Annotated in this window: 43 protein-coding genes, 3 tRNA genes and 1 pseudogene (2 of these 47 running past the window's edge); 28 read left to right on the top strand and 19 right to left on the bottom strand. The window is 35.3% G+C overall.

Features of this window, described 5'->3' with window-relative positions; genetic code table 11:
- Together AACL20_RS04210 and AACL20_RS04205 are read left to right on the top strand one after the other, a co-directional pair.
- Positions 1-191: the 3' end of a fused MFS/spermidine synthase gene (locus AACL20_RS04210; RefSeq protein WP_339051780.1), read on the top strand. 589 nt of this gene lie to the left of the window's left edge; the window shows 191 of its 780 coding nt (coding positions 590-780); its start codon lies beyond the left edge, outside the window; the stop codon is at positions 189-191.
- Positions 192-362: 171 nt separating this feature from the next.
- On the top strand, positions 363-968 hold the full coding sequence (locus tag AACL20_RS04205) for a GNAT family protein (RefSeq protein ID WP_339040204.1): 606 nt from the start codon (positions 363-365) through the stop codon (positions 966-968).
- Here AACL20_RS04205 and lpxK read toward each other — a convergent pair.
- Positions 943-1,965, bottom strand: coding sequence for a tetraacyldisaccharide 4'-kinase (gene lpxK, locus AACL20_RS04200; RefSeq protein WP_339052675.1), 1,023 nt, complete (start codon positions 1,963-1,965; stop codon positions 943-945). The two genes, AACL20_RS04205 and lpxK, sit on opposite strands and share 26 nt — an antisense overlap.
- 386 nt (positions 1,966-2,351) lie before the next feature.
- Here lpxK and dapB point away from each other — a divergent pair, with 386 nt between their 5' ends.
- The 10 genes from dapB to AACL20_RS04150 all read left to right on the top strand — a co-directional run bounded on the left by dapB (position 2,352) and on the right by AACL20_RS04150 (position 12,497).
- Positions 2,352-3,104 carry a 4-hydroxy-tetrahydrodipicolinate reductase gene (gene dapB / locus AACL20_RS04195; RefSeq protein WP_339051779.1) on the top strand — a complete coding sequence of 251 codons (753 nt, stop codon included), beginning with the start codon at positions 2,352-2,354 and terminating at the stop codon, positions 3,102-3,104.
- 1 nt (position 3,105) lies between these two features.
- Positions 3,106-4,857 carry an aminopeptidase P family protein gene (locus AACL20_RS04190; protein ID WP_339051778.1) on the top strand — a complete coding sequence of 584 codons (1,752 nt, stop codon included), beginning with the start codon at positions 3,106-3,108 and terminating at the stop codon, positions 4,855-4,857.
- Between the two features lie 394 nt (positions 4,858-5,251).
- Positions 5,252-7,831, top strand: a complete 2,580-nt coding sequence (gene leuS, locus AACL20_RS04185) for a leucine--tRNA ligase (RefSeq protein ID WP_339052674.1) — start codon at positions 5,252-5,254, stop codon at positions 7,829-7,831.
- A gap of 214 nt (positions 7,832-8,045) precedes the next feature.
- Positions 8,046-8,930: a tol-pal system protein YbgF gene (ybgF, locus tag AACL20_RS04180; RefSeq protein ID WP_339051777.1), complete on the top strand. Its 885-nt coding sequence runs from the start codon at positions 8,046-8,048 to the stop codon at positions 8,928-8,930.
- Between the two features lie 526 nt (positions 8,931-9,456).
- Positions 9,457-9,840: a hypothetical protein gene (locus tag AACL20_RS04175; protein ID WP_339051776.1), complete on the top strand. Its 384-nt coding sequence runs from the start codon at positions 9,457-9,459 to the stop codon at positions 9,838-9,840.
- 136 nt (positions 9,841-9,976) lie between these two features.
- Positions 9,977-10,360 carry a hypothetical protein gene (locus AACL20_RS04170; RefSeq protein WP_339051775.1) on the top strand — a complete coding sequence of 128 codons (384 nt, stop codon included), beginning with the start codon at positions 9,977-9,979 and terminating at the stop codon, positions 10,358-10,360.
- 136 nt (positions 10,361-10,496) lie between these two features.
- Positions 10,497-10,880, top strand: coding sequence for a hypothetical protein (locus tag AACL20_RS04165; RefSeq protein ID WP_339051774.1), 384 nt, complete (start codon positions 10,497-10,499; stop codon positions 10,878-10,880).
- 136 nt (positions 10,881-11,016) lie between these two features.
- Positions 11,017-11,400, top strand: coding sequence for a hypothetical protein (locus tag AACL20_RS04160; RefSeq protein ID WP_339051773.1), 384 nt, complete (start codon positions 11,017-11,019; stop codon positions 11,398-11,400).
- A 48-nt stretch (positions 11,401-11,448) separates the two neighbouring features.
- On the top strand, positions 11,449-11,616 hold the full coding sequence (locus AACL20_RS04155) for a hypothetical protein (RefSeq protein WP_339051772.1): 168 nt from the start codon (positions 11,449-11,451) through the stop codon (positions 11,614-11,616).
- A gap of 56 nt (positions 11,617-11,672) precedes the next feature.
- Positions 11,673-12,497, top strand: a complete 825-nt coding sequence (locus tag AACL20_RS04150) for a hypothetical protein (RefSeq protein ID WP_339051771.1) — start codon at positions 11,673-11,675, stop codon at positions 12,495-12,497.
- Between the two features lie 240 nt (positions 12,498-12,737).
- On the opposite strand, the gene AACL20_RS04145 is transcribed toward AACL20_RS04150, so the two are convergent.
- Positions 12,738-13,523 carry an ABC transporter substrate-binding protein gene (locus AACL20_RS04145; RefSeq protein ID WP_339051770.1) on the bottom strand — a complete coding sequence of 262 codons (786 nt, stop codon included), beginning with the start codon at positions 13,521-13,523 and terminating at the stop codon, positions 12,738-12,740.
- A gap of 969 nt (positions 13,524-14,492) precedes the next feature.
- Between AACL20_RS04145 and AACL20_RS04140 the strand changes: the two genes are divergently transcribed.
- Positions 14,493-15,338, top strand: a complete 846-nt coding sequence (locus tag AACL20_RS04140; RefSeq protein ID WP_339051769.1) for a hypothetical protein — start codon at positions 14,493-14,495, stop codon at positions 15,336-15,338.
- Positions 15,339-15,722: 384 nt separating this feature from the next.
- Here the strand turns inward: AACL20_RS04140 and secA are convergent, their stop codons facing one another.
- The gene (gene secA / locus AACL20_RS04135; RefSeq protein WP_339051768.1) at positions 15,723-18,389 is read right to left on the bottom strand and encodes a preprotein translocase subunit SecA; all 2,667 of its coding nucleotides are present in this window, start codon (positions 18,387-18,389) and stop codon (positions 15,723-15,725) included.
- 423 nt (positions 18,390-18,812) lie between these two features.
- On the opposite strand from secA, the gene tsaE reads away from it, so the two are divergent.
- The 7 genes from tsaE (at position 18,813) to AACL20_RS04100 (ending at position 21,875) form a co-directional block, all read left to right on the top strand.
- The gene (tsaE, locus tag AACL20_RS04130) at positions 18,813-19,256 is read left to right on the top strand and encodes a tRNA (adenosine(37)-N6)-threonylcarbamoyltransferase complex ATPase subunit type 1 TsaE (protein WP_339051767.1); all 444 of its coding nucleotides are present in this window, start codon (positions 18,813-18,815) and stop codon (positions 19,254-19,256) included.
- Positions 19,257-19,263: 7 nt separating this feature from the next.
- Positions 19,264-19,842 (top strand): GTP cyclohydrolase I FolE, encoded by a 579-nt coding sequence (gene folE, locus AACL20_RS04125; RefSeq protein WP_339040630.1) that lies wholly within the window; start codon positions 19,264-19,266, stop codon positions 19,840-19,842.
- 54 nt (positions 19,843-19,896) lie between these two features.
- Positions 19,897-19,982: transfer RNA gene (locus tag AACL20_RS04120), tRNA-Tyr, on the top strand.
- A 48-nt stretch (positions 19,983-20,030) separates the two neighbouring features.
- A tRNA-Gly gene (locus tag AACL20_RS04115) sits at positions 20,031-20,104 on the top strand.
- Between the two features lie 452 nt (positions 20,105-20,556).
- Positions 20,557-21,270 carry a tRNA (guanosine(37)-N1)-methyltransferase TrmD gene (gene trmD / locus AACL20_RS04110; RefSeq protein ID WP_410519899.1) on the top strand — a complete coding sequence of 238 codons (714 nt, stop codon included), beginning with the start codon at positions 20,557-20,559 and terminating at the stop codon, positions 21,268-21,270.
- Positions 21,267-21,653, top strand: coding sequence for a 50S ribosomal protein L19 (gene rplS / locus AACL20_RS04105; protein ID WP_339042629.1), 387 nt, complete (start codon positions 21,267-21,269; stop codon positions 21,651-21,653). The genes trmD and rplS overlap by 4 nt, the downstream gene beginning before the upstream one ends.
- A gap of 135 nt (positions 21,654-21,788) precedes the next feature.
- Positions 21,789-21,875 (top strand) — tRNA-Leu (locus AACL20_RS04100).
- A 914-nt stretch (positions 21,876-22,789) separates the two neighbouring features.
- On the opposite strand, the pseudogene AACL20_RS06960 reads toward AACL20_RS04100, so the two are convergent.
- The 7 genes and pseudogenes from AACL20_RS06960 to AACL20_RS04070 all read right to left on the bottom strand — a co-directional run.
- Positions 22,790-22,984 (bottom strand): annotated as a pseudogene (locus AACL20_RS06960) (ABC transporter substrate binding protein); the annotation flags it as partial.
- 34 nt (positions 22,985-23,018) lie between these two features.
- Positions 23,019-23,839 (bottom strand): IS5 family transposase gene (locus AACL20_RS04095; protein WP_339051669.1). Its coding sequence is split into 2 segments (ribosomal slippage): positions 23,019-23,452 and positions 23,452-23,839, totalling 822 coding nucleotides; the frame shifts between segments, so codons are not numbered across the junction.
- A 55-nt stretch (positions 23,840-23,894) separates the two neighbouring features.
- On the bottom strand, positions 23,895-24,539 hold the full coding sequence (locus AACL20_RS04090) for an ABC transporter substrate-binding protein (protein ID WP_339051765.1): 645 nt from the start codon (positions 24,537-24,539) through the stop codon (positions 23,895-23,897).
- Positions 24,490-24,816, bottom strand: a complete 327-nt coding sequence (locus AACL20_RS04085; protein WP_339051764.1) for a hypothetical protein — start codon at positions 24,814-24,816, stop codon at positions 24,490-24,492. Before AACL20_RS04085 ends, AACL20_RS04090 begins: the two co-directional genes overlap by 50 nt.
- Before the next feature lie 871 nt (positions 24,817-25,687).
- A complete protein-coding gene (locus AACL20_RS04080; protein WP_339051763.1) occupies positions 25,688-26,215 on the bottom strand; it encodes a head-tail connector protein in 528 nt (175 codons plus the stop codon).
- 631 nt (positions 26,216-26,846) lie between these two features.
- A complete protein-coding gene (locus tag AACL20_RS04075) occupies positions 26,847-27,659 on the bottom strand; it encodes an Mrp/NBP35 family ATP-binding protein (protein WP_339051762.1) in 813 nt (270 codons plus the stop codon).
- Positions 27,660-27,684: 25 nt separating this feature from the next.
- The gene (locus AACL20_RS04070) at positions 27,685-29,439 is read right to left on the bottom strand and encodes an ABC transporter transmembrane domain-containing protein (protein ID WP_339051761.1); all 1,755 of its coding nucleotides are present in this window, start codon (positions 29,437-29,439) and stop codon (positions 27,685-27,687) included.
- A gap of 573 nt (positions 29,440-30,012) precedes the next feature.
- Between AACL20_RS04070 and AACL20_RS04065 the strand changes: the two genes are divergently transcribed.
- Positions 30,013-31,410: a Do family serine endopeptidase gene (locus tag AACL20_RS04065; RefSeq protein ID WP_339051760.1), complete on the top strand. Its 1,398-nt coding sequence runs from the start codon at positions 30,013-30,015 to the stop codon at positions 31,408-31,410.
- A 1,420-nt stretch (positions 31,411-32,830) separates the two neighbouring features.
- Here AACL20_RS04065 and AACL20_RS04060 read toward each other — a convergent pair.
- Positions 32,831-33,964: an adenosine kinase gene (locus AACL20_RS04060; RefSeq protein WP_339051759.1), complete on the bottom strand. Its 1,134-nt coding sequence runs from the start codon at positions 33,962-33,964 to the stop codon at positions 32,831-32,833.
- Positions 33,965-34,391: 427 nt separating this feature from the next.
- Here AACL20_RS04060 and AACL20_RS04055 point away from each other — a divergent pair.
- A protein-coding gene (locus tag AACL20_RS04055; protein ID WP_339051669.1) for an IS5 family transposase occupies positions 34,392-35,212 on the top strand; the annotation gives its coding sequence in 2 pieces (ribosomal slippage) (positions 34,392-34,779 and positions 34,779-35,212; 822 coding nt in all).
- A gap of 5 nt (positions 35,213-35,217) precedes the next feature.
- On the opposite strand, the gene AACL20_RS04050 is transcribed toward AACL20_RS04055, so the two are convergent.
- Positions 35,218-35,829, bottom strand: coding sequence for a DUF2608 domain-containing protein (locus tag AACL20_RS04050; RefSeq protein ID WP_339051758.1), 612 nt, complete (start codon positions 35,827-35,829; stop codon positions 35,218-35,220).
- 293 nt (positions 35,830-36,122) lie between these two features.
- Between AACL20_RS04050 and acnA the strand changes: the two genes are divergently transcribed.
- From acnA to AACL20_RS04020, 6 genes are all read left to right on the top strand, one after another.
- A complete protein-coding gene (gene acnA, locus AACL20_RS04045; RefSeq protein ID WP_339051757.1) occupies positions 36,123-38,786 on the top strand; it encodes an aconitate hydratase AcnA in 2,664 nt (887 codons plus the stop codon).
- Positions 38,787-39,589: 803 nt separating this feature from the next.
- Positions 39,590-39,799: a hypothetical protein gene (locus tag AACL20_RS04040; protein WP_339051756.1), complete on the top strand. Its 210-nt coding sequence runs from the start codon at positions 39,590-39,592 to the stop codon at positions 39,797-39,799.
- A gap of 42 nt (positions 39,800-39,841) precedes the next feature.
- Positions 39,842-40,662, top strand: a protein-coding gene (locus AACL20_RS04035) for an IS5 family transposase (RefSeq protein WP_339051669.1) whose coding sequence is annotated in 2 segments (ribosomal slippage) — positions 39,842-40,229 and positions 40,229-40,662 — 822 coding nt in all. Because the reading frame shifts where the segments join, the coding sequence is not laid out codon by codon here.
- A gap of 89 nt (positions 40,663-40,751) precedes the next feature.
- Entirely contained in the window at positions 40,752-42,803 is a 2,052-nt protein-coding gene (locus AACL20_RS04030) for a glycoside hydrolase TIM-barrel-like domain-containing protein (RefSeq protein WP_339051755.1), read from the top strand.
- A 43-nt stretch (positions 42,804-42,846) separates the two neighbouring features.
- On the top strand, positions 42,847-44,061 hold the full coding sequence (locus AACL20_RS04025) for an IS256 family transposase (RefSeq protein WP_339051754.1): 1,215 nt from the start codon (positions 42,847-42,849) through the stop codon (positions 44,059-44,061).
- Between the two features lie 53 nt (positions 44,062-44,114).
- Complete coding sequence (locus AACL20_RS04020) at positions 44,115-45,479, top strand: phage tail protein (RefSeq protein WP_339052673.1); 1,365 nt, start codon at positions 44,115-44,117, stop codon at positions 45,477-45,479.
- A gap of 174 nt (positions 45,480-45,653) precedes the next feature.
- On the opposite strand, the gene AACL20_RS04015 is transcribed toward AACL20_RS04020, so the two are convergent.
- The 7 genes from AACL20_RS04015 to AACL20_RS03985 form a co-directional block, all read right to left on the bottom strand.
- Complete coding sequence (locus tag AACL20_RS04015; protein ID WP_339051753.1) at positions 45,654-48,344, bottom strand: ankyrin repeat domain-containing protein; 2,691 nt, start codon at positions 48,342-48,344, stop codon at positions 45,654-45,656.
- 461 nt (positions 48,345-48,805) lie between these two features.
- Complete coding sequence (locus AACL20_RS04010; RefSeq protein WP_339051752.1) at positions 48,806-51,766, bottom strand: ankyrin repeat domain-containing protein; 2,961 nt, start codon at positions 51,764-51,766, stop codon at positions 48,806-48,808.
- Positions 51,767-52,447: 681 nt separating this feature from the next.
- Positions 52,448-54,238, bottom strand: coding sequence for a type IV secretory system conjugative DNA transfer family protein (locus AACL20_RS04005; RefSeq protein ID WP_339051751.1), 1,791 nt, complete (start codon positions 54,236-54,238; stop codon positions 52,448-52,450).
- Between the two features lie 7 nt (positions 54,239-54,245).
- A complete protein-coding gene (gene virB11 / locus AACL20_RS04000) occupies positions 54,246-55,241 on the bottom strand; it encodes a P-type DNA transfer ATPase VirB11 (protein ID WP_339042117.1) in 996 nt (331 codons plus the stop codon).
- Positions 55,238-56,695 (bottom strand): TrbI/VirB10 family protein, encoded by a 1,458-nt coding sequence (locus tag AACL20_RS03995; RefSeq protein WP_339051750.1) that lies wholly within the window; start codon positions 56,693-56,695, stop codon positions 55,238-55,240. Before AACL20_RS03995 ends, virB11 begins: the two co-directional genes overlap by 4 nt.
- Before the next feature lie 5 nt (positions 56,696-56,700).
- Complete coding sequence (locus AACL20_RS03990; RefSeq protein WP_339051749.1) at positions 56,701-57,384, bottom strand: TrbG/VirB9 family P-type conjugative transfer protein; 684 nt, start codon at positions 57,382-57,384, stop codon at positions 56,701-56,703.
- 43 nt (positions 57,385-57,427) lie between these two features.
- Positions 57,428-57,671, bottom strand: the 3' portion of a protein-coding gene (locus AACL20_RS03985) for a type IV secretion system protein (protein WP_339051748.1). It continues 473 nt past the right edge of the window; the window shows 244 of its 717 coding nt (coding positions 474-717); the start codon falls outside the window, past its right edge — the gene reads right to left on this strand; its stop codon occupies positions 57,428-57,430.

The raw sequence follows: 57,671 nt of genomic DNA, 5'->3' as shown, positions 1-57,671 counted from the left end.
AAACAGAGCTATATCATGCGATTTTCGGTAAATTCTGGAGCTTAAGTACTCAAAATCGTGTGATACTTGCAACAAAAGAGCCATTACTTAATATGGACATTATTTCGATGAATGCCAAACTTTGGAGAGAAAAGTTTAGTAGTTTAGATATTGACTCAGACTTGTTATTGAAAAAATTCACTATAGAATAGCTATTTCAGCTAAAGTATTTGCAATTATATCTATTTTAGATGGAAATTATGGATCAATTTTCTTATAAGAAAGATTATAAAATGAAATGGCAAAGCTATATATAAATTTATTTCTTCTTAGTGTTGGTATAAGTTAAAGTGCTGTATAAGTCAGACATTGGAGCTTGAAATATGAGAGATATCAAAGAAATGACATCACAACCTCAATTAAACAAAGAAAAGTTTTTTAGAAAATTTCCAATTATCAGATTTGGAGATTTTATTTTGCGTGAGCTTATGCTTGCTGATAACATTAGGTATTATCAGCTTCTTTCGGATCCAAATGTGAGTCAATATTTATCTGATGAAGATATCCCTCGCTCTCCTGAAGCTGCAATAGAAGAAATAAAATTTTGGAGTTCGTTATTTTACATGAAACATTCTATTTATTGGTGTATAGCAGAAGCAAAGACAAACAACTTAATAGGTACTATAGGTTTTAACAGCTGGAGCTTCTACAACAATAGAGCTGAAATAAGCTATGAGCTTATGAGTCAATATTGGAGAAGAGGAATTATGAGTGCTACTATGTCACAAGTGCTTGATTTTGCCTTCACAAATATGCAAATCCACAGAATGGAAGCAAAAACCATGACGCATAACATTGCATCGCAAAAATTTCTAGAAAAGCATGGCTTTACTCGCGAAGCACTCATGAAAGCATACAGGAAAGTCAGAGGAGAGTTTGTCGATATAGAAACTTATGTATTGTTTAAGAACGATTGGTTAAGGCAATGATTGTTTTTGACAACTCCTTTGTTGCATGAAAGTTGCTGTAAAGACGAACAACCTCAATGAATGCATGATACTTTTGAGGAATTCTTGCTATGTCTTTTGCTGTTGTGATGATCTTAACGTCACACTTTGTCGCTACTAAACAAACACTTTCAAGCTCTTGTTCGGTATACTGATGATGATCTGAGAATATGAAATGTTCTACCACAGTAATATTAAGAGAATGCAGAGTTCTTAAAAAATTCGCTGGATTTGCTATTCCACATATCGCAACAAAAGAGCGACCTTTGATTTGTTCAGCATTTAATATTTCTGTATTTAAATACATTATTGGTTTATTGCTTGTAAACAATGCCTGCAGTTCTTTTCTTGACTGATCTAAAACACCATCACAATAGGTAAATATAAAGTAATCTGATCTTGCGATGCTACCAATAATTGGTTCGCGCAGTGGGCCAACGGGAAGCAATAGCTGATTCCCAAAAAGATAATCACTGTTAATTACGCTAAATACTAAGTCCTTTTTTAACTTATTATTCTGCATACCATCGTCAAATATCAATATATCTGCCTCTTTAGCTGCAGCTCTGGCAGCTAAAACTCTGTTTTTAGATATATAAGTAGGTGCAAGCTGCGCAAGTAAAATAGCTTCATCACCAACATCTGCGCTGGTATGTAACTTGCTATTCACCACTATAAATTCCTTATCTCCTCGAATCGCGCTATTATATCCATGTGCTATAAATACAGGTCTCAATCTAAGTTTTAGACAGAGACGTCCAAGAGCAAGCGCCACTTCTGTTTTGCCTGCTCCACCAACAGTAATGTTGCCAACGCAGATTACTGGTTTTTCTATTTTTTTTGGAAATGAAAGAACATGATAGCGAATTAGATAAGCTAGGTAGTAAAGCCATGAAAGAGGCATGAGTACTGTATGCCAAACACTTCTAATACGCCAGAACTTCCCATATATTGAAGCTTTAAATAAGTGAAAATACATGTATAACAATTAAAAGTCTATTACATCTAATCTTTGTTAATAAGTTGATTTGACACTTAAAGCCAGAACTGGTAATAAAATGGCAAACCGAGAGTCTTTTTGCTAAAAATTGATACGCGCAGCGCAAAAATCCAGCCTTTTATCTGCGAATTTGATGAGATTGCTCTATTTATGAGCGGTCTGAATTCATATCAACTCAACAACTGCATCGAGAGCAAATACTACACGCCACTTCCATAAGATGCATTTACTCTAAACTGGCTTGTAGTATATTATTTTTCAGTATATTCTTGCAATACAATAATGTTGTAATCGTTACTAGAAATGCAATAAATCGCTCTAAATATTACAGAAATAATACTGAGCAAATCATAGAATATAGAGTTATGAAGAAAAAAGTAGGAATAATAGGCGTGTCAGGCAGATTTGGTGCGGCAATTTTTGAAATATTAGAAAAACATCAAGATTATCTACTTGGGTTGTGTTTCAGCCGCAGCGAATCAGATTCTTTAACACTAGAAAATTTACTAACACAAAACGATTATATCATAGACTGTTCGCATTATTCTTTAACAGCGCAAGTCATTGCAGAAGCATTACGAACTCCGAAACCTTTGATAATTTGTACCACTGGTCTTGAAATGATAAAAATTAAGTCTCAGCTTGATATTTTATCTAAAAAGACGCAGATTGTAATTGTGCCAAACACCAGTTTTGGGGCATATATGCAGCGCTTTCTCGCAACACAACTTGCAAAAGCATTAGATTCTACATACGACATAGATATACTTGAGAAACATCACAGAAATAAACTTGACTGCCCTTCTGGCACTGCAAACTCTATAATATCTGATGTAATTTCTACTAAAAAGAGAGAACATAATTTACAATATGGGATATACAGAGCAGATGATGGCAAAAGAGGAGAGAATCTAATAGGAGTTGCGGCACAAAGAAGTGGTAACATCTTTGGAGAACATGAGATCACATTCACAAGCGCTGATGAATCCATCTCTATAAAGCATACAGCATTTAGTAAAGCACTGTTTGCAAAAGGGGCAATAAAAATATTAGACTGGCTGTCAAAGAGCGAGCCTTTACCAGGAATTTATGGAATAGAAGATATAATCATAGCTTAAAATGCAAAAACATATAGAACATCTAAGATCGCTTTACTCAAAATATGCAATTGATGCATATGTCATCCCTTCCTCTGATGAGTTTCAAAATGAATATCCGCCGCAAAAACTCAATAGACTACTTTGGATTACTGGATTCTCATATTCAAATGGGGTTCTCATAATTTCCAAAGATACCAACATCTTTTTTACGGATGGAAGGTATTTATTGCAGGCAAAGGAAGAAATAGGCCAGTACTGTGAAATACTTGATATGTATAAACCAGGTGCTTGCAAGATTATAGGAGATGTATTAAATGGTGGCTCTCTTGGGTATGACCCTATGCTTCACACAGTCGATAATCTCAAATATTATGAAACACTTGCGAGTCGCTATAATTTCTCAATGAAAAGGATTGATACTAATCTAGTAGATATTATAAGATGTGCAGGAAGTAACGAAAATATTCAAGAAAATAGCGATATCACTGTATTTGGCATAGAATATGCAGGAGAAAGCCATTTAGATAAACTAAATAAGCTAACGGCAAAGGTTGAAACGAGTTTAGACTATATATTCGTCACAAGGCTTGATTCAATTTGTTGGCTTCTAAATATAAGGGGGAATGCAGTGCCGTATACTCCATTTCCACTTGCTTACCTACTTCTTGGGACCAAAGAGAATACACTTACACTCTTCGTGGATGACATTACGAAGGCTAAATTAGCGCTTCTGCCAATTTTTGTGGATAATCTGACAATATTACATATAAGTCAGATTAAGTCTGAGTTTAGCAAGCTACTTGAATCTGGAGCAAAGATTCAGCTGGATCCTAGCGATGCAGCATCGTGGTTTTTACAAAATACAAACAAATGCATCATTAAAGAAGATCCTATACAGTTGATGAAAGCTGTAAAAAATGAAGTAGAAATAGATGGCTTTAAAAAAGCTCATTTGTATGAAGGAATCGCAGTTACAGAATTTCTTGCTTGGATTAGCTCCAATCCTGGCATTAGCGAATTTGAAGCTTCGCAAAAATTATTGGAATTCAGAGCCCAGAATAAGGAGTTTTTATATCCAAGCTTTGAAACAATATCTGCATATGGGAAAAATGCTGCTATCGTACACTATAAACCAAGTCTTGAGAATTCCAGCATCATAGAGGAAAGTGGATTGTATTTAGTGGATTCTGGTGGACAATACTATTTTGGAACAACAGATGTTACGCGTACAATATGCATAGGAAAGCCGCAGGATGAACATAAAGTAATGTTTACACTTGTGCTAAAAGGACATATCAGGCTTGCAAGAGCAGTATTTCCAGAAAATACCAGGGGTAGTCAGCTGGATAGTCTAGCGCGCTTTGATCTTTGGCAGCACGGGTGCAATTATAGACATGGCACTGGGCATGGAGTAGGGCACTTTCTATCTGTACATGAGGGGCCGCAATCCATAAGTTCTGGAAAAAAGATTGATGTAGCACTTCAAGCTGGTATGGTTTTATCTAACGAACCAGGGTTTTATAAGGATGGAGAATATGGTATAAGGATAGAGAACATGTTGCTTGTTATTCCATCAAAACACACTGGATATCTTGAATTCCAAAATTTAACAGCAGTACCTATTGCATACGATTTGGTTGATTTTAGTATGCTTGAGCAATATGAGAAGGAATGGCTGCAGAACTATAACAAGACTGTTTACAATTTGATTGGACCATTCATTAGCGACCAAGCAAAAAAATATTTTAGTGGATTGCTTATAGATCTATGAGATAGAGATACAAAAATCATGCAAATAAACAGACTTTTGCTCTGCTTTTTGCAATATAATAACGCTAGTTGCCGATTAACAGTATGCCTATAGGCTAAGCGCTGCCAGCATCATAAAATTGTATTTTAACAATTAGAGACGGGCCGCTTCCAAAGCTAATTTTTGTATATTTTGCCTTGAGTTATAAATTATAAATAATTTTTAACTCACATTATAATGCCATAAGAATAATTAATATGAGATGTTTATGTCTGTTTTTGATACCAGCGATAAAAATGATAAATTTTCAAAACATACACAGAAAACAGTAGAAATAACTAAAAGTGTAGCGCAAGACCAGAAGTCATGCGAAAGCTTCTTGCAATCCGATTCTCCAAAAAGTGGCGGGCTTAGAATGCTGCCACAAAACATTGCATTTAGCAAAGATCAATCATACGAACCCAGCGTCATTGAAGAAAAGTGGCGATCCTACTGGCAGAAGAATGAGATATTTTATGCATCAATAGATAAAACAAAGCAGAAGTATTATGTGCTGGAAATGTTACCATACCCATCCGGGCGTATACATATGGGACACCTGCGCAATTATACGATAGGGGATGCCATTGCTAGATTCAAAAGAGCTGAAGGCTTTAATGTGCTTTATACTATGGGGTGGGATGCGTTTGGTCTTCCAGCTGAGAATGCTGCTATACAAAATAACATTCCTCCAAAAAAGTGGACCCTTGAAAATATAGCATTCATGAAAAGCCAACTGAAGAAGTTGGGTTTCTCGTATGATTGGAGCAGAGAGATCGCAACCTGCCAGCCAGAGTATTACCTGCATGAGCAGGAACTATTCTTAGATTTTTATAAAAGCGGACTAGTATACCAGAAAGAATCTGTAGTAAACTGGGATCCTGTTGATCAAACAGTCCTTGCAAATGAGCAAGTGATAGACGGAAAAGGCTGGAGATCCGGCGCAGCAGTCGAACAAAGGTCCTTAAAACAATGGTTTTTAAAAATCACTGAATTTGCTGATGATTTACTTGATGGGCTAAAAAATTTAGAAGGATGGCCAGAAAAAGTACGTACAATGCAAGAACGCTGGATAGAGAAATCAGAGGGTGCGAAAATTCACTTCAGCATTCTTGGAAAAAACGACTCTACAATAGAGGTGTTTACTACAAGACCAGATACTATCTTTGGCGCGTCATTTTTAGCAGTTGCATATAACCATCCAATCATTGAATCTTTAAATCAATCCTCTGCTCTGGAAGATTTTATCGAGGAATGCAAAAAGTCTGCTGTAAATGAAGCAACAATTGAAACAGCTGAAAAGATAGGTTTTGACACTGGACTTCGGGTTTTGCATCCACTTGATAGTACAATAGAGCTGCCAGTTTATGCTGCAAATTTTGTTGTAATGCACTATGGAGCTGGCGCAGTTTTCGGCTGTCCAGCGCATGACATGAGAGATTTTCTTTTTGCCAAAAAGTATAATCTTCCTGTTAGGCCAGTTATATTGCCAGATATAGATAGCCCAGCAGGACAGAGTTGGAATTTTGAAAAAGAACCTTATACAGGCCCTGGAACTCTTACAAATTCAACTTTTTTAAACGGTCTTAAATCACATGATGCGAAGATACTTGTTACCTCTAGATTAGAAGAGGAAAAAACTGGTAAAAAATGCACAAACTATAGGCTAAGAGATTGGGGAATTTCTAGGCAAAGATATTGGGGCTGTCCGATTCCGGTAATTTATTGTAAGTCATGCGGAGTGCTGCCTTTGCCTAAAGAAGCACTTCCTGTTTTGCTGCCTGATGATGCAGTGCTTGGCATGCAAGGCAATCCGCTTGCAAGTCACAAAACATGGAGATTTACAAAGTGTCATATGTGTTCTGGGCCTGCAGAGCGCGAAACAGATACCTTTGACACTTTTGTAGATTCATCATGGTATTTTATGCGCTATTGCTCACCTCATTTCAAAGAACCGATAGATAAAGAAGCTGTGGATTATTGGATGCCTGTTGATCAATATATCGGTGGAATAGAGCATGCTGTGATGCATTTGCTTTACGCAAGGTTCTTTACAAGAGCTCTAAGCAAAATGGGTTATTTTAAGTTTACAGAGCCATTCTCTAGTCTTCTGACTCAAGGGATGATCAACCACGAGACATATAAAGACTCAAATGGTAATTGGCTATACCCTTCAGACATTACTAAAAATGGGAAAGAAGTGTTTTCTAAATCAACGGGAGAGCGTGTGAATGTTGGAAGAATCGAGAAAATGAGCAAATCCAAATGTAATGTGGTAGAGCCAGACTATATAGTTGAAAAATATGGGGCAGATACAGCTAGACTTTTCCTACTTTCCGATTCGCCGCCAGATAGAGACATAGAGTGGAGTGACACTGGCATTGAAGGTGCAAGCAGATTCTTAAATAAGCTTTATAAACAAGTTGTCAGTACTTTGGAGAATGTAGAGAGTGATTCTTCAGATGGAAAACCAGATGATGATAAGCTAATGAGAATAATACATAGAACAATCCATGATGTGACACGTGAATTTTCCAGCCATGGCTTTCATAAAGTAATAGCACTTTGCAGAGAATTATTTAATGCCGCCTTAGAGCATAAGGTCTCAGCTCATTTAAAAACAGAAGCGCTGTTGATTATAATCAGACTTTTAAATCCAATAATTCCTCATATCACAGAAGAGCTTTGGAGCATTAGTGGATTCGTATGCGCGCTTGCTAAATCTGATTGGCCGAAGGCAGATGAAAAGTATCTGGAAGATGATTTTGTCAATATAGCCATACAATTGAATGGAAAAACAAAAGCCATCTTAGAAATTTTTAGGGGTACCCCCCAATCAGAGGTTGAAAAAAAAGTATTTGCTATTGATAATGTAAAGCATACCCTGATTGGCAAGTCTGTACAAAAAGTGATATACGTAGAAAATAAGATATTGAATGTAGTTTATAAAAATTAGTCTATCTTATAAAACGCGTTTTTCTTCCATAGCTATTTTGCTTTTTATATCGGGCTTTTTCTAACCATTGATTTACTAGAAGTACACTAAGATGGAATCTCACAGCACTGTGTTTTTAAGATCATTCTGCGTAAACTTAGCCTCTAAACCTCTCCGTTGGTTGGATTATTTTGTATCTAGATGCTTGATGTTTTCTGCATTGTTTCCTTTATCCGTGTTTATTTATATAGCGTTAAACAGTGATAAGTCTTTAGCGGCACAGAATATACAGGACCCGACTCATATAGGCGCTACTGTTTCTACTGGTAATAATGCGCATATTGCTGCAAGGATTGAGACACTTGAAAAGTCTCTTAACATGTTGCAAAAGTATACTTACAACCTAAGTACAGAGGCAAATACCGTAAAAGGTGGTGAAAGTACGCATTCAGCTGAAGTAGCGAATGTTGATGAAATTAATGAACATCTGAAGAGTATTCACAATGATATGGAGAAGTTGCAGCAAGATATAGCAAGAATAAATGAAAGGATTACGCAAATTTCCTCTGATTTTGAGCAGCGTATTAGCAATATAGAGCAGCCAATCAAAGAGCAAAAAGAAGCTCAGAATATGGTTCGCGATATGGAATCAGAACTCGAAGAAGTATATTCTCCGAAAAATCAAGAAAATCCTACTGTACGATTAGATGATCCAAGTGAGATTCCTGCAAACAGCGTTGAAGATGAATTTAGAATTGCATATGGATATTTAAAGAGTAAAAATTACACAAAAGCCCAAGAAGCTTTTGAAGCATTTATCAAAAAATATCCAAGAAGTACAATTGTTGGTGCTGCCAGGTATTGGCTTGGCGAAATCTATGCTGTTCACAGGTCATATGATCAAGCAGCTGTTGAATACCTGAAAGGATATCAATCTAACCCAACTGGGAATAGAGCTGCTGATAATCTACTGAGACTTGGAGAAATGTTAATCAAATTAGATAAGCGCCAAGAAGCTTGTTCTACATTAACAAAGATGTCAAAAGAATTTCCTAAGCTTCAACCTTCTTTAAAAAGACAAGTAGATAAGGTAATGAACGAAATAAGTTGTGTGAAATAATAACATAGTTGTTTATAGATGAAAGTGAAAACGTGGAAACTTGTGGCGCAAGAGATGTAAGGAAGAGCAGGCTTTCTTGTATTGTCTAGTACGCGTCGAAAGTGCGCATAAAATGGTGCTTGAAGCGTCAAAATAGCGCTTTCAATCCGTAAGAAGATGTTATAAGTCAGTGCAAAAAACTTACGGATTTTGTGAAAGTAGTGTTTTTAGGCGCAGGAGCAATGAATATATCCAAAAATTAGCAGAGGACAGATCTAAGAGCTAATTTTTGCACGTTTAACTTCTCCGCAAAAATTTATTTATGTCGTAAATCAATTTTTAACGCAGACTAGATATTAGCATAATTGAGAATGCAACTGGACTCTCTAGAGAGGATTTGGTTGCACAGCAAAAAAAGCATCAGAACATCAACTTATCAAAGCAATCTCGCATATTGTCGCATCAAACAGAATGTAATAAAGTTTCTTAAGCGCATGGCCACTTATTACCACGGCGCTCTATTCAACTATTTATTCAAGATTGAATAATGAAAAAGTTTTTAATATTCATAGCTGTTTTTTTCTTGTATTTATATGCTAAAGAGCTTTTAGATACTCGACCTATTCAATTCGAGCGCTATAAAGATAGTGATCAATTTGATGCAGATCTACAGAAGAAATTTCCTCTTGGTTCAGATATGAGGGAAATGATGAAATTATTTGAGCAATCTGGCGCAAAGTGTGAAGATAGATCGGGTGAAGAGCAGTTGCAAAAGGAGGTAGAAAAATATGGCCTAGTATATTGGTGCAAATATAACAGTGATTTACTTAGTTTTGATCCTCTTGGAGTATATCAAATATGGTTTATGGGTGATCAAAATTATAAGTTATTGTATATTGGTGGAGTGAAAACTACAGCACTTGTGACATAATATTATGATACTTTTAACAACTTATTAAAGCAATTTTATCTCTTGCTGCATAAAAACAGAATATAATAAAGCTTCTTAAGCGCATGGCCACTTATTACCACGGCGCTCTACTCAACTATTTATTAAAGATTGAATAATGAAGAAATTTTTAATATTCATAGCTGTTTTTTTCTTGTATTTATATGCTAAAGAGCTTCTAGATACTCGGCCTATTCAATTCGAACGCTATAAAGATAGTGATCAATTTGATGCAGATCTACAAAAGAAATTTCCGCTTGGTTCTGATATGAGGGAAATGATGAAATTATTTGAGCAATCTGGCGCAAAGTGTGAAGATAGATCGGGTGAAGAGCAGTTGAAAGAAGAGGTAGAAAAATATGGGTTAGTTTATTGGTGCAAATATAGCAGTGATTGGCTTAGTTTTGATCCTCTTGGAGGATATATAATATGGATTATGGGGGATAAAAATTATAAATTATTGTATATTGGTGGAGCAAAAACTCCAAAACTAGTTACATAATATTATAATATTTTTAACAACTTATTAAAGCAATTTTATCTCTTGCTGCACAAAAACAGAATATAACAAAGTTTCTTAAGCATCCGGCCACTTATTACCACGGCGTTCTTCTCAACTATTTATTAAAGATTGAATAATGAAAAAGTTTTTAATAGCTATAGCTGTTTTTTTCTTGTATTTATATGCTAAAGAGCTTCTAGATACTCGGCCTATTCAATTCGAGCGCTATAAAGATGGTAAAGAATTTGATGCAGATCTACAGAAGAAATTTCCGCTTGGTTCTGATATGAGGGAAATGATGAAATTATTTGAGCAATCTGGCGCAAAGTGTAAGGATAGATCAGGTGAAGAAGATATGCCAAATTCTATGAAGAAATATGATATAATCTACCGCTGCAAATATAGCAGTGATTGGATTAGTTTTGATCCCCTTGGAGGATATGCAATATGGTTTATGGGGGATAAAAATTATAAGTTATTGTATGTTGGCGGAGCGAAGACCCCAAAACTAGTTACATAATATTATGATATTTTTAACAACTTATTAAAGCAATTTTATCTCTTGCTGCACAAAAACAGAATATAACAAAGTTTCTTAAGCATCCGGCCACTTATTACCACGGCGTTCTTCTCAACTATTTATTAAAGATTGAATAATGAAAAAGTTTTTAATAGCCATAGCTGTTTTTTTCCTGTATTTATATGCTAAAGAGCTTCTAGATACTCGGCCTATTCAATTCGAGCGCTATAAAGATAGTGATCAATTTGATGCAGATCTACAGAAGAAATTTCCGCTTGGTTCTGATATGAGGGAAATGATGAAGCTATTTGAGCAATCTGGCGCAAAGTGTGACGATATATCAGGTGAAGAAGGTCTGCCAAGTGATATGAAGGAATATGATATAATCTATTGGTGCAAATATAACAGTGATTGGATTAGTTTTGATCCACTTGGAGTATATATAATATCAGTTATGGGGGATAAAAATTATAAGTTATTACATGTTGGCGGAGCAAAGGCCCAAAAACTAGCTACATAATATTATACATTATAATATTTTTTCACAATATGTTAATTAGAATGAATTATGAAATCATCAACTATTGAATTTTTTGCAAGGCCAGTAGAAAATACCTTTGATTTGGCGCAGCATCTCTATATTTTAAGTACTGATAGTCAAGGTCATGAAAAAATATTAAGAGCAGGACCGGAGACAGGTACCGGAATGCTTACAGGCGATCTCAAAGTCATATAAGAAACAGGGTAAAAGTCTACACAATCACCGGAACAGATGAAGAAATCCAGAGCAAGATGGAGAAGATGTGGGAGATTGGCCGGCAGATTAATTCAGGTAATTATGACTATAAACTTCCGATACCGGGATGTCCTAATTCGATTTGCCATGTTCAAAATAGCAATACGGCTGCAAATTTATTGGCCAAAGCTGCCAATATTGATTTAAAGCCTGAGCTGGAGAAAAAGGATCTATGGGCGCCTGGTATAGATGGGAGTCTAGATCATACAAATGTAGATAAATTTGTTCTTAGTGCTATAGACACCCTTAAAGAAATGCAAAATAAGATTTCTAATAATTCAAGTGGCTTAGGTAATTTTATTAAGCAAAGTAAAGAGAGGCTGGAGCAGTTTAGTTTTAATAAAAGCAAGCACTATTTAGCAGGAGAAAATGTAAAGTTTGATCAATTAATGAAGGATTTAAATCTAGGTCTTGTCTTAAATACAGGTAAATCTTACAAGTATATGATGTATGGGTCTTCTCCTATTGGCGCTAAATATTATTGTAATACTGCCATTGAATGTTTTAATAAGCAATATGATCATTGTAAAGAATTTAATATGAAAACCTTTTGTAAGACTTGTAACTGGGAGATACAAAAGTTAGATACTTATTCAATTGAATATCTGTGGAAGGGTACCAATGCAATGGGGCAACCTGTGCAGGGAATTTCACGTTTCGATATACGAGATAACAATTTTTATGATCCTGATTACTTAACGACCATTGCAAAGCAATGTGATACATTATCTTCATTTAGAGACGACAAATTATCACCTTTTCATGAGCAAATAGATTCGATTTGTAGTTTTGAAGGGTTAAATGAGATCGGCAGAAATTAATACTATATCTAACGTGCAGTATTACTATTAAGTCCCACTGTCATAACTCTAAGGAATACAGAATTTATCTTGGCCTGCAAGCAACTACTTATGCACCGGAAATCCAGTAGCAAGAGTGGCAAAATTGCAAAAACCTTATGGATTTTCTCGGCAGTACCCAAAGTAGCATTTGCTAGGTATAGGACAAGTTATATATTCAAAAATCTTCAAAAATTAGCTAAAAAGATATAGAAAATAGTATTAATCCATGTAACCTTCAAGCCATTTTTCCTCTAGAGCTTTAAGCTTTCCAGATGCTGCAAGCTGTTCAAGAATTGCATTTACTTCAGGAAGTAGGTCAGATTTTTTCTTAAGAGCTATAGCAAAGCCCCTTATATTATCAGGTAATTGTACTATAGGCATACTATCAATTTTTATGTATTCAAGTTCCTTGTTATAGTCTTTGAAAACTTTAGCTTGCATAGTTTCTAGCAATACAGCATCTATTTTGCCATTTTTAAGATGTTCTATCAGTTGATTATTGTCTCTGAGCGGCAAAATCTCAAATTGCATATTTTCTTCGTTTTCATTCAACAACTTTTCACCCAAGCTGCTGGATTGTACTCCTATTATCAGTCCTTCCAAGTTGGAAGAGCTATGTATTGCTTTTTTGTTAGGCTTGAAAAGCAAGCTCATATCACTGCTTCTGTGATATAAATTTGAAAAATCGACACTGTCTGCTCTAGCTTTTGTTGGGGTCATTGCAGATATTATAACTTCTATATTTCCGCCTCTTAGTGCTGCGATTAGATCTTCAAAGGCTATTTCTTTTACTTCAAGCTTCTTATCTAAGCTTTTCGCAATTTCCGAAGCGAGATCTATATCGAATCCTACAATCTCACCATTTTTTATAAATTCAAATGGAGGATAATCTGGTGCAACACCAACAACTAGTTTTTTACTAAACTCCTCGTTGTCACTACATGCAACTAAAATAACAACTATAGGGAATACAATGATATACTTCAATAAATTTTGCAAAGCCATAAATAAATTCCTAAAATATATGAATAGCAATTCTTATACCATATCATAAAAAGATTTTTAAAATATGCAATGATAGCTGCACTTTTATTGCAAAAATATTATGCACTATTGTGTACTACATTTATTTCATTATGTAAGATCTAAATTTTAAGTTATAGCAATCTTTACTTTCACAATAACATAGTAATTAATTATTTAAAGAGTATTATATAAATATTAAGAAATCACGAATATGACAGGAACTTATGTTAAGATACAAAAATATAAGTGAAATATTGTGCACATATATAAACTTTAATACGTTATGTGTGCTAAATAAAAATAGTGATTATTATTTTTTGTGTTATATCACTCAGATTTTAATTCAGTGAATAGGTTCTGTGACTCATTCAAAAAAGTTGATCGCTGAAATATGGTGAAAATAGTTTTGCTATTGCTTGTGGATACCAAATTTTTATGTTTAGCAATTTTATGTGATTATAAAATTTGTTGCTATAGCACTGCCAGCAAGGTGATTATGCAGACTCCTTTTGCCTGATTTTCCATATTATAACCAACTTACTCAAATAACAGAACACTTTAGCTTCGTCTTCTGTTAAAAATTAAGCACGCTCTTTGGTGCTTTAGCTATAGTATAGTGCACTCAAATCTCACCTTAAATTTTCTAAAAAATACGCAGCTACTATATGCTGTTATTTGAGGAGTTATACTTATGAAAGCAGTGCTATATATTTTTGCAATATTTCATATATCAAGGTTCTCTACTTATTAATATTAAATTTGCACACCTCATCAGTTATTTACAAGTAATATTTGTTGATAAACAGCTAAAAAGCGCTATCCACTTTTTAAGTTGTGCTTAATAATACATTTCGCTACCATGTATTGCATGCCCTCAACTGAGGGTTGCTACATGTAGATATCACATGTAGCATATGTTTTATCTTAATTAGTGAAATGAGGTGAAAAATGTCTGATTCTACTACCATTGTCAATCAAGGTGATGATAACAGCTTAGGTGCACTAGTCAAAGAAGGTGTAGATGGACTGCAAGTTGTGCTCTCAACGGTTGGTGGTCCAGAGGGGAAGATAGCAGCTGTTGCTATAGAAGGCGTTGAGATGTTATTTGAGGGTGAGCTTGAAAAACTTTTTGATGAAGGGCTAGATGAAATTCCAGAGCTGGTTGAAAGAGCGTCTGGTGGAAAAATTAGCGCAAAGTCTGTTGGAGAGATGATGAGTAAAGTTTTAAGAAATGAAACTGTTGACAAGCTGATAGAATCAATTACTAAAGGTATATCAGAACTAATAGTAACATATATAATACAACCGATAAAACAAGGTCTAGATTTTACTACTGACAAAGCGATTGAGTTTTTAGGAAAGCTTGGGGCTTTTGCGGCGCCGTTAAAGGCACTTGCAGAACAATGCGATAAAAATATAGATAATATGCTGGATAAAGTTGAAGAAAATGTTAGAAATACATATAAAGATCTAGATGCTTCTATTGACGATTTTAATAGAAAGTATTCTAGAGAAGAGGTAAAAAGCCAACTTGTACAACATGTGAATAAAGTGATAGAACCAATGCAGGAAGCAACACAGCAAGCACAATCTGCTTTTGGTGTATTGCAACCGCAAGCTTTAGAACGTGGTGTTTCTGGTGAGATAAGTGAAGCTGTTGCAAAAGAAGCTGTACAGATTATGACTGCGCATGGTATTCAAGCCAATGGAAGTAATATAGATGTGCCAAATGCACAAGAATCTTCATTAGGAAAAGAACAAAGTGCGCAAAGAGACGTAGGACATTCCAGGTAATAATTCATCTAAGAGATTGGAAAGGCACCAAACATTATTTGTTTGGTGTATTTCATTTGAAGGTTTATTATACTAGTGCTCTAATTTAAATTGGAGGGAGTTCTTTATATAGAGATAAGATAACAATTGGCTGCCTTGCGTCATAACTCATACGCGCACCAAAACTCGAAAGTGCGCATGAAATGCTGCCACGAGTGTCAAAATAGCGCTTTAAATCCGTAAGAAAATGTTATAATAAACGCGAAAACCTTACGGATTTTATGAGAGCAGATGAGTAATAATATATACAAAAATTAGCACAGGACTGAGCCCTGGGCTAATTTTTGTACATTTAACTTCTCCACAAAAATTTATTTGTGTAGCAATTTTTGGCGGATAAACCGACTATTGTATTGACCCGTGACAATGTTTAAACTTCTTTCCAGAATTGCATGGACATTGCTCATTACGCCCTATTTTACCATCTATAACTATATCATCTATTCTATTATAGCGAAGGTTATCTGTTCTTTTTGTGATAGTGCCAGATGTTCCATGTGCTTCACTTTGACCACTATCCAAATCATGTGTGATCACTAGCCTAGAAATGCGTTGAGTAACCAATTCATCTAGATCATGTAACATTTGTTTAAATAATTTAAACGCCTCTATTTTATACTCATTTAGCGGGTCTTTATTTGCATATGCAAGAAGATTAGTGCCAGCTCTCATATGATCAAGGGTATGTAAATGTTCTTTCCAGAGATGGTCTAATGATATGAGGTATATTCGCTTTAAAGCTTCTTGAATTAAATCTTCACCATATATCCGTAATTTTTCAGAGATGTGTTGCAATGCACGTAGATTGATTGCTTTGAGTATTGCAGCTTCACTTGGATTTTCAATGGCAACCATATCACTCAATTGAAAATGCAAGTCATAAATTCTTGTTAATTCCATTTCTAAAGAGTTGATATCCCATTCATCACGTATATTTTTGCCCGTTATATACTTTCTAAATATATGCTTATTTAGCTCACTGCTAATAACCTCAATCTCATCAAAAAGCCTGGTAGAGGTTAGTATATGCATCCTCTGGCCATATATAACTTTTCTTTGTTCATTCATGACGTCATCGAACTTAAGTAAGTTCTTTCTGATATCGTAATTGCGAGTTTCCACTTTTTGTTGAGCTTTTTGAAGCGCTTTGCTAATCCATGGATGAAATATAGCTTCATCCTCTTTTAGTCCGAGTTTTGTGAGCATACTGCCCATTTTATCCGAACCAAAAAGCCTCATTAAATCGTCTTCGAGTGACAAATAAAATTTGGTTCGTCCATTGTCTCCTTGTCTTCCAGATCTTCCGCGTAGCTGATTATCTATTCGTCTTGATTCATGCCTTTCCGTTCCTATCACATATAGTCCACCAGCACTCAGCACTTTCTCTCTATTTTCAGATACTTCAGAGGCAATTTTTTGTTTTAAAGCTTCAGATTCCTCTTGGCTGAGTTCACCTTTTCTATTTTCAATCTCTTGAGAAAATAACATTGAAGGATTGCCACCAAGCATTATGTCAGTTCCTCTGCCAGCCATATTTGTTGCTATAGTGACAGATTTCAAACGTCCAGCTTGTGCTATTATCTCAGCTTCCTTTTGATGATATCTAGCGTTTAAGACAGAGTGAGGAATTTTCGCCTTCTTTAGCATAGAAGACAAATACTCTGACTTTTCTATACTAACCGTTCCAACTAGTACAGGCTGTCCGATTTCATAAGAAGATTTTATCTCTTTTAAAATCGCTTCGTATTTCATTTTAGCAGTTTGATATATTTCATCATCTTCATCTTTTCTAGCAATTGGCATATGAGTCGGAATTTCCACTACATCAAGCTTATAGATATCGGCAAATTCATTGGCTTCTGTTACAGCTGTTCCAGTCATACCAGCAAGCTTTGGATAAAGGCGAAAATAGTTCTGGAAAGTTATTGATGCAAGAGTCTGATTTTCATTTTGTATTTGTACGTTTTCTTTTGCTTCTATTGCTTGATGCAGGCCCTCTGAATATCTCCTACCTTCCATAATACGACCTACAAACTCATCTATTATCATCACCTTGCCTTCCTTTACTATGTAATCTACATCTTTGCGGAATGTGTGATGAGCTTTAAGAGCCTGATTTATGTAATGTACAACAGACATATTATCATAATCATAAAGGCTAGAGCCGCTTTGTATTATACCTTTTTGTTGTAATATGCCCTCTATATGTTCATGCCCATTATCTGTTAAAAATACTGATTTCCCTTTTTCATCTACTTCATAACATTCTTTTGGAAGGAGCTTAACTACATCATTGATTTTATAATACAAACTGGCATTATTCTCGGCAGGACCAGATATTATCAAAGGAGTCCTTGCTTCATCTATCAGTATGCTATCTACTTCATCTATGATTGCATAGTTAAACTTACGTTGTACAATTTGTTCAAGATCATGTTTTAGATTATCGCGCAAGTAATCAAATCCAAATTCATTGTTAGTGCCATATGTTATATCTGCTTTATAAGCATTTTTCTTTTCAAATTCATCCATGTCATTTGTTAGACAACCAACGGTAATACCTAAAAAACTGAACAATTGTCCCATTAGTGTTGCGTCACGTTTTGCAAGATAATCGTTCACTGTGACTATATGAACACCATCTCCTGTAAGTGCATTCAAATATGCAGGTAATGTTGCAACCAATGTTTTTCCTTCACCAGTTCTCATCTCGGCTATTTTGCCATAATGCATCACAATGCCGCCTATTATTTGCACATCGAAATGTCTCATGCTTAGCACTCTTCTTGATGCTTCTCTGATTTGTGCAAATGCTTGTGGTAATATGGAGTCAAGAGAGCAACCTTCTTTTAGCTTTTGCTTTAGGACATTGGTATAGCTCTTAAGTTCAGAATCACTCATAGTAGTGAATGTTTCTTCCAGTACATTAATACTCTTTACTATTTTATTTGTAGATTTAATAATCCTATCATTCGCAGACCCAAAAACTTTCCTTAACAAGTATGAAAACATTAAATCACCTAATTCTTTAAATTAAACCTCTGATAAATAGCGCGCTGACATAAAATAAAAACTTATCTCATATATTTGAGTGGTTGAAAAAAGCAATACTCAAAAACTATCATCTTTGATATATCATCCTAAATGCAGGATATGTGACAAATATGGATTGGTACTTAGTCTGTCTAATCAGTTGATGATCAATTTGAAAAGATTAATACCAGGTAAGTTAATTGCATTATCTTAGAACTTTCAGCATAGCATTCAATACATGTTAAACTATGCATTGAAACTGCAATAAACAGTACTTATATTGCAAAGACTTGAACATTTGCATGCACAATTATACTACTGATTTATTGAAAGTTAAGTTAAAATTCGCGTGAGTGTACCACTTTTATTTTTATAGCTAATAAAAAGCAAGAGTTCCAAACGATGAAAAATGTTAAATGTGATCTAGAAAAAATGAATTTATTAGCAAAAGATATTGCATCACGTTTGAGTATTGGTAATATACTATGTCTTAAAGGTGATCTTGGGGCTGGAAAAACAACATTCGCAAAAATGGTTATAAATGCTCTTGAAAAGGGTGAGATTGAGGTCACGAGCCCAACTTTTAATATAGTTAATGTATATAATTTGAGTAATTCTGTTGCACTTTGGCATTTTGACCTTTATAGGTTAAAGGAAATAGGAGAGGTTGACCAACTTGGAATAGAAGATGCTTTTAGTTCTGGTATTTCCATAATAGAGTGGCCGGAAATTATAGAAAATTCTCTTCCAAAGCATACAATGTTTGTAAGCATTGACTTTGCAGCGGAAGATGGTGATGTGAGGCTAATATCTGTCCGATTTGGTAGTGAAAGTATCAAAAAATAAGGATATTATGAATTCAAAAAGAAATGGAATTTTAAGAGGTGAGGCGGAAGAGGCCATAAGGACTTTGTTGCGTTGGATCGGTGATAATCCAGAGAGGGAAGGGCTTTTTGATACTCCTGCGCGAGTTGTCAGAAGTTTCGATGAATATTTTGTAGGGTATAAGATAGATCCTAAAAAGTTACTTGAAACTACTTTTTCAGAAGTCGATGGTTACTCTGACTTGGTCTTGTTAAAAGATATCACTATAGAATCACATTGTGAGCACCATATGGCTCCTATTGTTGGTGTTGCACATGTTGCTTATATACCAAATGGAAGAGTAGTTGGGATAAGTAAACTGGCAAGAGTTGTTTGTACGTTTTCGAAGAGATTGCAGCTTCAGGAGCGCTTAACATGGCAGATAGCAAATTGTATTAATGAAGCGCTAATGCCAAAGGGTGTTGCAGTTGTAATAGAGGCAAAACACAATTGTATAACTTCAAGAGGTGTTTACCATCCGGCAACTATTATGCATACTCAAGCAATGATTGGTGCTTTTGAAGCAGTAGAAATGCAGAAGCAATTTTTATCGCGTATTAGCATCTAAATAATATTGTCTTTTTGTGCAAAGTGTGATTGAATGCGTATCGTTGTTTGAAATGGAGAGATAGCCAAGTGGTCAAAGGCAGCAGACTGTAAATCTGCCCGCGCGAGCGTTCGCAGGTTCGAATCCTGCTCTCTCCACCATCACAGGTTTGCTTTATGCATACTATTCTGGTGTGATTTTTGTTTTTTGCGGGTGTAGCTCAATGGTAGAGTCCCAGCCTTCCAAGCTGGCTGTGTGGGTTCGATTCCCATCACCCGCTCCAGATTATGATCTTGTATCTGTGTTTTATAGTATGCTTTTTTAGTCTGTGAGCCTTTGTTACTAATTTTATAGTTGCCTGCTTCATAACTTCTAAGGAGCTAGAGGATTTATCTTGGCCTGCAAGCAATTATGAGGCACCAAAAGTCCAGCAGAAAAAGTGGCAAAATTGCCAAAAACTTTATGGATTTTGTTAAATAGTATTTGCAAGTGTCGGAAAATTATACGACACTGCGCTCAAGTAAGTGCAGGCGCATGAATTTGAATGGCATGATTTTTTAGAATACCAGTTAATTGCTGAATCAAATATTACACATATTTGCGAAGAAATTAACGAAGTAATACTTGAAAATTATTACAGAGCCGTGCCTAAAGCATTTTTGTACATTTAACTTTCCGCAAAAATTTATTTGCGTAGCAAATTGATTTTTGACGGACAGACTTTATACTAAGTATATGTGGAAAGCTAATGTGTTGACTACATCTCCTTGGGTGTTTCCTGGGCCGCTCGGTGTCTCCGTAATTGGAAGAGCGCTTGCTGGGTTAAAGTGGGGGCTTGATGTACATAACTTGAGAGATTTTGCTAGTGACAAAAACGGTTCTGTGGATGATGCGCCATATGGTGGTGGCGGAGGAATGGTGCTTAGGGCTGATGTTGTTGGAGATGCAGTGGATGCTGTATTTTTAGGGAATGGTCTTCCGATCATCTATATGTCGCCAAAAGGTACGCTGCTGAACCAGAAGGTAGTTGTAGAACTAGCATCTGGTTCAGGAGTGAATTTGATCTGCGGTTGCTTTGAGGGGTTGGATGAGAGGGTATTGGAAGAATATTCTATAATAGAGGTAAGTATAGGAGACTTCGTTCTTTCATCTGGAGATGTTGCTGCGATGGTATTGATAGATGCTTGTGTTCGGATGATACCTGATGTGCTTGGGAATCCTGAATCTCTTAGTGAAGAATCTTTTAGTGCTGGTTTAGGCGGCGGAATGTTGCTAGAATATCCTCACTATACAAGACCGAAGAGCTGGAGAGGACGCAGTGTTCCAGATGTTTTGATGTCAGGACATCATGGTGCTGTGCACGATTGGAGGCTGAAAATGGCTGAAGCTAAAACTAGGGATGTACGTCCTGATTTGTGGAATTTGTACTTACAAGGAGAAAAAAGATGAATTTGCTAGAGCAATATAACAAGAATCGTATGGAGATGTTGGTTGGTGACAAGAAGATTCCGGATTTTAAAGCGGGAGATACGCTCAAGGTTTTTACCAAAATAAAAGAGGGTGCTAACGAAAGGATACAGATATTCGAGGGTGTGTGTCTTGGAAAGCGTAATAAGGGCGTTGCTTCTAATTTCATAGTTAAGAAGATGAGTTCTGGGTATGGTGTTGAAAGAATGTTTCCGTTATATTCACCTCATGTGGAAAAAATTGAGGTGTTGCGTAGAGGAAGAGTACGTAGAGCGAAAATTTACTATATGAGAAGTATCCAAGGTAAGGCTGCGCGTATTAAAGAGATAGTTACTTTTGCTCCTAAAGATAAGACTGCAAAGTAATAAAGCTTTTTATAGCGCATGGTTGTGAGTTAGTTTATCTTTATATTTCGATATATGTGGCAGACTCACTATTGTTTCTTTTGAAATTTGAGACAGCTTGCGGTAAAAGTTGATTGCTTGCTTTATAAATTTTATGCCTCTGTGGCGGAATGGTAGACGCGACAGACTCAAAATCTGTTACTCCTTGCGAGTGTGCTGGTTCAAGTCCTGCCAGAGGCACCATCTAAAAAATTCTTGTATATAATGCTATTTAGTTTGTATATTAATGTAATGTACGGATTGAGGCTTGTTGCGTTCAAAAGTTGCTCTTTCTTCATATATTCTTATGCTATTCTTGTGGAGATAGTTTGTTCATATATTGCATTGCCGGTAGTACATAAGTAGTATTTGCCTCATCACTTCTTAAGTGAGTGCTGGATTGATATAGGTTGCCAAGCAATTATGGTGCACATGAATCCAGCAGAAAAAGTGGCAAAATTGCCCAAAACCTTATGGATTTTGTTAAGTAGTATTTGCTAGGTAGTACGGGCTTTGTTGCATAATGAGACTATTTCATTATCATTACATATAAAATCCTAAAGCTTCTCACTTCAAGAAGTTTATCTGCCATTGAAATATCAGCTTTGTTAGTTTATTTAGCAGATAAACTCAAGGATATGCTCTGCGCATTATGCAACAAAGCCGGTAGTACGCCGCGCCAAAAGTCTCGAAAGTGGGCATAAAATGGTGTTTGAAGCGCAAAATAGCGCTTTAAATCTGTAAGAAAATGTTATAATAAACGCAAAAACCTTACGAATTGTTGCAGCAAGCATTACATTCACATTTTTGAATATGCCATTGCAATTTGAAAAGCGCTTGAGTACTTTTTCAAGAGTAGACAAGCCGTATAATGTCTATTTTACACAAGTCATTCAAAAATTTAGCTAGACCAAAAATTCCATCCATGAGTGATGAGTATACGAGTAATGCCGCTGATTGAGACTTTTGGCGGATAGACTAAGTAGTATTTGCTAGATACAGGACAATTATATATTCGAAAATTAGTACAGAGCAGTTCTAAAAGCTAATTTTTGCATATTTTAACTCTCTGCAAAAATAGATTTGCGCAGCAAATCTATTTTTGACTGATAGACTCATTATAATTTCTCTGATATCCGTTGGTTCATTCCGATAATAACAGCTTTAGACATTAGATCTTCTGAGATTTTGATATTAAACTTGCTTGCAACATTATAATTAATGAAAAGAACAGTTTCATTTGGAAATGCGATCGGAATTTGCTCAATCTGAACTCCATCTAGAATTTTTGATATAATTTCTGCGGTTTGTAAACCAAGCTTATATTAGACCTCTTGCATAACCTATTTAAAGCTCAAAGTTATAGATACCAGCAAGTAAATTAAACCTTAAACCGAATCGTTTTCTTCTGTTCCTATAACGATCAGCGATAATTTTAAATCGTTTGATCATGCCTATGACGTTTTCATTTAAAACACGTTCACTAGACAATTGACGATTTTTCTTTTTATCTTTCCTGCTTAGTGGTCGCTTTTTTGTCTTTTTCTTTGGTAACTCTGAATTATAATGCAACTTATCAATGCCTTGATAACCAGTATCTGTAAGAACTTTAATCTCAGGGTGGATGTGAACTCCGGATTCTTTAAATAACCTGAAATCATGACGCTTGCCATTAGAAAAATTAGTGCAAATGATTTCTTTTTTCCTTTTATCCACAATAAGCTGAGTTTTTAGAGTATGTCGCCTCTTTTTTCCCGAATAAAAGTGCTTCTGTTTTTTTTAGGTCGTTCTATCGGTGTTTCAGTAGCATCAATTAACACAAGTTCGTATTCAGAATCGCTTTTTAGTAATGCTTTACGTCCAGGTAGTGAAAATCGTTTATCTTTAATTAGAGTATCTTCAATCCAACGTATATTACGATAACAGGCACTTTCACTTATTCCATAACTGCGGGAAATATGAAAATATGTCCTGTATTCACGCAAGTACTCAAGCGTCATGAGTAATCGATCTTCTAAAGCCAATTTATTGGGTTTTCCACCTTGAGACTTTAAAATAGCTTCAGCTTCTTTTAATATACTTAGTATAACTTCAAACGTTCCTCGTTTAATGCCAGTAAGCCTGCGAAACTCTTCTGCGTATTCATCTTTGATGTTTTCAAACTTCATGTTATCCTTGATAAAATCAAGGATTTTAATCAATTTATATGGTTATGCAAGAGGTCTATTGATTTGCTCCAAGCGCTGCAAGAGCCCCAAACTCTACACAATCTGTGTCACTCACGTATACAGGAACATTTTGCTTTGCAGCAATAGAGATGATGATTTTGATTGAGTTTAGTGCTGTGTTATCGTTGTTTATAAAAATTGCATCTACATTGCTTGCAAGTTTTGCTGTTGCTTGAGCTATTTCAGATGTTCTACTTGCTGTCTGTGTGACAATCTCAATTCCGAAAGTACGACATACTTCTATAAGTTGCCCTAAGATTGTTACTGAATTTGCTTCACCTGGGTTATATAAGATACCTAGTCTTTTTAAATTTGGTTGCAGCTTTGTAAAGAGTTCTATTTGTGATTTTAAATCTATAAAATTTGATACGCCGGAGATATTTTGTGTTGATTTTCCTTGTACGTTTGTGAGTCTAGCAGCCTTTGGGTCGCTCACAGAACTAAAGACAAGCTGCAGCTTTTTATTTTGAGCGATATGCTTTAAAAAACTTTGCGCTGATATAGTGCCAACAGCAACTAATACATCAGGGTTTTGACTGACAAACTTAGATGCAATTTGAGCTGCTAAACTTTGACTGCCTTGAGATGATTCAACGTGAAGTTCTAAGTTTTGACCTTGGCTTATAACCGTTTTGTGCAAGTCCTTCTATAATACCTCTTATTGTTTCATCCAGTGCTTTGTGATCAATAACTTTGCTTATTAAAATTTTTTTCGTAAATTGCTTTTTTTGAGGATGTTCTGAAGCCTGCTGAGAATTTATACTGTATGATGCTTGTGCTTGTATTCCATATATGCTCATCAGAAATATAAATACTGTGGCAACTAATCTGCTCATTACGATTTGCATTCTTTTCATCCTTTCTAAAATAACCTTGTATCCGCTATAATTTTGCTTTTTAAAACTTTTGCAAAGCATAAGCCAACAAAAACTGTAGCATATTATCTTGCGTATTTCTCTGTATGATAAATACCTATTTTTCAGTAGCTTGTAAACTTTTCAATACTTTGCTGGTGCTATAAATTTATGTGACTTTTCTTTAAAAATTTAAGGCTTCTGCTTTACTTCTAATTGGCAAGAATATATTTATAAAATTTCATGATAGATTTCTCTTTTTTATTTATATGTCAAATAAAATGACGTACTGCATTAGTATGCTAACATCTCATTACTGAGCCTTAAGCAGCAATAATATATCACATGTAATTTTCAAAACATGTTATCATAAAGTTAATATTGTAAATAACTATTTGAAAAGTGATAGATAATGCTTGTGTTTATCTATTAAACTACCTTTTCTTTTTATTGTCTTCCGATATCATTGAAAAGGAAGATATAAAGTTTTTGCTATATATAGCTAAAACACTATAAAGTAGGTATAGCAAGCGAGTATTTAAAATAAGTTTTATTCGTTTGAAATCTGAAGTATAACTGTTATTTCAGGCGAAAAGCTGACTTCAAATTTATCAAAAAGACAAAGTTTGGCATGACTCTTTTATGCTGCTTTAGCTATATATCTCCAGTAAATGAAGAGTTGGCATTTATTATGTACATATAAAGTTAGACTTCAAAAAGAGCTAGGAAGAACTATATGGTCATGTGTAAATAATACATAACGAGCTGTCTCATAAATGCGCCAATTTTGAAAAAAGTCTTGAAAGTTTTGTAGCAAAAAAGTAGTTTGCTAATCTTGAGAAAAGCATCGAGAAGTTTGCAACAAAAGAGCAACTAAAGACACTTGAGGGTAAGATAGATGGTCCATAATTCTGGTTTTAAAAACCTAAAAATCCTAAATTTTCACATTCCTTAGCATGTCATACTTTTTTATATCAAAATCTTTGTCCATGCCTCTATTTTCATATAAGTGCGATACATGCTCAATAATTATTAACTGTACCATACTTGGCAGATCTTTAAACTCGTTTGCGAGTCCTGCTTTATATTCAACACTTAGCTGATGTGCATTATTGCTTTGCGATATATATAAAATGTTATTAAGCATTTTATAATACCTTGGCTTTAGTATTTCATTCTCGCTACTACCAATAGATTTATAACTCACTTTTACTACTTCTTTTGCATTTTTAACTGGCAACATAACACGCTCTCTACTAATTTTAGTGTATCTTACCTCAAAAATAGCGTCTAGTATTGCGCATTCCGTATATTTTTCACAAATATCAATTGCTGCTTCTACAAGTGTTTTTATTATATTGTCCTCATCATCATGCTCTATCTTGAGGAAGCTTTTTATAAGAGAGATGTCGATATTATTAGAAGTGTTGTATTTTTTACGCATTATTGATTCGATATGCATATCGTAATATATACCCCAAAAATATTTAGTAGTTATAAAGTTTCTTCAATACACAAACGCATAACAGTTCTGCAGCTTGGTCTTGAACATAAGCAGATTTTATATTGCGTCTTTTATTGAAAGGCTAAAACTTATATAATTCTGGAAATAGATAGTGTTTTTTGGAAGTACTGTAGTACGCCTCTTTTTTATAGTAATATCAAACTCGAGTTGCAAATTAGTATGCACCTTTTAAATCAGTAAGAAAATGTTATAACATTACGGATTTTGTGAAAGTAGTGTTGGCTTAGGCACAGGACCAATTAATATATCCAAAAATTAGCGCAGGGCAGAATGGCATTGTTGCATAATGCGTAGTACATATCCTTGAGTTTATCTGCTAAATAGATCAGCTAAGGAACTAACAAAGCTGGTATTTCAATGGTAGATAAACTTCTTGAAGTGAGAAGCTTTATGATTTTATATGTACCGATAATGAAATAGTCTCATTATGCAACAAAGCCGGGCAGAATCCTGGGCTAATTTTTGTACATTTAACTTCTCCACAAAATTTTTGGCGGGTGGACAAATTAATAATATGAATGAGCAGATTTTTCAGCAATGACACTGCCGGCAGTGTCATATATTATTCTTAATGCATTGATGCTATAACTTCTTTGGCTATATTGTTAAATGCCTCTAATACCTTATCACAGTTATCTGGTCTTGAATGAGATATTGGTGTTCCAAATTCTGAGGATTCGGCTATTTCCTGGGATATAGGTATACTGCCTAGATATGGTATATTCTTTTTACGACTATATTTTAAAACTCCTTCACAACCAAATATGTAGTGTTTTGTTGCAGAATCGTCATTTTTATTTTGAAAATAACTCATATTCTCGACCATCCCAATTATTGGTATATCCAGTTTTGAAAACATATCAACAGCTTTCGCTGCATCTGCAAGCGCAAGACCCTGTGGTGTAGAAATTATGATAGCACCATCTATTTTATAATTTTCGGCAAGGCTTAGGTGCATATCTCCCGTTCCTGGTGGTGTATCAACTATGAGAAAATCTATGTTCTTTTCTCCTAAATCTGTCCAGCGTGCCATACTCAATAGTTGATATAGCATTTTTGTAATCATCGGCCCTCTCCATACAACTGCAACTTCTGGGTCAACCAAAAATCCTATAGAAGAGATTTTAATGCCATATTTCTGTTCAGGTATTATAAGATTACCGTCTAACTTGGCCTTGCTATTTATGCCAAACATAATTGGAATTGAAGGACCATAAACATCAGCATCTAAAAGTCCAACAGTAAAACCATTATTGCTGAGTTCTATAGCTAGATTAGCAGCTACTGTGGACTTACCCACTCCTCCTTTTCCTGATGCTACAACTATGATTTTAGATACTCCACTCACATTGCGCTTAATTTTTTCTTTATTTTTTTCCATTTTACAGCACAAAATATATTTATATTCACATTGTCGTTGAAGCATTTAGTAGCTTCGTATACTCGCCACTTTGCTTAATAAGCGTGGTGTGATTGCCACTTTCCACTATACGTCCTTCTTTCATGACTAGTATCATATCAGCATTTTTTATAGTAGAGAGTCTATGTGCTACTATAATAGTTGTTCTGTTTTCCATTAGTTTATCTACTGCTTTTTGAACAAGCTTTTCATTAACAGAATCAAGTGCTGAAGTTGCTTCATCAAGCAATAATATTTTTGGATCTTTTAAGAATGCTCTTGCTATTGCTATTCTTTGTTTTTGCCCTCCAGAAAGTCTTACACCTTTTTCTCCGAGAAATGTATCAAATTTCTCTGGTAGTTGTTCTATAAAATCAAGAGCCGCCGCATTTTTTGCCGCTTCTCTCACCTGATCAAAGGATGCGTTCGGATTTCCATACTTAATATTTTCAAGCGCAGATTTTGAAAATACAACAGGATCCTGACTGACATATGCAAAATTACTCCGTAACTCTTGCAATGAAAATGAGTTTATATCAATGTTATTAAGAGTGATAGTCCCGCTTTGTATATTATAAAATCGCAATAAGAGGTTAAATATTGTGCTTTTGCCTGCTCCTGAGCTTCCAACTATAGCGACTATCTTATTGCTTTGTACCTCAAACGACAAGTTTTGAAATACGAACGTATCTTTCTTGGATGGATAATGAAACGTGACATCAGAGAATTTTATATCGAATGTTTTTTGCTCAGCTAGCGTACTTGATATTTTTTCTTCCACAGATGGTTTTATATCCAAAAATTCCATTAATCTTTCGCTTGCTCCTATTGCCTTTTGGAATTCACCAAATACTTCTGTGAGTGCGGCCATTGTCCCTGCACATATAACAGAAAGTATAATAAATGAAGAGAGTTCTCCGCCTGTTATATGACCTGCTATTACGTCATTTCCTCCTATCCAAAGAACAAATGCTATGCCGCAAAATATCAGAGATATTATGACGAATACAAGGATAGATCTTGTTCTGATTCTTGTAGTAGAAAATAAAAGCGCTTCCGTTAACTTTTCTTCAAAAGTCTTTTTCTCATATTCCTCGGAGTGATAAGCTTGTATTGTCTTGATGTATCCTATGGTTTCTTCGGAAATTGCGGATAAGCTTGCCACTTTTTCTTGTGCTACTTTTGCAAAATTACGCATTTTTCTGCCAAAAAATATTATTGGAATTAGTACCATTGGCAGTATAGAAAACATACATACAGTAAGCTTAAAATTTGCAAGTAGCAGCATTATAAAGCTGCCAACAAGCATGACAGTGTTACGTGCAGCGACCGAAATACTGTTGCCTATTATAGATTGAAGAAGCGTTGTATCTGTTGTTAGACGTGCCAGGATTTCGCCTGACTTATTACTTTCGTAAAAATCTAGAGAGAGTCGCAAAACTTGGTTATATACATCGCGTCTTATATCTCTTATGACCATCTCTCCAATCAGCGTAATGAAGAAGAATCTAAATGCTGTTGCGATTGCAAGTATTAGAATCAAGAAAACGAAATAAGCAATAGATGCATTGAGCATTGCAACATTTTGTTGTATTAATCCATTATCTATCACATGACCTACTGCTCTACTAAGTAATAAAAATGATGATGATGTTGCAAGCAATGCAATTAAAACTATTAAAAGCAACCACTTATAAGGAGTAAGGTATTTCAGCAAATATCTTATTCCATACATTTTTTGTCCATAATTAGAATTACTCATAGAATTATCATTACTTTCTTGTATGTCATTTGTAGTTTATGCGCTAATGCTTTACTATTGCCACACTTTTTATGGTTAATTATTCTATCTTTTAGTAAATTTTCATTTTTATTGAAATGGTAGTATGCAGCTATGACTTATCTGTTAACTTGCAAAAATGCCCTACAACTTTAAAAGTATATCCTGAATGGTCTGTTGATCCAAAAATACTTGTGATGTGATTACTAAAATTTTTATTTTCTAAGTAATCATTTTTTTCCAATCCTATACTATTTTTCTCTATTTAGATAGAAATAAACACTGTGATATGATTAAAAAATTATACATAAAAACATTTGTCAAATAATACTATAGTCGTATAGAATTAGTACCTGACCGTGTTATTTGTTTTTTAGATGTGATTGGCACATTTCCTTTCACGCAAACTGAACTCATTGGCACTTCCCTAATTTGATGTGATGCGAAACTTTTTACTACTAACATAATATGAGAATTAATAAGAAGTTAATTATACTGTGTACGATTTTTTCAATAATACATTACAGTAGTCTTGCATTTGGAGATATAAGCTCCTTGTTTCAGAAAGGCACTAGCCAAACTGCAGGGGGAGTTTGTTTACCATCTTTTTCAGAGATAGCTGAGAAAGCTACTCCTGCAGTCGTGAATATTTTTACTACTCAAAAAGCTTCTAATAAAAGACGCCCTATGAATGGGCTGGATGATCCAAGGGATATACTGAGAGATTGGTTGGAAGGCGATAGATTTCCAGACAAAAAGAGGCCTATGTCGCTTGGTTCTGGCTTCATATTTGATCCTGAAGGTTATATTGTAACAAATTTTCACGTGATAGATGGCGCTGAGGAAGTAAATATCACTCTAAACAATTCAGCTAAGGTTTATAAAGCAAAAATAGTAGGAAAAGATCCAAAAACTGATATAGCAGTACTAAAAATAGATACTAAAGAACGGCTTCCATATATAATATTTGGTGATTCCGATAAGGCAAAGGTAGGTGATTGGGTTATTGCGATAGGAAATGCCTTTGGGCTTGGTGAGACTGTTACAACTGGTATTATTTCTGCTAAAGCAAGATATATTGATATAAACGCTTTTGATGATTTGATACAAACAGATGCTGCTATTAATATGGGGAACTCTGGAGGTCCGATGCTGAATATGGCGGGAGAAGTTATAGGTGTGAATTCCGCTATATTATCTCCTCCTGGTAGTGGTGGTGGAAATGTTGGTATAGGTTTTGCTGTTCCTTCTGCTGTTGTGCAATCTGTTGTGAAACAGTTACGTGAAAAAGGTGAGGTAGTTAGAGGATGGCTTGGCGTTATGGTACAAACTATGACTCCAAATATTGCTGAAGGACTTGGAATGCAAGGTGAGCCAAAGGGTGCTCTTGTTTCAAGCGTTGTCAAAGGAAGCCCGGCACAAAAGGCAGGGATACATGTTGGTGACGTTATAGTTAAATTCAACAATAGAGATGTACCAAGCATGCATAAACTTCCTCGTATGGTTGGTGAAGTGGATATAGGGGCAAAAGTGCCTGTGGAAGTTCTTAGAGACGGAAAAGCAAAAATTTTGAATGTAACTATTGAAAAACCTGTAGGTGATCAAGCTAGCAATGACGATGACAGTGAAGTTACGGAATCTTTGAGTGAAAAGACATTGCTTGGCATGGGAGTTCAGGATATGAATAAAGAACTAAGAAAGTTTTATGATATAGATGAAAGTGCTACAGGAGTGATTGTCGTGCATGTTGAGCGTGCTTCTGTCGCAGCTCTTGCTGGAATTAAACCAGGCGACATAATAATTCAGATTAATGGCAAATCTGTAACAAGTGCTAATGAACTGATATCTTTGTTTAATAACATGAAGAAAAGTGGTAAGAATAGTGCAGCTTTACTTCTTGCAAGGGACGGTAAAACATTCTTTGTTGGAATAGAGACAAGCGGAATTAAGTAAATATGTATTGCAGATTTTGAAAAAAGCAAAGCTATTGCACTGCGCTCAAGTAGGTGCACGTGTACGTGCATGAGGGTTTTAATGGCATGATTTGTTAGTACGCAACAAAGCCCGGCGGAATCATGGGCTAATTTTTGCACATTTCACTTCTCCACAGAAATTGATTTGCTACGCGAATGTCCATTCGCCAAAAGTCTAAATCAGCGGCATTATTCATCACTCATTGATAGAATTTTTAGTATAGCTAAATTTTTGAATGGCTTGTGTAGTACTGCACCCAAAAAAAGTCTCGAAAGTGCGCATGAAATAGTGCCAGGAGTATCAAAATAGCGCTTTAAATCCGTAAGAAAATGTTATAATAACCACAAAAACCTTACAGATTTTGTGAAAGTAGTGTTTGCTGTACATGAGTAATAATATATCCAAAAATTAGCTCAGGGCCGAATGGCATTGTTGCATAATGCGTAGTGCATATCCTTGAGTTTATCTGCTAAATAGTGCGAGTTGCCAATTAATTGATTGCTGCATGATAGATTTTTAGGGAGCTATATGTTGCTTTAGGGTTTTGCAAATGAACAAAAATAACATGTGGAAAAGGTTTTTGCATCAATGTACTGTTTTTTGATGATTTTATGAAAGGTCTATTTATCTGCATTACCTGCAATTAGTAGCTTAGATGCTTAATTTTTAATTGGCAACTCGCGCTAAATAGATCAGCGAAATAAACTAACAAAGCTGGTATTTCAATGGCAGATAAACTTCTTGAAGTGAGAAGCTTTAGGATTTTATATGTAATGATAATGAAATAGTCTCATTATGCAACAAAGCCCGGCGGAATCATGGGCTAATTTTTGCACATTTCACTTCTCCACAGAAATTGATTTGCTACGCGAATGTCCATTCGCCAAAAGTCTAAATCAGTGGCATTATTCATCACTCATTGATAGAATTTTTAGTATAACTATGGTAAATTAAGTGGAGGTTTGCGTATTAAAGAATTGAACCAAAGCATACATATGTTATTACTTTTTCCCGAAAATCTTCGCTGTATGAGGATGGCATTTTCCTTTGAGTGTAACGCACATCTATATATATGCGCAAACTTCAACTTAATTTACTATAAATTTTTGAATGGTTTGTATAAAATAGGCATTATACAGCTTGTCCACTCTTGAAAAAGTACTCAAGCTCTTTTCAAATTGCAATGGCATATTCAAAAATGTGAATGTATCAAAATCCGTAAGTTTCTTGCGCTTATTATAACATTTTCTTACGGATTTAAAATAATATTTTACACTCTAAGCATCATTTTATGCCGCTTCTGAGACTCCTGGCGTGCGTACGAATCAATTTCTGGCGGATGGACTGGCTAAACAAGAGTCTATATACTAATCCATTCTTCAGAATGGATTATACTAAACTAGTCTAATGTTGTGCTCTCTATCTGTACTATCTTAGCAGCAACATGTGCGCCAATCTTCCCAGACTCTTCAAGGCTCATGTTATGTGTATATCCGTATAAGAAACCACCCGCGAAAGCATCGCCTGCCCCTACAGTGCAGACAACTTGATTCACTTTTTCAGCTGGGATATTATATATAGAGTCTTGGTACACTATCATTGCTCCTCTCTCACCCATTGTAATCACAGAGATTGCATTCAGCTTCTTTGCGATTTCAGCGATCTCTTCATCAGTTGCTGCATTGCAGTTATTTAACAATGCTAGAAACTCGTCCTTAGTCCCAAATAGAATATCGAAATACTGCAGCATTGAATGCATATCATGGACATTTTTTTTGATTATAGAAGTAGATCCAAGACCAAGTGCCGTTTTAACACCACTTACCTTCGCAAATTTTATAGCTGTTTGCATGGCAGCACGAGCTTTTTTCCCTCTATTCCAAGCATATCCTTCTATCATCAAGACTTTAGATCTTATTATCTCATCATAAGGAATTGCCTCGCTAGTATTTCCTGAGCTACCTATATAAGACGCCATGAATTTTTCGCCTTCCTCATCTTTAAATATATATACTACTGAAGATTCTACATCGTTAAAACTTATATGGCTCTTAATTTTGAGGTCACTAAGACGTTTATATATTGCAGAACCCATAGCATCTCTTCCTACACTACCTATAAAAGCACATTGTCCACCTAATTTATTTGTCATTCTTATGGTGTTGGATGCGCTAGATACAGCGGCTTCTGTTCTGATAGTAATTATATTTTTATTATCACGGATAATTTTATCAATTCTTTGTTTCATAGCATTATCTAATCTTATAAAGCCGCCTTTTTGTATCCCGATATCAGAGATGATTTTCTGACAAAATTTAATATCATCACAGTTAACAAAAGCGTTGGTTATTGCATCACTTATAGTAATTACATCATATTTATAAAATGGATCGTTTAAGTTAAATCGCATATCTTTATTATCTACTGTTTCACTTACGTGAACGACAGCTGGATCATTTTTCTCTTGTGTTGTTGAGATATCCAATTTTACCGTAGGTTCGTATACACTCTGTGTATATCTCAAGTGTGACACAGAGTTCGATACAAGTTGATCGTTTGTTTGAGCAAGACTAAAAGAAGAAAAGATTGTAACGTATAGAAAAGTAAAAAAAAGTCCAAACATATGTTGCATATAATTAATACGTGATGATGCGATTTATCAAACTATCTTTTTACAAAACTTATTCGTGATACCAAGCAATAATATTTGGACAGATTTGTTTTGACTCAAGGTAATCTAATATTGTTTTATCATGATCGATGCTATTAAAACTACCAAGAGCAATGCCTTTTATCTGATAGTTTTGAATCATTCCGATAGTTTGAAGTGTCTCTAAATCGCTAGATAAATTTTTGTCACTATGTGCAACAGTTATCAGATGCACGCCGTGGAAATCAACATTAGACCTCTTGCATAACCATATAAATTGATTAAAATCCTTGATTTTATCAAGGATAACATGAAGTTTGAAAACATCAAAGATGAATACGCAGAAGAGTTTCGCAGGCTTACTGGCATTAAACGAGGAACGTTTGAAGTTATACTAAGTATATTAAAAGAAGCTGAAGCTATTTTAAAGTCTCAAGGTGGAAAACCCAATAAATTGGCTTTAGAAGATCGATTACTCATGACGCTTGAGTACTTGCGTGAATACAGGACATATTTTCATATTTCCCGCAGTTATGGAATAAGTGAAAGTGCCTGTTATCGTAATATACGTTGGATTGAAGATACTCTAATTAAAGATAAACGATTTTCACTACCTGGACGTAAAGCATTACTAAAAAGCGATTCTGAATACGAACTTGTGTTAATTGATGCTACTGAAACACCGATAGAACGACCTAAAAAAAACAGAAGCACTTTTATTCGGGAAAAAAGAGGCGACATACTCTAAAAACTCAGCTTATTGTGGATAAAAGGAAAAAAGAAATCATTTGCACTAATTTTTCTAATGGCAAGCGTCATGATTTCAGGTTATTTAAAGAATCCGGAGTTCACATCCACCCTGAGATTAAAGTTCTTACAGATACTGGTTATCAAGGCATTGATAAGTTGCATTATAATTCAGAGTTACCAAAGAAAAAGACAAAAAAGCGACCACTAAGCAGGAAAGATAAAAAGAAAAATCGTCAATTGTCTAGTGAACGTGTTTTAAATGAAAACGTCATAGGCATGATCAAACGATTTAAAATTATCGCTGATCGTTATAGGAACAGAAGAAAACGATTCGGTTTAAGGTTTAATTTACTTGCTGGTATCTATAACTTTGAGCTTTAAATAGGTTATGCAAGAGGTCTATTAACATTTTCACACGCTTTCTGTACCATCTCGAGGTTGTATAATACATCATCAACAAAAAGTATAGATCTAGGTTTGCTCATGCTATCAAAATTTCCTTGTTCTAATTCTTTTAGAAAGTGCTCAATTACACCACCTTTCGAATTTTGAAACCCACCAGTCATAGTGTTATAACCACAATATATAATCCCTTCTTTCATAATTTTTGTTCCATTATACTCAAATAATTCTTCTCCAGGAATTTTTGTAAAACTAATTCCAAGCTCATTACGCCAACTTTCTGCGTAATGATGCTCAGCAACACGTTTATTTGTAAGCGCAAATAGCGGAATAACACTGCCTTTTTGCATTAGCCAATCATTAAGCGCCTCAGAAACGGCCACAATGTCAGATTTTTCAGCACATTCTGTGCGATTTTTTATTTTATGAATTCTTTCTTCTCCATATTGCTCTATGAAGTTATTAAACCATGAGCTTCTACAAGTATAATGTTGATATTTGATCAATGTGTCATCAATATCCACAAAGATCATATCAACACTTAAATTATCAATCACAGGAATGAGTTTTTTTACGTCATGACTTTGGATTATCATATAGAACCTCCATATTTTTTGAAATATTATATGCAGAAATGCTATGCTGTCAAATCAAAATTACTTCTATATTTCAATTTTTAGCATTTTTTAAGAGAAATAATAAATTAAAATATGCGATGAAAAGTTGCATATATATGTAAAAAATTTTGATAACTTACACTTCTTTCGCAAATCATAAATAATGCTTTGTTACTTTTTATTAAAAAATGTTATCGTCTTAACTAGATAGGGTATTTATCATTATATATTATTACCCTTTAGATAGTATTCATCTTTTTGAGTGGGAAAATATGCAATCTGTGGATAGTTTGAAAGTGAAAGCAGCTCTAACAATAGAGGGCGAAAAAAAAGAATATCAATTTTTTAGTTTGCAGGATGCGGCTATTAAGCTTGGTTTTCAACTAGCAAAACTACCTAATTCCATCAAGATATTATTTGAAAATTTGCTTAGGCACGAAGATGGAAAATATGTATCTATTGCTGATATACAAGCAATTCCGAGCTGGTTAAAACATAATAAATCAGAACAAGAAGTGGCATTTTTTCCTGCAAGAGTGCTAATGCAAGATTTTACAGGTGTTCCTGCTATTGTTGATCTTGCTGCTATGCGAGACGCAGTTTTGAAAAAAGGTGGAGATCCAAAAAAAATTAATCCATTAATTCCTGTAGATCTTGTAATAGATCACTCTGTTCAGGTAGATAAATATGGTAGTGTCTCTGCATTACTTGCAAATACCGAAAATGAGATGAATCGCAATAAAGAACGCTACGAATTTTTGCGTTGGGGACAGGATGCTTTCGATAACTTTAGAGTCGTGCCGCCTGGCACTGGAATATGTCACCAAGTTAATCTAGAATTTTTTGCTAAAGTTGTATGGAGTTCAAATGATTCAAATAAATATCTGGTATTTCCTGATACGTTAGTTGGAACTGATAGTCATACTACAATGATTAACGGACTTTCAGTGCTTGGTTGGGGAGTAGGTGGTATAGAAGCTGAAGCTGCAATGCTTGGGCAACCTATCTCCATGGTATTACCAGAAGTCGTTGGTGTAAAATTAGTTGGCAAACTGAAGCATGGAATCAATGCAACAGATTTAGTAATAACTATAACAAATGTGCTTAGGAGCAAAGGAGTAGTTGGCAAGTTTGTTGAATTTTATGGACCTGGACTTTCATCAATCACACTTGCAGATCGCGCAACTATTGCAAATATGTCTCCTGAATATGGAGCAACTTGTGGATTTTTCCCTATAGATGATGAAACTATAAAGTACCTTGAGCTAACTGGTAGAACAAGAGAGCAAGTTGCTCTTGTCAAAAAGTATGCTAAAACACAGTTATTATGGCGTGATGACAATGCTGAAATGGAGTTTAGTGATCATGTAGAGATAGACTTAAACGCTGTGGAAATGACATTGGCTGGTCCAAAAAGACCACAGGATAGGGTATTGCTGCAAGATGTTGTCTCAAACTTTAAGGAATCTTTATCTGACTTTCATAAGAGTAGCAAAAAAGTTATGTCTCTTGCTTCGAAAAGTATGAACAGCTTAAAAGATGGAGCAGTAGTAATAGCAGCGATTACAAGTTGTACAAATACATCAAATCCTTTTGTGATGATCTGCGCAGGACTTTTGGCAAAAAATGCGGTAAAGCACGGCCTTTCCTCAAAACCTTGGGTCAAAACTTCTATAGCACCTGGTTCTCAAGTTGTTACAGAATATCTGAAAAAATCTGGATTAGATAAATATTTAGAGCAGCTTGGTTTCTACACTGTTGGATATGGATGCACTACTTGCATAGGAAATTCCGGTCCATTGTTGCCAAAAGTGGAGCGTGATATATCAGAAAATAATTTGATGGTTGCAGCAGTTTTATCAGGAAATAGAAATTTCGAAGGTAGAATACACCCACTAGTACGTGCTAATTACCTGGCTTCTCCTCCTCTTTGTGTTGCATATGCTATTGCTGGCAATGTGATGGTAAATCTTGCAACAGAGCCACTTGCTACTAACGCAAGCGGTGAAGAAGTGTACCTATCAGATATTATGCCAACTGATGCTGAAATTAAATCTATTATGAATATTATAGACGCAGAGATGTTTAATAATAGCTATAAAGATGTGTTTGGTGGCAGCGAAGAATGGAGAAGAATTAGCAGCTCAACAAGTACTAACTACGCTTGGGATTCAAGTAGTACATATATAAAGTGTCCGCCATATTTTAACAATATGGGAAATAGCAATAGTCTTACATCCATTTCTGGTGCTAGGATTCTTGCTATCCTAGGAGATAGCACTACAACTGATCACATTAGTCCGGCTGGTTCTATTGCGAAGAATAGTCCAGCTGCTATATATTTAACATCGCTTGGTGTGCAACAAAATGATTTTAACTCATATGGTTCAAGGCGCGGAAATCATGAAGTTATGATGCGAGGAACTTTTGCAAACATAAGAATTAAAAACAAAATGCTTGATAACGTGGAGGGCCCTTACACTATATGTTATCAGAAGAATGGTGCCCAGATGAGTATATATGATGCTGCTATGGAATATAAAAATGCTGGTGTTCCTCTTGTCATATTTGCTGGTAAAGAATATGGAACTGGTTCATCTAGAGATTGGGCAGCAAAAGGTCCTAGTTTGCTTGGTGTTAGGGCTGTTATAGCAGAAAGCTTCGAACGTATTCATAGATCAAATCTAGTCGGCATGGGCATTATACCTTTTATGCTTAAGGATATAACTTGTGATAATTTAAGCTTAAAAGGTGATGAGTATATTGATATATCAGATATCGAAAGTGTCAAACCAAAACAGGAATTAAGTTGTGTTATAAGAAGTCCAAGTGGCAAACAAAGTGAGGTAACACTGATTTGTAGGATTGATACTGAGATAGAGATGGAATACGTAAAAGCAGGCGGAATACTGCATTACATGCTTTTAAAGCTATAATTTTTATATGCATAATTAAAATATAGCAGAGGGATACTAGCTCAAACGTCAAAAGTATAATGTTATTGTCTTTATCGTGAAAAGCTCGTGTTTTAACAATGCAAGTTATTAGTAAGTTACGCGCGCTAAAAGTCTCAAAATAGGCATAAAATGGGGCCCCTAGTGTCAAAATGGTGTTTAAATCCGTAAGAGAATGTTATAAAAGACTCAAAAAACTTACGGATTTTGTGAAAGTAGTGTTTGCGCGTGGCACTGGACCAATTAATATATCCAAAAATTAGCGCATGGCCGAATACTGAGCTAATTTTTGACGGATGGACTACATACCGTATTTTGCGTAATTAAAAATAATGCTAGCTTTAATCCTAATTTAATGCTTGTTTTTAGACAGTATCCGAACCTTATTAGTCCATCATCTTTCGCGGAGAATTTGAATATACTCTTATAATCCTTGGTGGATTTATTTATATCTAGCTCTCCTATATAATTCAAGATGCATACTTCCGGAAGGCGCAATTTTAACTTATCAAATATATATCAGATTTACTTAGCAATTTTTGGTTTTCAGATAAAAATTTTGGAATCTTATCTATCAATATAATGTAATGCGCATAAATCCTAACATGTTTTTCATGGCATTTTTCAAGAATATAACTGCCATGTATTCAAGAAACAAACACGCAGCACCTAAAAACCTCAGCTAGTAAAACAACTTTGATGAATGTGCAGCAGTATTTATTCTGCTGTACATGGAAAGCTTATAACTAAAATCATCTATTTTACTAAAAATAATCGAGGAATTTATGGCATCTATTATACTGGGAAATACAGGTGAGAAATTAGGTGAAAATCTTATAGGTGGTTTTTTTGCTCCTACTATTGGGAGATATTTTGGTAGCTTTTTGGGCAGTGCAATAGATAAACAATTATTTAGTGGAAATGATACGAGTGTTGCAGGGATTGCATATATCAATCACCAAAGTGCAACATACGGTAATAGACCTCTTGCATAACCATATAAATTGATTAAAATCCTTGATTTTATCAAGGATAACATGAAGTTTGAAAACATCAAAGATGAATACGCAGAAGAGTTTCGCAGGCTTACTGGCATTAAACGAGGAACGTTTGAAGTTATACTAAGTATATTAAAAGAAGCTGAAGCTATTTTAAAGTCTCAAGGTGGAAAACCCAATAAATTGGCTTTAGAAGATCGATTACTCATGACGCTTGAGTACTTGCGTGAATACAGGACATATTTTCATATTTCCCGCAGTTATGGAATAAGTGAAAGTGCCTGTTATCGTAATATACGTTGGATTGAAGATACTCTAATTAAAGATAAACGATTTTCACTACCTGGACGTAAAGCATTACTAAAAAGCGATTCTGAATACGAACTTGTGTTAATTGATGCTACTGAAACACCGATAGAACGACCTAAAAAAAACAGAAGCACTTTTATTCGGGAAAAAAGAGGCGACATACTCTAAAAACTCAGCTTATTGTGGATAAAAGGAAAAAAGAAATCATTTGCACTAATTTTTCTAATGGCAAGCGTCATGATTTCAGGTTATTTAAAGAATCCGGAGTTCACATCCACCCTGAGATTAAAGTTCTTACAGATACTGGTTATCAAGGCATTGATAAGTTGCATTATAATTCAGAGTTACCAAAGAAAAAGACAAAAAAGCGACCACTAAGCAGGAAAGATAAAAAGAAAAATCGTCAATTGTCTAGTGAACGTGTTTTAAATGAAAACGTCATAGGCATGATCAAACGATTTAAAATTATCGCTGATCGTTATAGGAACAGAAGAAAACGATTCGGTTTAAGGTTTAATTTACTTGCTGGTATCTATAACTTTGAGCTTTAAATAGGTTATGCAAGAGGTCTAATGTAATACCGGAAATATATGGAACAGTGCGTATTGCTGGTAATATAATATGGTCTACAGCGATCAAGGTGCGAAGAGAAATTGATCGAAACTCAGGTGGAAAATTTTCAAGCAATATCAAATATAAGGAGCCAACTTATACTGTATCTATGGCAATCGCACTTTGCTCAGGAAAAATACAAAAAATCGAAAGGATTTGGGCAGATGATTTATTATTAAACCAGAATAATTATAACATAAGATTTTATCTCGGCACAGAAGATCAAATGCCAGATCCTATGATAGAAAGCTTAGAGGGAATCGGAAAAACACCTGCATACCGCGGCCTCTCTTACGTAGTGTTTGATCACATAGATCTTGGCGAATTTGGTAATAAAATACCAAATTTTACATTTGAGGTATCGCGAAATATAGAAAAAGCCGAAGAGATAGTAGAAGATATGATAGAATCTGTAGTGATAATTCCAGGAAGTGGAGAATTTATCTATGACACTCAAATTCAAAATAAAATGCAAGGCTCCAAAAATAGTGGAATATGGGTGCCACACGGATATATTAGCCCTGTAAATCAACACAACAATTCAAGCCATTCCAATAGCATTTTGTCACTTAATCAACTGAAGCAGACACTTCCAAATATCCAGTGGGTTGCACCAGTGGTTAACTGGTTTGCAACAAGCTTAAACATTGCAGATTCAAAAATACTGCCAGGAGTAGAGTTTCACGATTCTGGAATGATAAGTCCAGATGAGTGGGAAGTTGCGGGATTTAAAAGAAAAAATGCACTTCTTGTGCCAAGTGAGGACAATAAACCAATATATGGAGGCACTCCAAATGATCTTGGTGTAATAAGGTATTTAGAGGAGATGAAGAAACGCGGCTATAAGATTATGTTATACCCAATGCCACTTGTTGCAGAAAAAGGTAAGCCATGGCGCGGTAGAATGTATGGAAATGCTTCAGAAGTACAGAGATTCTTCACAAAAAAAGGTGGTTATAACGAATTTATATTGCATTACGCGAAACTTGCCAAAGGCAAAATAGATGCATTTTTGATAGGTTCAGAACTTGTCTCAATAACAAAAATTGCAGATCAACATAATAATTTTCCTGCCGTAGACGAGTTAGTTAATTTAGCATCAATGGTGAGAAAAATATTAGGAAACGGTGTTAAGATTTCGTATGCCGCTGATTGGAGTGAATATCATCATACAGATGGTGGGTGGTATCACCTTGATAAGCTTTGGGCTTCTTACGACATAGATTTTATTGGTATAGATGCATATTTTCCAATAACTGATAGTGATCAAAGTGAATATGATCCAAAGGAAATAAAAAGAGGATGGGACATGGGAGAGGGATATGATTTCTACTTCTCAGATGAAAATAGAAATATAAAGAAGCCACTTACACCTCAATATGCATGGAAAAATATAGAATGGTGGTGGGAAAATCCACATATAGATCCAAATGGAAAACAAACTAATTGGATTCCAAAGTCTAAAAAGATTTGGTTTACAGAATATGGCTTTCCTTCTGTTGATTGCGCAAGTAACCAACCAAATATGTTCTTTGACAGCAAAAGCAATGAATCAAGATTTCCAAAATATTCTAAAGGAAATGTGGATATAATGGCACAAAGAGTTGGGATACAAGGTACAGAAGAACGCTGGAAAAATAGCAGATGTGTTGAGAGAAAATTTCTTTGGTGTTGGGATGCAAGACCTTATCCATTTTGGCCGAGCCTGAGAAGTGTTTGGGACGATGTAGATTGTTGGTCAAGAGGACATTGGATTCAAGGAAAGGTAGCAAAAACATTATTAAGCGATGTTCTCGGGTTTTTATGTAGCAAAGCAGGTCTTACAAAAGATGACTATGACACAAGCAGAATTCACTCATATGTAGATGGGCTCTATATCAGTGCAAGGACGTCTATACGTAAAATAATAGAGATATTACAAAGCATATATTTCTTTGATGCAGTAGAAAAGGAGGGGAAAATACACTTTATCCCAAGATATAGCAACAAACCAATTCAAATCAAAGAAAGCGAGTTGATTATCAAAGCAGAGAGTAATGCTCAGGATGCGAGTCTTTATCAAAGATTGTGTAAATTATAGTAGAGCCTATATTTGGAATTAATAAAGAATATAGGTAATTAGAATGAAGACAGAAAAGAATAAGAAAATAAATGAAGCGATAGATTTACTGATAGAAGGAGGAGCGGATTTAAAGACAGTACTGAAGCAGGATGGATTGATTAAGGAATTAACGAAGAGTATTTTGGAGAGAGCCTTGCAGGCAGAAATGTCTGAACACTTAGGTTATAACAAATATGATAGGTCTGAAACTGAGAATTGCAGGAATGGTCATTATAATAAGAATTTGATTACTGAGAATGGCAGTATCGAGTTAAATATTCCGCGAGATAGAGAAGGTAAATTTGCACCTGTAATTGTCTCCAAGAATCAAACAAGAATAGATGGTTTAGATCAAAAGATAATATCTCTGTATGCCAAGGGGATGAGTTTGTCTGATATCAAGATCCAATTACAAGAATTATATGGAGCAGAAGTTAGTGAGAGTTTAATTAGTAGGGTTACAGATGATGTAATTGATGAGGTTAGAATTTGGCAGAGTAGACCTCTTGAACCATTATATCCTATAGTATATTTTGATTGTTTAATAGTTAAGGTAAGGCAAGATAAACAGATAATTAATAAATCAGTATATGTTGCGCTGGGTATAGATTTACAGGGCCGAAAAGATATTTTAGGATTATGGATAAGTGAGAATGAAGGATCTAAATTCTGGCTTAGTAATTTTACTGAATTGAAGAATCGAGGATTAAAAGATATATTAATTGCCTGTAGTGATAACCTGACTGGTATGTCTGAAGCTATATGCGCAAGTTATCCCAAAACTGAGCATCAGCTTTGTATAGTACATCAAATTAGAAATAGCCTGAAGTATGTATCATATAAAGACAGAAAATTATTGGCATCAGATTTAAAGCTTATTTATAGCTCTGCTACTGAAGATGAAGCGCGTCTTGCTCTAGAATCTTTTGATAAGAAATGGAGTAAACGATATCCACATATATCAAAATCCTGGTATAATAATTGGGAGAATCTGGTAATATTTTTGCAATATCCAGAGAGTATCCGTAAGATAATTTACACTACAAATGCTATAGAATCGCTGAATAGTCAGTTGAGAAAAGTTACAAGAAATAAGCGTGTTTTCCCAAATGATGATTCGGTATTCAAGGTTTTATACCTAACGATTGATTATATTACCAAAAAATGGACCATGCCTATCTCTAACTGGAATGAAGCTATGGCTCATTTTATAATCAAATTTGATGGGAGATTTTAATGGCTCTAAAAAATTTACACAATCAATGAGAAAGACCCCAGGATGCATGTGACATAAAAAGGCTACAGGAAACTGATTTGCCATATAGTGTTGATATAAATTTTCTCAATAAATCTAGACAGTACAGTGTATGTAATCAACACGCAACGCGTAGTTCTGTTACTACAAAAAAATCTATAACTATAGATCTTCCATCGGTACTTAATGAGTATGAAGCATTTCATATAGCAAAAACGACTCTTTATAACTTTTGGCTTGAATGTTTGCAGTACAGTTTCGCACTTCCGATGCGTTATATGTTTATATCACCATCTGATGTTATAACGTTAGAATTTTGTAATAGAATGCATTGCATTAGAGTAACTAGTGTAGAAATAGGGAGAAATGGCATTGTCAAAATATTAGGAGTATCAGAAAATCTTGATATATATAAAAATGACAATTGTAGCATAGATGTAGAAGATCAGTATGTTGACTTAAATTTAGGAACTCATTTAGAAATTTTGGATATTCCAACGTTGCCACAAGAGACAGGTGATTATTCAAATGCAAGAGTGCTTATAGCTGCATGCGGCATGAGCAATAATTGGTCAGGATGCAATATATCTTATGCTGAAGAGTTGGATGACGTCTTTCAAAGCATGATTGACATTAGAAGCGCGGCAACTATAGGCGCGACACTAGAGATTTTAGGTGAAGCTTCACAATATATCACAGATAACCAAAACTCTGTTGCGGTAAGCCTGCTTCATGGCTATTTATACAGTATCACATTACAAGAATTACTTAATAACGGAAATCTTGCACTCATTGGTGATGAGATAATACAATTTCAAACAGCAGAACTAGTATCAGAAAATTGCTATAGATTGAGTAATTTATTGCGTGGTCGTTTCGGAACAGAGCATAAAATAAAAAATCACAGTATAGGAGAGAGATTTATTTTGTTAGATAGTAAGGTGGAAACGTTTAATATGCCACATTTTACCATTGGACAGTCATTTAAGATTAAAACATCAACACTTGGCAGAAATGCTAATATACACGATGATTTTACGAAGCATATTAATTATCATGCAGAAAATTTAAAGCCGCTTTCACCTGTTTTGTTTAGCAAAAACTATCTGGATAATGGCATAGAAATTAAATGGATTAGAAGAACAAGGATCAATGGCGCATGGCGAAATAACGTTGAAGTTCCGCTTTGTGAGACCGAATGTAAATATTTAGTCAATATTAGCAAAGGCAATAAGCTCGTAATGGAGCGCACGACCAAAAGTGAAGTGCTGTTTATACCATATATTGATGTTGGGATTAAAGATAGAAAAGAATTAAATGATTCAAATGAGCATTTAGTTCAAATTGCTCAATTCTCCGGTGTTTTAGGTGCTGGAGAGCAGCTTAGTATACGAATATAAAACTAACATTAAGTGATCAAATAGAAGATTTTTGATGCAGTGCTAGTGCCGCCGCTTGGAAAATATTCGCCTAAAAATCCTTAAAACTCATGGCTTTTAAGACTTACAGGCGAATATATAGTGTAGAAAATAATACATAAGCCAAGAAAATACTCAGCTTATGTTTTTAACTGATTAAAGTTCAACATGCAGATCATTGTCAGATTGATACAAATCATTTTGCCAATCATTCTCTGCATATGCAGTAAGTTCAACATCCAGATCATTACCAGATTGATCTAGAAGATTATGCCAAAACCAACCAAGGTCTGCGTATGCAGCGTCTGATTTTAAAGCCAAATCACCGCTTGAGTACTCTTCATAGAATGAATACGAGTTAGAAAGTAAACTATATGCGCCATAGAGGGTAGTCACTGCGCTATACCCAAGAGCTAGTTGCGGCACGCCAACAGATGCTGCAGCATAAAGAAAACCCTTATTTGCAACATAAGAAAGGCCCATATATGCTGCTGTCATCCCGGCATTCTGAAGCACTTTGCCATATTCGCCGATGTAGCCCGAATATATACCGTCGGCCACGGTGACAAATACAGAAGGCCAATTCCAGCCATAAAATGCGCTATAAATGTGAGCTGAATCAACTATAACTTTTGTAGCATTATTTGCTGTTGGTTCATATAGAAGTCTTGTAGTATCTATAGCGGTATCTAGCACTTTAAAGCCGACAGCCACGTTATAAAGCGTTTTCGGCAGTGAGCTTGGAACATAAGCAGTATTTTGCTCTGCAAATTCTGCTTCAGAATTTATAGCAGAAATGTTTTGCTCTTGATGAGCATCAGATAAAGCAACTGTTTTTGGCTTGAGGGCATTGCTTACTTCCATTACGCCGAGTTCTTTATTAATAAAATATTTATTAAGTTCTGGAGTTGGAGGTGCAGCTGGTGGTTCTTTGTCTGGTGTAGCGCCAGCTTTCTCATGCTTTGCTTTACGAAGTGATATAGGCTCTTTAAGTTGTTCGCTTTGTTCATAAGGCGCCTCTAGTACAGGAACGTTTAGAGAGATAAGATTGGTTGTATCGGTATCATCTTTTGCGTACAATCCTTGCTCTTCATATACTTTTGGCATCGCAACTTCTAAAGAGGAGAGATTGTTTAGAGTATTTGGTATCATGTCTTTCTGAATAACTTCTTTACGAAGCAATGCTAGTGATTTGTTATATGTTCCAGCTTTTATTTCCTGTTCTTCAAGCGCTTTATGCAGCGGCTGTCTTAGTACAGTAAATACTGCTTTTATGGATTCTGGTTTTGCTTCTTTTGGAGCAATTAAGAATGATAATACTGTTGTTTTGAGGTTTTTGCTCAGACTACTAAACGTGGTGACTTTGTTGGTGCCATCAAGCGAATTATCGTGCTCGTCTTTGATTGGCACATATTTCATCAGATCTCTTGTAACTAAGCTAAGCTTTGTCAATTCGCCACTTTTTAACCATTTATTATCAACATTCCCTTTGTTGGAGAACAGAGCATCACCAACCTCCTGTCTCAGAACAGAAATTTTATATGCTGAATCTTTGATTAAATTTTTTGCAGTGGTATTTTTTGATTTATATGCAACAATTGCTTCGAGTTTATTTCTGAAGCTATAATGTGCAAGTATCTCTTCACAGCGTGCTGCGAATAATTTCTTATCTTTTGGGTTTATATGTGATAACGCTAGTATCAGCCTTTCCTTATCGTAGAAAAAAGATGGTATAGTATACATCAGAGCTTTGATTTCTTGATATTCTGCATTTCCTTTTAATATTTCTTCGTAGCGTTTTGTAAATAATTCCTTATCTTCTAATTCCTCATCTTTCCATTCTATATGTTGTAATGCTAATCTCAACTTTTCCGGCTCTTTAAAAAGAAATCGCGTATAATTCATCAGATCTTTGATTTTTTGATATTCTACATCTCTCGGCGCTGTGAAAATGGCTGGATTTTGGCTAATTACATTTTCAATTTCTACATCTTTTGCTGTTACCAATACTTGTAACAATGCGTCCAATGGTGCACTCTTTATGTTATCTAATTCTTGAAAAGATGACTTCTCCAGTACTGCTTTTCTTACATCTATTTCTAGCGTTTTAGCATGCTCGAGTAATAATTTCATTACCTTAGGGCTTTTATTTTTTGCTGCATCGTGGAAAAGCTTATAATCTTTGTTTGCTAGTATTGTTTTTATCTCTATTCCAACATCGCTTCCCTTCTCAAGTAATAATTCCATCACCTTATGATTCTCATTTTTTGCTGCATTGTGGAAAATCAGACAGCTTTTAGCTTCTAATACTTTTTTTATCTCTATTCCAACATTCTCAAGTAATAATTTTATTACCTCATGATTTACATTTTGTGCTGCATTTCTAAATAGGAAGTAATCCCGGTGTTTCAGCGCTTCTTTTATATCAATGCTATTTGTTTTAGCATAATCCAGTAATAGCTCCATTACTTTATGATTTTGATTTCCTGCTGCATACTTGAAAGCTTGGTAATCACCACTGCCTTTCAGCGCTTCTTTTATATTAATGCTATTTGTTTTAGCATAATCCAGTAATATCTCCATTACCTGAAGATTTTGATTTTCTGCTGCAAGCTGCAATACTTTATATTTTTGTCCTTCTATAATTTGTTTAATACTTACTCCATTATTTTGAGCGGCCTCAAAGAAAGCTGAAAGAATATTAGCATCTTCTTGCTGCAAAATATGGAAGAAAAATTCCTCATTCTGCAACCACTCTGGAGGTAGAGGGTCATTATCATTTTGCATCAGAGCAATGATTTCATCATAACTCTGTCTCAAATCTATTGTTTCTTCTGTGCGTTTCATAAGTAAATTCCTGAAAATATATTAATATGCGATGCATGTAGAGGTCATTGCGCGTATTAGTTTTAAATATCTCTATTTTAGCTGGCAACTCTTGATAATAAAAAGAAAACTACATATTTTTGCCGCTTTATTGAAGTAGTTGGCATTTTGCATGGGATGCATATTATAAACGAATCGATCTTGCCATGTCAATTAAATATTTAAAGATTTTTATGGAGAATTTATTAATTATGCGGCTAAATTGCAATTATTCTTTCTTCAAAAATGTGAGAGTTGTTAAGAAAACTGACCTTGAGTGATCAAATAGAAGATTTTTGAGGTTGGCAACGTATACAGCTGTTTTGAAAATAATTCGCCTAAAAGTCTTTAAAACTCGTGGCTTTTTAGGACTTGCAGGCGAATATATAGTGTAGAAAATAATACATAAGCCAAGAGAATACTCAGCCTATGTTTTTAACTGATTAAAGTTCAACATGCAGATCATTGTCAGATTGATACAAATCATTTTGCCAATCATTCTCTGCATATGCAGCAAGTTCAACATCCAGATCATTGCCAGACCAATCTAAAGCATTGTGCAAAAACCAGTTAAGGTCTGCGTATGCAGCGTCTGATTTTAAAGCCAAATCGCCGCTTGAGTACTCTTCATGAAATGAATACAAGTTAGAAAGTGCATTGTATGCGCTGCAGCCTGCAGTCACTGCGCTATACGCAAGAGCTAGTTGCGGCACGCCAACAGATGCTGCAGCATAAAGAAAACTCTTATTTGCAACATAAGAAAGACCCATATATGCTGTTGTTATAACGGCATTCTGAAGCACTTTGCCATATTCGCCGATGCTGCCCAAATATATAATTTCAGCTGCGTTGATGACAGCAGAATATAAATTAAAGCCAGCAAGCATGCTATAAATGTGAGCTGAATCAACTATAACTTTTGTAGCATTATTTGCTGTTGGTTCATATAGAAGTCTTGTAGTATCTATAGCGGTATCTAGCACTTTAAAGCCGACAGCCACGTTATAAAGCGTTTTCGGCAGTGAACTTGGAACATAAGCAGTATTTTGCTTTGCAAATTCTGCTTTAGAATTTATAGCGTAAACGTTTTGCTCTTGGGACGCATCAGATAAAGCAACTATTTTTGGCTTGAGGCCGCTTACTTCCATTACGCCGAGTTCTTTATTAATAAGATATTTATTAAGTTCTGGAGCTGGAGGTGGTGGCTCTTTGTCTGGTGTAGCGCCAGCTTTCTCATACTTTGCTTTACGAAGTGAGATAAGTTCTTTAAGTTGTTCGCTTTGTTCATAAGGCACCTCTAGTGCAGGAACGTTTAGAGAGATAAGATTGTTTGTATCGGTATCATCTTTTGCGTACAATGCTTTACGAAGTGATGCTAGTGGCTCGTTATATATCTCACTTTGCTCTTCATATACTTTTGGCATCGCAACTTCTTTAGAGGAGAGGTTGTTTGAAGTATTTGTTAGCATGCCTTTCTGAGTAACTTCTTTACGTAGCAATGCTAGTAGTTTGTTATATGTTCCAGCCTTTATTTCCTGTGTTTCAAGCGCATTATGCAGCGGCTGTCTCAGCGCTTCAAGTATCGCACTTATGGATATGGATTCTGGCTTTGCTTCTTTTGGAGCAATTAAGAATGATAATACTGTTGTTTTGAGGTTTGTTTTCAGATTATTCCAATCGGTTTTTTTTGTTTCGCCATTCAGGGAATTACTGTTGTTTTCTTTGGGTTGTACGTATTCCATAAGATCTTTTTTGACTAAGCTAAGCTTTGTCAATTCGCCACTTTTTAACCATTTATTATCAACATTCCCTTTGTTGGAGAACAGAGAATCACCAACCTCCTGTCTCAGAACAGAAATTTTATATGCTGAATCTGTGATTAAATTTTTTGCAGTGGTATTTTTTGATTTATATGCAACAATTTCTTCGAGTTTATTTCTGAAGCTATAATGTGCAAGTATCTCTTCACAGCGTGCTGCGAATAATTTCTTATCTTTTGGGTTTATATGTGATAACGCTAGTATCAGCCTTTCCTTATCGTAGAAAAAAGATGGTATAGTATACATCAGAGCTTTGATTTCTTGATATCCTACATCTCTTTTTAATATTTCTTTATAACGTTTTGCAAATAATTCCTTATCTTCTAATTCCTCATCTTTCCATTCTATATGTTGTAATGCTAATATCAACTTTTCCGGCTCTTTAAAAAGAAATGGCGTATCATTCATCAGAGCTTTGATTTTTTGATACTCTGCATCTCTCGGCGCTGTGAAAATGGCTGGATTTTGGCTAATTACATTTTCAATTTCTGCATCTTTTGTTGTTACCAATACTTGTAACAATGCGTCCAATGCTGCACTCTTTATGTTCTCTAATGCTTGAAAAGATGGGTTCTTCAATACTGTTTTTCTTACATCTATTTCTAGCGTTTTAGCATGCTCGAATAATAATTTTATCACATTAGGGTTTGTATTTTGTGCTGCATAGTGGAAAAGCTCATAATCTTTGTTTGCTAGTATTGTTTTTATATTCATTCCTAGAGTCTGAGCACGTTCAAATAACAGCCTCATTACTTCGTGATTTACATTTTGTGCGGCATGGCGAAATGTGAAGTAATCCCAGTATTTCAGCGCTTCTTTTATATCAATGTTATTTTTATCAGCATGAGACAGTAGCAGCTCCATTACCTTATGATTTTGATTTTTTGCTGCATAGTTGAAAGCCAGGTAACTATCATAATTGCCTTTCAGCGCTTCTTTTATATCAATGCTGTTTTTATCAGCATGAGACAGTAGCAGCTCCATTACCTTATGATTTTGATTTCTTGCTGCATACTCGAAAGCGTAGTAATCACCACTGCCTTTCAGTGCTTCTTTTATATCAATGCTGTTTTTATCAGCATGAGACAGTAGCAGCTCCATTACCTGATGATTTTGATTTTCTGCTGCTTTGCTGAAAGCCCGGTAATCACCACTGCCTTTCAGTGCTTCTTTTATATTAATGTTGTGTTTATCAGCATGAGACAGTAGCAGCTCCATTACCTTATGATCTTGATTTTTTGCTGCTTCGCTGAAAGCCAAGTAATCGCCATTGCCTTTCAGCGCTTCTTTTATATTAGCAAAATCTAGTAATATCCCAATTACAGTATTATCTTGATTTTCTGCTGCAAGCTTCAATACTTCATATTTTTGTCCTTCTATAATTTGTTCCATCCTTACTCCATTATTTTGAGCGGCCGCAAAGAAAGTGATTAGAATTGAAGAATTTTCTTGCTTTAAAATATGGAAGAAAAATTGCTCATCATTTAATAACTCTGGAGGCAGAAGGTAATTATCATTTTGCATCTGAGAAATGATTTCATCATAATTCTCTCTCAAATCTATGGTCTCTTCTGTGTGTTTCATAAGTAAATTCCTGAAAATATATTAATATGCGATGCATGTAGAGGTCGCTGCACGTATTAGTTTAAATATCTCTATTTTAGCCGGCAACTCTTGATAATAAAAAGAAAGCTATGTATTTTTGCTGCTTTATTGAAGTGATTAGCATTTTATATGGGATGCGTATTATAAACGCGCCGATCTTGCCATGTCAATTAAATATTTAAAGATTTTTATGGAGAATTTGTTAATTATGCGGCTAAATTGCAATTATTCTTTCTTCAAAAATGCGAGAGTTGCTAAGAAAACTGATCTTGAGTGATCAAATAGAAGATTTTTGATGTAGTGCTAGTGCTGCCGCTTGGGAAATATTCGCCTAAAAGTCCTTAAAACTCCTGGCTTTTAAGACTTGCAGGCGAATATATAGCTAAAGCAGCATAAAAAAATCATGCTAAACTTTATCTTTTTGATAAATTTTAAGTTAGCTTTTCGCCTGAAATAGCGGTTATATTACAGATTACAAACGAATAAAAATTTATTCTAAATACTCGCTTGCCATACTTACTTTATAGTACTTTAGCTATATAGCGTAGAAAATAATACATAAGCCAAGAGAATACTCAGCTTATGGTTTTAACTGATTATTATATCATTTTTTGGATTGTTGCACTTCGTTTTAGAATGCAAGGTGCGCATTAGACAAATTTAAGATTGTGCGGTATTTTCTGCTTCTATTATTGCTGTAGTACTACCTTCACTTTCATCTTGTTTTTTTCGTTTGCTAGTTCTTGGATCATATGGTTCTTGTTGTGGAATCTCAATAGGTTTCAAAAGCCGTTTTTTGAAAATTGATTCCTCATAATATTTTATCTTCTTAGATTTTATCGGACCACTTGACTCTATTAATAGAATTTGTTCATCTCTTGGCAGTGCTATCACTTCTTGTGGTAGCAATAAAGCACGTTGTGTTTTAGAAACGTTTAAAGAGCGAGAAGCTGGATTGAAATCAAGAAACTTAGGCTTGCTAGCAGATACTTGGTCAACAGTCTTATTTCCACAGAGCTGAGATATTAAATTTGCAGTTTCCATATTATTCGCTGCGAAAGTAACGCGGTATGTAGAGTTTGATAAAAATGAATTCATTCCAGATTCTTCATATATTCCTTTTAGCTGCTCTGTATCTTGAATAATCAGAAAGAGACGTACATGGTATCCCCTAAAGTACGCTATTCCAGTCATAAACTGTTCCATTTTACCAAGTGTTGGAAATTCATCCATCATAAACATAACACCATATGGATCCTCTTTACTTGGCAATCTTCTTGACAAGAATTCGGTTGCTTGTTGATAGAAAACCTGCATCAAAGGCTGTAATCTTTTTAGGTTATCTGGTGTTAAACCAACATATACTGTTGTTGGTATGCGTTTGAAATCCTGAATATTAAAGTCACTAGAGGCTGTAGCTGTATCTATAAGAGGGTTCGCCCAAAGTTCTAAGCTAGAGTTCATTGTAGATATTACACCAGAGCGTTCTTTATCAGCTTTTTGAAGAAAGGCAGCTAAGTTCATATATGCAACTGGGTGTATATCATTTCCCATTGTATCAAGCACTACAGCTAAATTATAGACGACGTCATCGCTACGCATTGTCCGCACTACTTCACCGAATGATGGAACTTTATTAGGGTCTGCTATTAGATATAGCACAACCCCTACAAAAAGTGACCTAGCTTCGTTGTTCCAAAATTCCTTTTCTGGCATTATCAAGTTAGCTATCTTTTGCACATCATCTACCATCTGGCCAGACTTAGGACTGACCCAATCTATTGGATTATAACAGTGCGTGATTCCATCAGGGTTTGCTGGATTCCAGCAGTATACTTTTTGGCCAATTTTAGAACGCCATCCACTAGTAAGATCAAAGTTTTCTAACTTAATGTCATGTACAATTACAGAATCTTCCCAGTATAAAAGATTAGGAATTACGAACCCAACACCTTTACCAGAACCTGTAGGTGCAAACAACAGCGCATGTTGATAACCTGTTGCCACTAAAAAGCCATTTTTATCTTTTCCAAGGAGCATACCTTGCTTTGAGCGCAAGCCAAGTCTCTTTATATCAGATTCAGATGCCCATTTGGCGTCACCATGAATAGATTCTTCTGCTTTAAAAGGTCTAAGCGCATATATCTTTTCTTTAAATGCTATTATAAGCGTAATGAATGTTCCAAGTGGTACTATAGAAGAGATGATTATCCGAGGGATAAAGTAATTGTTATATGATATGTTGATGCTACTTAAGTACTTAAACCACCACATGTAGTATCTAATTAAGATATCAAATGGTGCAAGTGACTTTACAAACTCCGGTGAGAGTGCTTTAGCAGTTCCATATTCTGTACATGCGAAGATGAGACCAGACAAATATATAGACAATACTATACAAAGTAATCCGCATGAGAGAGCAGCTATAAAATTTTTAATTTCATTCCACATATTTATGTCACCTTAAGTCATCCTTATGTAGTGCATCAAAATATATCTCAGAGACGTATCTTTTTCCGTGCTCACCTCTCTTTAGCTGCACTATGATATTCACTACATTCATTATATATTCTTTAATTTGTTCAGGAGGCATCCCAAGCCCTGCTTGCATTACCATAAGTTTTAGCTGTTCAATAGCCATTTTAGGAGTATCTGCATGAAGTGTTGAGATTGATCCTGGATGTCCAGTATTAATGGCGCGCAAGAAGCTAAAAGCTTCAACACCTCTTAATTCTCCAACTATTATTCTATCTGGTCTAAGCCTTAGACATGCTTCTATTAAGTCTTGAGTTGAGACTTTCGCTCTACCTTGACTACCTTTTGAAGCCAACAAATGCAGAGTATTTGGGTGGTCTTTTAAGTCTATTTCTCTTGCATCTTCGCATGTAATTAAGCGTTCTTCTTGTGGTATTGCTTTTAGCATAGCATTCGTAAAAGTTGTTTTCCCTGTAGAAGTTCCGCCGCTAACTATTATATTTTTCTTAAATAATATTGATTGATACAAAAACTCTTTTATAGAATTCTCTTTTAGAAATTTGAGCAAAATGTCATTATTCGGATCTGAGGATTCAGATATTACAGTGCGTTCAAATGCACCTAATTTTTCATAACCATCTAAATCTAGATTCATCGCAGATGGTTTTCTTATGGAAATCCCTATACTTCCAGCTTCGCAAGCTGGCGGGATAACTATCTGTATCCTAAAGCCAGTAGGAAGTGTAGCAGATAGCAGTGGAGTTTCTTCAGATATTGTCTGGCTTGTGGATTGTGCAACAAGCTGTGCAAGGCCTCGTAAATGGTCAAAATCTAGTTCTGGCATTTTTTCCATTCTCATGTTGCCACGGTTCTCAATCCAGCACTCAAATGGATTATTTATAGATACTTCACTTACTCCATCCTCTGCAAAGATATATTTAAATGGTTCAAGGTATGTCTCAAGCGCTGTAAACTTCATCTTCCTATCACAGTGTTGTTAAGAATGGTAGAAGGAGGAAATACTAGGTCCTTCTGAACTAGTATATTGATTCTTACTCCTTGGTCTATAATAATTGTAGGTTGAGTTGGGAAATTTGCAGCTAATGCCTCTTTTGCAACTTGTGTAAATTGCTGTGTACCTTGGTTAATAGCATTTGCAGTAGTACTACCTGTTACAGTAACGCTTGGTATACCGCCTGTGGTTGATGTTGTGCTGGTTGTTGTAGAATCATCCAATTTGCTTGCTGCTATAGGAATAACATAAGATACCAGAAAAGCGCTTGCGAGTTTTTCAAAAAGCTTAGTATCGACATCGCCAGGTACACCGACTCTACCCAATTGGTCTGTGGCAGCTGACCCAATTGCTATATCAATTCCATCTGGCCTGATTAGACGGTCCCACACCACATTTACTCTAGTCTGCCCATTTGCAATACTTGATTGATAGCTACCTATTAATCTTGAACCTTTAGGTATCAACACACTTTTACCACTTTCAGCATAAGTGTCTCGTGTTACTAGTGCTCTTAATGTTCCAGGAATATCAGTGTTTATAGCTGTTTCTAGTACAGCATGCACTATTTTGCCTTGCAATAGAGTTCTATCTAATGCTTCAGTTTTTGTAGCATTTACTTTGACGCTAGGACTACTTTGTATAGTTCCACCATCAAAAGATCCGTTGCCAAAACCTAAAAATCCAGAAAAATCAGTTTTTTCTTTAGAATCGCCATCAGCAGATGAATCACTACTTTTGCTTGATTTATCGTCTTTTGTATCCATAAACGACTTAACAGAACCACTGCCAACTACCATGATTCCAGATTTGCGTCTTGCTTCCAACTTTTTTTGTTTATCGCTATCTAAGTCATCGATGTTAAAAGGTTTTGTGATGTCAGGCCCACTTGCTGTTGGAAGCGGTATACTTTGAACAGGTGGGGCTGCAGGTAGAGGTGGTGGAGCAGGGGGAGGAGTTGGTGGTGACGGCTCTTTGAGAGTTGGTATATCAGGTAATTTTGGCGCAGGTTGTGGAGTGGAAGCTTGTACTTCAGGTGCACGAGGAACGGGTACAGCTTCCTTCATTATTTCGTTTTTGTTTGAGTAAGTTTTTCCATCTTGATCTGATAATTTATTACTTGCATCATTTTTAAAGAAGAGAAAATATATTGTGACTATAAGTGCTATTACACAAAACACTAAGATGAGCTTACGCTGCGCAGGAGCTGCAGCCACTGCAGAAAATTGTTCATTAACAGTTTTTGAGGGTTTTATGCGCTCACTTGGTGAGTGTTTTGTGTCTTGAGAGTCAAATTCCTCATTCTGTAGGTATTCAGGCTCCTTCTTGCTATAATTACCAAGAGTGGGTTCTTGAGCACTCTGTTCACCTTCTTGAGTGTTTTGCACTTCCTCATTTACGTCGTTTTTATCTTTATCCATCTGCATTACTTGGTAAATTCGTTATTAGTAACTTCAGCAACTTCCCCATCTAATGAAATTCTAAACTGAGCAGCAGTTGTGTTTACAACAAAATATTTACCCACTTTTTTCAAAGATGACTCTAAAAACCTCCCATCTTTTTTAGAGGATATTACTGGCGCTCTAGCAGAGCTATACTTACCAAAATAGAAGAATGTTTTTATTCCGTCATCAAAAACCTTTGTTGGGGAAGCATTGTTAGAGCCGTTAACACTATAATTGAAATTGTAAGGTCTGATAGCAGGAACGGTATCTGTTTCCCTCACTTTACTTAGCTGAGGTTTTATAGTGTCTTGATATTCATCTGGATAGAAGAACCGTACGACATAAACAAGCTCGTCATCTATAGCACCATACGGCAGCTTAGATTGCAATTCAAACTGGTATGTGCGTTTATTTGTGATGATCGTCATATTTGTTAATATATCATCTTCGAGTGGCTTTATAAAAAGTCTGCGCCCTACTGGAGAAAGTTGCCATGCATAATTGTTCCCTACAGAAATGGTGTTAATTTCTTCTCCGTCTGCGAACTCTAAACTAGTTTGATAGCCATAATTGAGAACTATTCGAAATACTTCATTTTCACTATAGACAAATGTTTTGATTCTACTATCTGTAGTGATAGGTTTGTTTGCATGTGCAAAATCCATAGCAGGAAATTGCATGGACAAAAAACATATTACAAAAAATATTTTACTGTATTCTCTCATCTTCAATCCTATAAAGTGTAACTCTAAAGCCAAGAGGGTTTATCAAACGTTCTTGTTCATTCATCTCAACGTTTTGAAAATCAAATTCTAAAAAGACAATTTTGTCAGATCTTGATGTAACAGCGCCAGAAACCTCCATCATTATTCTAACTTGTGCGGATTTTTCAGTTGGAAATATTATAGATTTCAGTGATATTTTTCTAGTGCTTGCTTGTCCATACATATTG

The sequence above is a fragment of the Candidatus Lariskella endosymbiont of Epinotia ramella genome (genome assembly GCF_964019805.1).
Taxonomy (GTDB): Bacteria; Pseudomonadota; Alphaproteobacteria; order Rickettsiales; family Midichloriaceae; genus Lariskella.
The sequence above is the reverse complement of the archived record's forward strand: the minus strand, read 5'-3'. Positions and strand labels throughout refer to the sequence as shown.

Bases quoted from the DNA above. Each gene is read 5' to 3' on its own strand.
- tsaE (WP_339051767.1), top strand. From the start codon at position 18,813: ATGAAAAATGTTAAATGTGATCTAGAAAAAATGAATTTATTAGCAAAA.
- AACL20_RS03995 (WP_339051750.1), bottom strand. From the start codon at position 56,695: ATGGATAAAGATAAAAACGACGTAAATGAGGAAGTGCAAAACACTCAA.
- leuS (WP_339052674.1), top strand. From the start codon at position 5,252: ATGCTGCCACAAAACATTGCATTTAGCAAAGATCAATCATACGAACCC.
- AACL20_RS04165 (WP_339051774.1), top strand. From the start codon at position 10,497: ATGAAAAAGTTTTTAATAGCTATAGCTGTTTTTTTCTTGTATTTATAT.
- dapB (WP_339051779.1), top strand. From the start codon at position 2,352: ATGAAGAAAAAAGTAGGAATAATAGGCGTGTCAGGCAGATTTGGTGCG.
- AACL20_RS04150 (WP_339051771.1), top strand. From the start codon at position 11,673: ATGGAGAAGATGTGGGAGATTGGCCGGCAGATTAATTCAGGTAATTAT.
- AACL20_RS04175 (WP_339051776.1), top strand. From the start codon at position 9,457: ATGAAAAAGTTTTTAATATTCATAGCTGTTTTTTTCTTGTATTTATAT.
- AACL20_RS04205 (WP_339040204.1), top strand. From the start codon at position 363: ATGAGAGATATCAAAGAAATGACATCACAACCTCAATTAAACAAAGAA.
- AACL20_RS04025 (WP_339051754.1), top strand. From the start codon at position 42,847: ATGAAGACAGAAAAGAATAAGAAAATAAATGAAGCGATAGATTTACTG.
- secA (WP_339051768.1), bottom strand. From the start codon at position 18,389: ATGTTTTCATACTTGTTAAGGAAAGTTTTTGGGTCTGCGAATGATAGG.
- AACL20_RS04155 (WP_339051772.1), top strand. From the start codon at position 11,449: ATGAAATCATCAACTATTGAATTTTTTGCAAGGCCAGTAGAAAATACC.
- AACL20_RS04070 (WP_339051761.1), bottom strand. From the start codon at position 29,439: ATGAGTAATTCTAATTATGGACAAAAAATGTATGGAATAAGATATTTG.
- trmD (WP_410519899.1), top strand. From the start codon at position 20,557: ATGTGGAAAGCTAATGTGTTGACTACATCTCCTTGGGTGTTTCCTGGG.
- virB11 (WP_339042117.1), bottom strand. From the start codon at position 55,241: ATGAAGTTTACAGCGCTTGAGACATACCTTGAACCATTTAAATATATC.
- AACL20_RS04050 (WP_339051758.1), bottom strand. From the start codon at position 35,829: ATGATAATCCAAAGTCATGACGTAAAAAAACTCATTCCTGTGATTGAT.
- lpxK (WP_339052675.1), bottom strand. From the start codon at position 1,965: ATGTATTTTCACTTATTTAAAGCTTCAATATATGGGAAGTTCTGGCGT.
- folE (WP_339040630.1), top strand. From the start codon at position 19,264: ATGAATTCAAAAAGAAATGGAATTTTAAGAGGTGAGGCGGAAGAGGCC.
- AACL20_RS04075 (WP_339051762.1), bottom strand. From the start codon at position 27,659: ATGGAAAAAAATAAAGAAAAAATTAAGCGCAATGTGAGTGGAGTATCT.
- AACL20_RS04160 (WP_339051773.1), top strand. From the start codon at position 11,017: ATGAAAAAGTTTTTAATAGCCATAGCTGTTTTTTTCCTGTATTTATAT.
- AACL20_RS04005 (WP_339051751.1), bottom strand. From the start codon at position 54,238: ATGTGGAATGAAATTAAAAATTTTATAGCTGCTCTCTCATGCGGATTA.
- acnA (WP_339051757.1), top strand. From the start codon at position 36,123: ATGCAATCTGTGGATAGTTTGAAAGTGAAAGCAGCTCTAACAATAGAG.
- AACL20_RS04085 (WP_339051764.1), bottom strand. From the start codon at position 24,816: ATGCTTTGCAAAAGTTTTAAAAAGCAAAATTATAGCGGATACAAGGTT.
- AACL20_RS04170 (WP_339051775.1), top strand. From the start codon at position 9,977: ATGAAGAAATTTTTAATATTCATAGCTGTTTTTTTCTTGTATTTATAT.
- AACL20_RS04145 (WP_339051770.1), bottom strand. From the start codon at position 13,523: ATGGCTTTGCAAAATTTATTGAAGTATATCATTGTATTCCCTATAGTT.
- AACL20_RS03990 (WP_339051749.1), bottom strand. From the start codon at position 57,384: ATGGATTTTGCACATGCAAACAAACCTATCACTACAGATAGTAGAATC.
- AACL20_RS04010 (WP_339051752.1), bottom strand. From the start codon at position 51,766: ATGAAACACACAGAAGAGACCATAGATTTGAGAGAGAATTATGATGAA.
- AACL20_RS04015 (WP_339051753.1), bottom strand. From the start codon at position 48,344: ATGAAACGCACAGAAGAAACAATAGATTTGAGACAGAGTTATGATGAA.
- rplS (WP_339042629.1), top strand. From the start codon at position 21,267: ATGAATTTGCTAGAGCAATATAACAAGAATCGTATGGAGATGTTGGTT.
- AACL20_RS04080 (WP_339051763.1), bottom strand. From the start codon at position 26,215: ATGCATATCGAATCAATAATGCGTAAAAAATACAACACTTCTAATAAT.
- AACL20_RS04140 (WP_339051769.1), top strand. From the start codon at position 14,493: ATGTCTGATTCTACTACCATTGTCAATCAAGGTGATGATAACAGCTTA.
- AACL20_RS04190 (WP_339051778.1), top strand. From the start codon at position 3,106: ATGCAAAAACATATAGAACATCTAAGATCGCTTTACTCAAAATATGCA.
- AACL20_RS04040 (WP_339051756.1), top strand. From the start codon at position 39,590: ATGGCATCTATTATACTGGGAAATACAGGTGAGAAATTAGGTGAAAAT.